This window comes from Novipirellula artificiosorum (genome assembly GCF_007860135.1).
GTDB classification, from domain to species: domain Bacteria; phylum Planctomycetota; class Planctomycetia; order Pirellulales; family Pirellulaceae; genus Novipirellula_A; species Novipirellula_A artificiosorum.
The window spans coordinates 1-57,671 of the sequence record NZ_SJPV01000020.1 but is presented as its reverse complement, the minus strand read 5'-3'; the positions used below and the strand labels follow the sequence as shown (position 1 = coordinate 57,671).

Sequence of the window (57,671 nt, the reverse complement as noted above, 5' to 3'; positions counted from 1 at the left end):
AGCGAAGACGCCCGCCAGAAAGTAGCGAATCAGTCTTTGGACGAATCGGGAATTCTCAATGTTGGGCATTCGATCTACCATCGGGTTTTCAGGAAATGCAGCGAAACGCAAGAAGGTACTATCATACCGGCTCCAAGCCTCCATCAACATCGCACAGAGGCGAAAGAAGGCTTCTTGTTTGTTGGTAGGTTTCAGTGCTTCCTCATGCAAGATTCCTTGTTCGAAATTCGACATTCAGCATCTTGCCCAAAACCAAATAGCCAACATCGCTCATTCGCCTGGACCGAACTTCTTGCCAAAATCAGGATTCTTGGGGTAGTCCGGGTTTTCCGGTTCTTCTTCGGAATTGAGGTGGTAGAGATTACCAAAGAACTCATCGAAGCCGTGGTTGGTCGGCAGCATTTCATCTTTATCCCCGAGGTGATTCTTTCCGAATTGACCGGTCATGTACCCGAGCGGTTTGATTAGCTCGGCGAGCGTCGGGTCTTCGGGTTTGATGCCAAGGTCCGCCCCTGGGAAACCGACCTTCGATAGGCCGGTTCGGAAGGGCAGTTGCCCGGTGATGAAAGCGGAACGACCCGCCGTGCAACTGGGCCGATAAATCATTCGCCTGACTCCAGTCTTCATCGATATGGTACAGTTCCCATCGATCGGGTCTTGCGTGAACCCATTGACGACCTGAGGTGGCGTAATGTCCAACAACTCGTAGATTGTCGGAACAACATCAATCACATGATGAAACTGCGGGCGTGGTGTTTTGTCCTGCTTGATCCTACTGGGCCATGAAATAGCCATCGGTTGCCGAGTACCACCAAAGTAGCCGCCCTGTAATTTTGTTCCTTGGTACGGTGTCGCTCCGGCCCAAGCCCAACCTGCGTGGTACATGTTGTCGGTTTTCGCAGTCCCCAGTGCATCGAGTCCTCCAAGTTCTTCGAGTGCGGCAAGGTGCTGAGAAATCTTGGTGGGGATTGCGTTTTGCGCCAATTGCTCACTGATCGTGCCGTACAAACCTTCGGACGAGGAGCCATTATCATCCCAGATGTAGAGCACCAACGTATTGTCGAGCCGACCTTGAGATTCAAGTTCATCGACAATTCGACCCGCGTTGAAGTCGGCGTGTTCGGAGAAACCGGCGAAGATTTCCATCAGCCGACGTTGGAACGGCTTCTCATTTTCAGGAATCGATTCCCACGATGCCATTGATTCGGCACGCTGGGTAAGTTTCGTGTCTTGTGGAATCCAGCCAAGTTGCTTTTGATTTCGGAAAACACGCTCGCGATACGCATCCCACCCATCATCGAATTTGCCTTTGTACTTGTCAGCCCACTCTTTCATCACATGGTGAGGTCCGTGAGCAGCACCCGGCGCCCAATACAGAAAGAACGGTTTGTCGGGCGAGTAAGCCTTTTGGTCGCGTAGCCAATTGATCGCATCATCCGCGAGATCTTCGGACAAGTGATAGTGATCGTTACCACCGGATGTTTCGGGATGCTTGACATAGTTGGTGTTGCGAACCAGCGTCGGTTCGTACTGCGAGGCTTCGCCCGCCAGGAAGCCATAAAAGTACTCGAACCCGTAACCCGTCGGCCAATAGTCGAACGGTCCCTTGTTCGTGATCCGTTCTTCGGGGGTGTTGTGCCACTTGCCAAATGCCGAGGTGAGATCGTCGTCTCGCTTGGGCACTGCAGCAATCGTCGCTGCCGATGTTGGAATCACGCCGGTGTAGCCGTCGAACCCCACGGCACGTTCGGCGATCATCCTGCTGTCGTACTTGTGTTCTGCGCGACGAGTTCCGAGTCGGCCAGTCACATGGGGATCAGGTAATACATCCAGGCCTTGATTCGTACCGACACCTTGCTGATCACATGGAATGGGGATCCCACATCGGTGTAAATCGCAACCATTCCAGCGGTGCCCAGTGCAACCGTCTGGGCCGTTTCCTGGTTGTCCAGCTTGAATTTGACTGCAAATTGGCCTCCTGATCCGATGCTCGTCACGGAGTTTAGTTGACCCGAGGTGGCGAACTGCCCTTCGCCTGACGCTTGGATGATCGCTTCGACTTCTCCGATAAGAACCTCGCCCGGTCGCGACTTTAACGCAAACTCTGCCTTGTCTCCCGGCTTCACGTTTTTGAGAATGTTCTGGCCGAATGTCGCGACAAGTGCAACGTCTGACGTATCAATGAACGTACCCATCGGTGCTAGAGGTAACGGGACCGCCATCGTCCCCTCACGAACCTGCCAATTCGTGACGAAACCATCCGCAGGAGCGTAGACGACGCACTGCTCCAAATCAAACTGAGCCTTTTCCAGACTCGCCTGCGTACTTTCAACGGTGCTCTCGGCAACCGCCAATGCAGCCACTGCTTGACGCTGGGACGCTTCCGTTTTGGTGATCGTTGCCTCACTGGCGGCGAGCTTCTGTTCAAGTTGCTTGAGACGCACTTCGCCGATCGTGCCAGCCAGTTTCGCTTCGGATTCTTCCGCCGAATCAAACTCCGCCTTTGCGCTGTCGCGATTCGCTTTGGCTTCGAGAATGGCAGCGTCCGCGACCTCGATGGCCGCCTGCGATTGATTGACGTTCTGAGTCGCCGCTGCTAACGTGCCTTCCAGTTGACGAACCGCAAACTCATAGGGATCTTTTTGCACTTCGAATAGAACGTCTTGACCTTTGCGAAGGGGCGTGTTGGGTAGAGCATTCAGCTTCGTAATCGGGCCTTTGACTTGCGGCACGATTGGAATGGAATAGCGGCTGACAACGATATTGCCAGAAGTCGGTGACGAAAATTTCCACAGGATCACGATGCTTCCGACCGCAACGACGCCGACCACAATGGCTGACGCAACGTTGATCGGATTTGGCTTGATCTTCATCTTGACGTAGAACAGCCAAATACAGAAGACATAAAGAATGGTGAACAAAGCGATCATGCCGCAAGCCTTTCTGAACGAAAATCGATTTCTTGGTAGCGTTGTTAATGACCGACGTTACCGGACTTCAAGAACGCCCAGACGAATGCGATGGGCCACCCCAGCCCTCCGCAGGCCAAACCGATCCAACTCGCTGCATTGATCGCATCGACTTGAGGATGGTTCCGCTTCAATGCGATTTTCTTGGGAAGCGAGCCGATGAACACAATCATCGCGACCACGCCCAAAAAGATGATCGCGATCACAAACCACGCAAAAATAGTCGCTGCATCGATCATAGGTTGTTACTGCTTTTTGACGTAGGTTCAAAGACTAGATTTCATCCTGTCCGGGTCTCTAGCCAGCTTGAAAGGCTGCCGAGAGTTCTTGCCTCATCGGCAGGAATTGTGGGTAAGTCATTTGATGTTCGAGTGCTGAGGCCCGGGTTTGCCGAAGCAATACCGATTGTAGCAAATCATTTCACTCCGTACGGTACCATCCGCATTCCCACCTCTTTTTGCCGCGAGCATGCCGCCCAATACCGCCTGCCTGTATTCGATGGGCCACAGATTCCGGGGAGATTTCGCGCAGCCGTAGGCGATGGACTCTAAAATGCTCAATCCCCTATTTTGACAACCACCCTTTCAATCGTTCCCGTAAATCGGAAGGGAGCGGAGTACGCACTGGTCACCGGCTGCCCGCTGTCTTCTCCGATGCCGAACGAGTCGATGCCGAAGCGTCCGCCGACGGTCGCCTCCATCGTGCCTTGGCCGACCGTTTCGCCGTCGACCTTGAGCGTGATCGTCGCACCCTTTCCAGCACCGCCCCCGGCATAGTCAAAGTCAACTTCGATGGTTGCGTTGCCTGATTCAAGTGGCTTGCTGCTCTTGACGACGGTGTGCTCGTCAAAATAGTTGTAGTCAAAGACGGGGACGCCTTCTTTGACATACAAGACGATGCCCGCAGCGACGCCACCGAATCCCATGATGACGCCATCGGTCTTCGAACCATCCGTTTGGACATCGGCTGAAAGCGTCCAAGATTGGTTCTTCATCGGTGGCGCAGCCGGTTCCGCGATGCGGATTGCACCGGCAAAATATGTAAACGTCTTGGAGCCTTCTTTCGCACCTGGTACGGGGGGCTTTGGCACGGCCAATCTCGCGGCGCCACGATCATCCAGCGGATAGACGTTGTACTTCTCGGCCGCCGCAATAAACGACTCCTTCATCTGAGCGACCTTGTCGGGCATCTCGTCTGCCAAATCGGTGGCTTCCGAAAAGTCTTCGTCCAAGTTGTACAGTTCCCACTTGTCTTTGTCCCAGTTCCCCGGTGCTAAGTCTTGTCGCCACGGTCGGGTGTGCTGTGCATTCGCCTTCCAGCCATCTTCGTAAATCGATCGATTACTCAAAACTTCAAAGTACTGCTCGTCGCGTCCTTTGAAATCAGGGTCGGTAAAGCTGCCCAGGAAAGACTTTCCAGCTAAGGGTTTTTGCTCGACACCATCGACCGTTTCCGGCATCGGAATATTGGCCGCATCCAAGATGGTAGGCACGACATCGATAAGATGCAAAAACGCATCGCGTGGCCTGTCATCATGCTTGATCTTCGCTGGCCAAGAGACCACCATCGGGTTGCGGCTACCGCCCAGGTGTGACGCGACTTGCTTGACCCACTGGAACGGCGTGTTGCCTGCCCAAGCCCACCCGACCGGATAATGCGGTTCGGATTCAGGGCCGCCAAGTTTATCCAGATCCTTCAAAATCTCTTCGATCGGCGTGTTGATCCCGTTCAGACCTTTGATTTCATTGAGTGTCCCATCGGGACCACCCTCGGAGGACGCACCGTTATCGCCGACGATGTACATCACCAATGTGTTGTCAGCATCAGGCAACCCCTTCACGGCATCAAGCAACCGACCGATCTCGTGATCGGTGTGCGCGAAGAAACCGGCAAAGTTTTCAAACAATGCGTTATAAACCGTCTTTTGGGCGACACTCAAACTGTCCCAAACGGGAACCCAATCGGGTCGTGGCGTCAGCTTGGTGCCCGGCGGAATGATCCCCATCTCAAGTTGGTTCTGGAAAACAATCTCCCGATACTTCTCCCAGCCCATGTCGAATTTGCCCTTGAACTTGTCTCGCCACTCGGCCGTGACGTGATGCGGCGCGTGCATCGCACCGGGCGCAAAGTACATGAAGAACGGTTTCTCCGGTGCAACCGATTTTGAGAACTTCATCCGAGCGATCGCGCGGTTCACCATGTCAGTCGTAAAGTGATAACCTTGCTCGGGAGTCGTTTGAGGTTCGACCGGAACCGTGTTTTCAAACAGAACTGGATAAAATTGGTGAGTTTCTCCGGCGTTAAATCCATAGAAGTAATCGAACCCCATCCCCGTCGGCCAACGATCAAAGGGGCCGGCGACGGTGGTTTCCCAATCGGGCGTGTTGTGATTCTTGCCATACCACCAAGTCGTGTATCCATTGCCGCCCAGCACCCGCCCAATCGTCGCGGTGTCGGGTTTGATCTGCGTTGAGTAATTCGGATATCCCGTCGCCCACTCCATTAAGAAACCATTGCCGGTGTCGTGATGGTTGCGTCCGGTCAGCAGTGCGGCGCGAGAAGGTCCACAAATCGCCGTGGTGTGAAATCGATTGAACCGCAAACCCTCGTTGGCAAGTTGGTCCAGGTTCGGTGTCGGGATCAATCCACCGAATGTTGACGTTTGCCCAAAACCAACATCATCCAGCAAGATCAAAATCACGTTCGGCGCGCCCTCCGGTGCAGACACAGGGTTCTGCCAAGCCGGAGTCGACTGCTCGTAAGTCTCGCCGATTTTTCCTTGGAACGGAGATAACGGTACCGGCAGCTTCATACGGTCCGGTTCTTGGGCGACGATGGTCGCAACGGACAGCATCACAAACAAAAAGATTCTAGGTGTGTGTCTTAGCATGGAGTTCTTTAGATGGGAGACGTAACGAAGGTAAGATGTTGTCAATGCCAAGCTTCAGCCGATCAACCGCAATTGCAACGCCAAGCGAATCATTTCATCAACAAGATCGTGAAAACTCAACCAGATGCTCAAATGTCCAGCTTTCAGGTGCAGTTCACGCTTCCCAATACTTGCGGATCGTAATTTCTTTGCATGCAACCCGAACACGTCCATGCGATGCTGTTCCGAACAAGCGAACCGGGGTGGGCGGGCTTAGGCATTCGCGTTGGCGTTGCTTGAGCCAGCTGATTTTCCTGCTCCGTGTTGCGCCGAGCGCGCCGCTGGCAAAGCAAACTCACAAAGCGATACATATCGGCGTGCTGTTCGACCTGGTCCCAATCTAACCAACTGATCTCGTTGTCTTGGCAATAGGCATTGTTGTTGTCCCTCTGAGTGCGCCGCACTTCGTCTCCCATAACGAACATTGGCAGCCCAAGTGACGTCATCGCGGAACCGCCCATTCCATTCTTTCCATGCGTCGCCGATGAAGCTGCCAACTTGATACAAGCCCGCCGCTTCGAGCATGTAGTAGTTGCGATTGTCGATTCCACGAAAACTAAGCGTTGGTCCTTGGTCGTTTCCTTCGGCGGTGTGATTGAACACCACGTCCAAGATCACCTCGATTCCCGCTTGATGAAACGCTTTCACCATATCTCGAAATTCGTCCACGGGGCCGAGTGGATCTTGACGAGAACTGAACGCCTTGCAGCTCATGAAGTGGCGCTGTCCAGTTAGTGACAGACGGTTTTTCGATTATTCTTGGGTCTGACGTCGGACCTCCTTCGCAGCTTTCGTGTCCTTACCTGAGTCAAGCATCGCCTCGGGTGAAAAGGCTGCGAACATTTGCATGATCTTGGCAATGGCACCGGTCCAACCGGTCTGATGGCTGGCGCCCAAACCGGCCCCGTTGTCACCGTGGAAGTATTCGTGGAACTGAAGACAATTTTTCCAGTGTTGATCCTGTTGGAACTTCTCGATCCCTCCGTAGACCGGACGCCGTCCGTCTTGATCCTTGAGGAAGATGCTCGCGAGCCGGCGTCCAAGTTCTTCGGCAACTTGATACAGATTCATGTGACGACCCGAACCGGTCGGGCACTCCACCGTGAAGTCTTCGCCGTAATAGCTGAAGTACTGCAATAGCGCCCGGATAATCAGCACATTGACCGGCATCCAGATCGGGCCTCGCCAGTTTGAATTGCCGCCGAACATGCCGGAATCCGACTCTGCGGGTAGATAAGAAACTTGGTGTACCTGACCGCCGGCTGAGATGGCGTAGGGATGTTCGGCGTGGAAACGCGAAATGGACCGCAGTCCATACGGGCTGAGAAACTCGTCTTCGTCAAGCATCGTCTCCAACACGCGGCGCAGTCGGGTTTCGCTCAAGATCGACGAAAGCCGACGCCCGTTGACTCCTGTTTTGCGCGGGTCATGAATCGACGTGCAAAGTTCGGGGCGGGCTTTGAGGAACCACTGGAACCGCTCTTGAATTTGCGGGTGCTTGTCGCATTGTTCGGCTTCCAAGACGGTGGCAGCACACAGCGGCAAGAGTCCGACCATGGATCGAACCTTCAAACGTTGTGCCTGCCCATCGGGAAGACGGAGCACGTCATAGAAGAATCCATCCTCTTCGTCCCACATTCCGGTGCCATCACCCAAGTTGTCCATCGCCGCAGAGATCCACATCGAGTGCTCGATGAACTTAATTGCCATCTCGGCATAGCTCGGATCGCTCATGGCAAGCTCAAGCGAGATTTCAATCATGTTCTGACTGAACAGCGCCATCCACGCAGTCCCGTCGGCCTGTTCCAAGTATCCGCCCGTGGGCAGGGGTGAACTGCGGTCGAACACACCGATGTTATCGAGTCCTAGGAAACCACCTTCAAATACATTGCGTCCATCACGATCCTTGCGGTTGACCCACCAAGTGAAGTTCAACATCAATTTTTCAAAGCAGATCTTGAGCCACTCGGTATCGCCCCGGCCCTCTTGAATCTGTTCCATGCGGTAAGCAAAGATGGTTGCCCAAGCATGCACCGGAGGATTGACGTCGCCGAAGTTCCACTCGTACGCAGGGATCTGACCGTTGGGGTGCATGTAGTGTTCTTGCAGCATGAGTTTTAGCTGCTGTTTGCCAAAATCGGTGTCGACCATCGACAGCGGCAACACGTGAAATGCCAAGTCCCAAGCCGCGTACCAGGGGTACTCCCATTTATCCGGCATCGAGATGACGTCGGCGTTGTACATGTGGTGCCAACTCGCGTTGCGTGGTGCCGTTTTGCGATTGCGTTGGAAGGGACTCGAACCCCGTTCTTTGAGCCACTGATGCACGTCATAGCGATAGAGTTGCTTCGACCAGAGCATCCCAGCGATCCCCTGGCGAACGACCCGTTTAGCATCGTCATCCAATGAAGTGGGAATGGTTGCCGCGAAGAACTCGTCCGCTTCGTCTTTCCGCGATTGCATGAGGTTGTCGAACGCTTTTCCGAACGCAGCGTCGTTTCCTGCTCTCGCACCCGATTTGCCCGTTGGGGCAACGTTGCTCAAACGAAGTTGGACCACGCCACACTCGCCAGCAGCGAGGTTGAGCACGTATTGTGCAGCGACTTTTGTACCTTTCTGCTCTGGATTGACTGCCTCTTTGTTTTCATGGACGACATACTCGTTGATGCCATCTTTGACATAGGCAGTCGCGTTGGGCGAGTTGAAAAGACGCTGGTTGTTCGATTCGTTCTCTGTGAACAACAAAGTTGGTTCCCCATCGCAGGCGAGATAACGAGTCCCCAGTTTTGGCTCGTCGGCACGCACGACCGTCCCAGGCAATCCAGTTTCTCGCTGAAGCAGCGACTCTTTCGGAGTTTCATCCCACGACCAACGATTGCGGAACCAGAGCGTTGGTAGCAGGTGCAGTTCGGCTGCCTCAGGGCCACGATTGTGGACGCTGATCCGAATCAGCAGGTCGTCGGGCGTTGCTTTGGCGTATTCGACAAAAACATCGAAGTAGCGATTTTGGTCGAAGACACCCGTGTCGAGTAGTTCGTATTCATAGTCATTCCGACCTCGCTGCTGATTGGTTTCAATCAGGTCTTGATACGGAAATGCTGCCTGCGGGTATTTGTAGAGGTACTTCATGTACGAGTGCGACGGCGTGCTGTCGAGATAGAAGTAGTACTCCTTAACATCCTCGCCGTGGTTGCCTTCGCTGTTGGTGAGACCGAACAGACGTTCTTTCAGAATGACATCTTTTCCATTCCAAAGAGCGAGCGAGAAGCAGAGTCTCTGTAGGTCGTCGGAGATACCGGCCAGCCCATCCTCGCCCCAGCGATAGGCGCGTGACCGGGCGTCGTCGTGGGTGAAGTAACTCCATGCGTCGCCCCCTTCGCTGTAGTCTTCTCGGACGGTTCCCCATTGACGTTCGCTCAAATAGGGGCCCCATTTCTTCCAAGCGGGGCCATCTTCTGTTAATCGTTTTTTTTCAGTATTCATGTTGGACTCCATGGTTCTCGGTGCGCTGATTGGTACGGGCGTAGCGGAAGTCGTCAAGCTTTCGACGATTTCCCGGGCAGACCGAAACTCTTGACAAGTTCCACTACTCTAAAATCGAGCAAATCTTCCTTGTCGTGGCTAGCCAGTATGAACAATCCCAGGGGTGTTCGCCTTCAGTGCCGGGTCAACGATCTGCCACGCTTCTTCCACGTAGTCTTGCCGAGCAAACAGGGTGGCGTCGCCGGCCATCGCGTCGGTCAACACTCGCTCGTAAACGCCCATATCCTCACCGCCCAACTGCCGATTGAACATCAACTCGACCGACTCGGCTTGCCCTGCGCACAGCCGGATTCTACGAGCTGCTCCACCACCGCGCCAAACAAGACTGCCGGAATCGCCAAATAATGGGCTGGCCGCTTGGCATCCTTGAGTTCTTTACGCAGCGTTTGGAAGGTTGTCGGGTCCTTATAGTCTCCATCGACGTAGCGTAGCAGTCCCGTCAGTTTCGCGAATGCGTTAGAATCGAGTCCGCCATGTTTCTCGATGCTGTCCTTCGCCCGAGCCTTGAATTGGTCGAGATTCCAACCCGCCTTGGCCGCTCCGATGACCGGCACGTTGGGGTTTCCACGTTTCGCCATCGCTTGCAGTGACGGAAAGATTTTCATGTAAGCGAGTTGACATCGGCATACCAGGTTCCGCTACCTCCGCAATCAAATTGACGTTCCAAGCGGTTCGATGCAGTTCGATTCCAGGGCCCAGGGCCCAGGGGCGATGCGGAGCGGCGCACCCTGGGTTCGCTCTCGATCCAAACAGAATCCAGCGGACAACCGAGGTGACCACTACTGCGCGGCTGTTGGATCTTCCAATCGCACCATCAACCACTGCTGCGTCTCATCGTCCTCGAAGTGGATAAGTGCAGGTGCGGTGTCTTGGGTGAGATTCTCGATGCCGGTTTCCATAATCGGTCGCGACTTTCCTTCCACCACCCAAGCGCATCGCTGCGACTCTTTGTCTGCAACGCCCTCGATGGTTTGAGTGCTGTCGGTAGCCGTATTGTGCAGCGTGCCCGCGATGACGCCTTCTTTGCTGATGGCCAATTGCAAAAACATCGTAGGATCGGGGCCGCTTGCCTCGCCATCTTGGGTTAACGCGAAAACACCGAGCGGCATCCACTCTGCTTCCTCTGCGGCCGGAGCATCAGCGGGGACGCTGGTAACAATCTCCTCGGCTTGCTGAGCGTACTCTTCGGCAGTCGCAATGACTTGGTCACCTTGGTAGACCGAGTTATCTTGGTAGTAAACCGTTTCGCCATAGCGATAGGGAACCGGCTGCGTCCATCCGTATCCAGCACACCATCCCGTCAGTGCTCCCCAAGTCGCCCAACGATAGGGACGATTGATTCGCCAAGCTGCCCAACCCGGGTACTCGGACCAGAAGTCGAGTCGTGGGTGGTTGTCATGCACTTGATCGCGAACTTCATCACGACGCTCAAGCCGATTGTCTTGGTATTGTTGTCGATTCTCGATGCGTCCAGCACGATTGTCGGTCATTTGTTGATCACCGATCGGCCGGTTCTCCAGCCCAGGTCGGTCGGCAATCGGTCGGTCGGCAATCGGTCGGTCGGCAATCGGTCGGTCGGCAATCGGTCGGTCGGCAATCGGTCGGTCGCCAACACCGGGTCGGTCGGCAATGCCCGTTCCCTTGGCCGGAAGCGTCGAGGGACGCGTACCGGAATTGCGCAAGAAGTCAGCTGCAGCAGCTCCGCCAACCGCACCTCCGGCAATGGCACCGGCACCGCTGCCGGGACGATTCGCTGGAAGCGTGCTTGGGCGTCCAGCACCGGTCGACGGACGGATGTCCAAGAAGTCATTGAGTTGTCCAGTGGATGGACGTGAACCTCCGATCGCACCGGTTGAGGGGCGAGCTCCGCCGATCGCACCCGTTGAGGGTCGTGAACCGCCGATGGCACCCGTTGAGGGTCGTGAACCGCCGATGGCACCGGTCGAGGGTCGTGAGGAAATGGAGGGAGAGGGGCGACTCATCGATGGGCTGGGTCGGCTCATCGAGGGGGACCGACTCATGGACGGGCTGGGGCGACTCATCCCGCCGCCCGAGAAGCCGCCGCCTCCCATACTACGTCCGCCGCCGCCAGAAAATCCACCGCCGCCACCGCCGCGTCCACCCCGAGCATCTGCTTCGCCGACTGTCATTAGAACGATCGCTAACGCAGCCAAGCCTATTTGAATCGTTGATTTCATGGTTCCGTTATTCCTTCGTTATTTCGACTTCATCAATGTTCGGTAGTAACTCGCCGTCCACCATTCGGTTGACTGACTGAAGCGTCATGGTGTTTTCATCCCGTTGTGTGAAAATGTTCACAGCGGAGGACCTTCGACCATCCGGTAAGATCCCGCGTTTCTGAACCGACCAGCGATTCCCTTTGTTTGTCCACGTGCCCATTCCAAATCCGCCATCGGAGTCAAAGACCCACGAGCGAATCTGTTTTGCTGCGGGGTCCCAGCCGATGAGTTGCATGCCTGCCATATCAATGCGGTCGCGAATCTGGACCGTGAAGGAACGAACGAGAAAGTTGTTGTTTCGAGTCCAATGGCAATCGGTCGTCACCGTGGATGTGTCATCCTGGTCCGTCCAGTGACCCACCATCCACTCCAGTTCTTTCAGTTGTTCGTAGTTTGATGGAACCTCGATCACAGGCTCTTCGGTCACTCGATCGAGTAGCCACATGCCGTCGCGTTTAACGTAGACTGCCGTGTACTCGCTCGCCTCGAGCAACGAATCCGCTTGAACGAGTTTGGCAGAACCATTTTCGACCGCGACATTGGGTGAGATGAAATCAATCGAATTCGTGGTCGCGGTCAGTTTGATACCTGATGTTTCGGCAAAAATACCGGCGAATTGGTTTTTGATTGCCTCTCGACCCATCACCTGATCGCCACTGATGGGATTGCTGTAGACGGCCTCGGGTGACCACAATGCAGCCAAAGCCTCTGCGTCCGCTTGATTGAAAGTGGTGACATAGGCCTCGACGGCACTGCGGATCGCCGCTTCTTCGGTTGCTCTTGGATTGGGTTCGTCTGCACAGGCAACTGCGAAACAGCAGCCCATCCATCCGATGGCCAATAGGGTACGAGTCATTTCTTTCTCCGATCACTCGAGGTCAAGTTATCACTTACAACGCTATCATCATTGGCGGATAAGAGATGGATGGCTATTCGCAAAACTACCACTATTGCATTGCGCAATGCGCAATCCGTCTTTAAGAAAGAATCGGAATGGGCTCAACTAACGCCGGCGAGCAGGGTGACAAATTGTACACTGTTCCGCAGGGAATCTTGCACTTGTTTCCAGGTTCCTGCCGGGAAACACGAAGCCATGCGGACTCCGCCTTCCGAGGATCACTTCATTGGTCGGCAGTTTGTGGTGCATCCCGTCACCAAGCAGAACCTGACAACGCGTAGCCGATTAAGAACGATTTGTGTTCGGTAAACTAACCAAACGACTCAACCATGACTGAATCACCTGATCGTGTTCCTAAGGAACGTATTTCGATCGAACTCAAACGGCTGCCGTGGGCTAAAGATCTCAGTGAAACGGCGCTACGGGAATTCGCAGAGGTAGGGGAATGGGTCCAGTACCAAGCGGGCGACTACGTTCACCGCGCCGAAGAGCCGATGAAGTTCGTCTACTTTATTGTAAGCGGACGGCTTCAGGCAACGTTGTTCGATTCACTCGGCAACCAGATCCTCGAAAAATCGCTGGTCCGAGGATCCGTGTTCGGATTGTTTTCGGTCGCGATTGCCGACCAATCCCGTACGAATGTCGTGGCGACCGAGGCGTCGTCTGTCATTCGCTTGGAACTTCAGACGATGCTCAAGATCGTTGCCAAACACGCTGACCTTCAGATGTGTGTGTACCGATTGGCCGCTGGCATTGTCAAGCAAATCATCGAAGTGGATCGAACCCTCAGCCAACCTTCGGTGGTCGGGATGGTTCATCAATCCGAGGCCTCACGCCCACTGACGCGCCAGCTGTTGACACGTTTGCAACAGATTGAAAGTCATCCATGCGTGGCAACCGATGATCCGCAATGGCGACCGATCGACGGTGTTCCTTCCCGCGTCATCTTCAAGAATGGCGAACTCTTCACCGCGCAGCAAAGTGGAGAATTGTTGAAGGAATGGTCCCAGTTCGGACGCATCTTCATCGACCTACGTGGGAATCATTCGCTTGAACATCTGGCACGAATGTTCAGCTATGTCGATGCGGTGCTATGGTGCGTCCGTCCCGATGATGCCAAAACAGCAATCGGCACCTTACGAGCGCTACAGGAGAGAGTTGCGGGCTTGAAAAGCAAAGTGCGGCTCGTATGGCTACTCGACAACCAAACTCAGGTTGCTCCCCACGAACCCGAGCAGCGCCAGTTGGTGGAACGCGACTTTAAGGTTTCATTTGAATCGCCCTCGAAGCAGCAAAGTCGACTCCTGCAGCAAGGAATCGAACGCATCATTCATTATTTGCGAGGTATCCAAATCGGTCTGGCTTTGGGTGGCGGTGCGGCACGCGGTATGGCCCATTTGGGAGTCCTCAAAGCCCTCGAACAAAACGGAATCGTGATCGACATGCTTGCCGGCACGAGTGCCGGAGCGATGACCGGAACGGTCTACGCCTCAGGAATGGACGCCGACTACGCAGTGGAGTGCTTCAAAACGGACCTAAGTCTACCCTGGGCCTATCGCCAGATGCCCGGTGGCGGTTATTGGTACCTGCTTCGCAAATATCGGAAAAACAAATTCGATCCCATGTTGCGAAAGTATCTGGGCCAAGCACGACTGGAACAACTTGCGATTCCCATGTTGACGGTAACCGTCGATTTGGTCGAGGGAGTCCAAGTGGTTCGCGGCACGGGCGATGCGACCCATGCGATTTTGGAAAGTATCAACCTGCCTGTGCTCTCGAATCCACGCGTCAGCAGCGGACGAGCACTCGTCGATGGCGGTTTGGTCAACAATATTCCCGCCGATGTACTCGTCGAAAATGGGTGTAACTTTGTGTTGGCATCAAGCGTGACAGCGCAGTTGGAGCAAGACTTCATGGACATTCGATCCGCTCGAACGACTCCGAAGTTCAAGCTTTTCTCTGCGTTGCAAGTGCTGATGCGCGGGCAACTTGTGCAGGCATTCAACATGAATGCGATCGGAGTCGAGCCCGCAGATTTCGTCATTGAATCGGACGTATCGGCGTTCGACCTTTCGGAGTTCAGCCGGGCGGACGAGATGGCGATCGCAGGCGCGGAGGCTGCGAATGAGTCGGCTGCGAAGCTAAAGCAGTTGTTGTCACAGCTAGATCCGAAGCTGTTTCCACCCTCGTAGCAGGGCGAACGGAAGGCTCGGATATTTTGCCACAGAGACCACGGAGGTCACAGAGAGAGGCGTTTGATTCCGTCCACCAGTCGGGATTGGCTGGAATTGATCAGACGCTCACAGGAAATACCTCGTAAGCCGAGCTCAAGACAAAGGGCCTCTTCGTAGAATCGTCTCCAGCAAACCAGGGCCGAGAATTCGATGTACTTCGATTGCTGCGCCAATAATCTTTTCCGTTAGTCCATCGCTCATTTCTCTGTGCCCTCGGTGATCTCTGTGGCTACGCTGAAGACCGCACGCGATTCATTCACGCATTCCATCCGCATGAATGCAGTTGGGCTGTTAGTGATGAATCCGTTTCTGTGGCGATTCTGAGCTGATGCCGCGACGTGAGCGTCCAGCGGCGAATCGTGTGCGAACTAAGTTTGACTCAGCTTGACAGGCTTTACACCAAAATGTTCGACGAGAATGCTGTAAAGCGATGGCACCACAAGCAACGTCAATAGCGTGGCGACCATCAATCCGAAAATCATGCACCAAGCCATGCCCTCCCAGAGCGGACCCCCTGCCATCGCGAGCGGCAAAAGTCCTCCAATGGTTGTTGCGGTTGTCAAAAAGATGGGCAGCAGCCGCTGTCTACATGCGTCGACAAGACAACCGCGAAACTCAGAAACGGTCAAGCCGCATATCGGGCCAGTCCCATCGGATTCTTCGGCCGCTTTCAAAATCAAGATGTCGGCGAACTCCATGAAGATAATGCCCGTGTTGAGCACAATGCCGAAGAGCGAAAGAATTCCCAGTTGAGGCATGAATCCCAAGGCGTTACCGGTGATGTAAAGCCCCGGCAATGCACCGATCAAGGCCAGTGGCAACGTCGCCAGAATGATCAGAGGCTTGCTCCAGCCGTTGTACTGAATCACTAGCAGCAGGATGATCGCGAGCAGCGAGATTCCCAGAGCCGCGGACAACTGAGCAGCGCCATCCTGCGAGTTCTCTAAGTTGCCGCCTGCTTCGACGCGAAAGCCTGGCGGCATCTCGTTAATTAATTGGCGCATTTCGTCGGAAGCCATGATCGCATTGACCACGTCATTTCCGCGGACACCGGGTTCGACTTGACACCGCACCTCGATCACGCGGTTTAGATCACGTCGACGAATTTGGGCCGGTTCCCAACGTACATCGACGTCGGCAAATGCGTTGAGCGGTATTTTTCCGTAGGTTCCTTCCACTGGCGCTGTCGGCAATTGCTCCAAATCGCCTCGCATTGCTGACGGAAGCCGCAAGAAAACGGGCACGAGATGATCGCCTTCACGAAACGTGGTCAGATGATGGCCACTGTAGTAGGCATTCAAAGTTCTTGCGATTCCCGAGTTACTGATCCCGGCCAAGTTGGCCGCGTCCTCGTCAACGTTAACACGTAACTGGTATCCGGAGACGCCCCATGAATCACTAACGTCCCAGGTGCCAGGATAGTTGCGGATCATCTCCTTGACTTGGTCTGCGAATCGCCGCAGTGTCTTTATATCGGCAAAGCCGGGGCCGAAAACTCGGAGCTCAACCGGATCGCCCGAGGGCCCCATCAGCAATTCTTGAGGGACGACGCGGGCTCCGACCACTGGCTTCAGGTCAAGTGATGTATCCCCCTTCTCGGCAATCTCGCGCAAGCGACGCACGAGTTCGGGTGTATCCGTTGCGTCGGTCGTTCGAACCAAAATTTCAGCATAGTTCGGCTTTCGAGACTCGGGCGCCCATCCCAGATACCAACGCGAGCCTCCGCCACCGACCATCGAGCGAATCGCACGAATCTTGTCTGTCTTATTGCCCTCGGCATCCACGGACGGACTCAGTTTTCGAAGGATCGTTTCGACCTGCTTCGCCGCTTGGTCTGTCTTCTCGATCGCTACATTTTCTGGTAGCCAGACTTCAATCGCGAATTGATCGCGGAGGTCCTGCGGAAAGAACTCGGAGCCGACAGGTAACATTAGCGATAGCGCGAACAATGCGATCGCCACACCGACGGTGACGAATTTGTAATCGATTGCCGCCTTGACTGAACTCCTAAAAAGCTTATCGCCCAAGTCGCTTTCGGCACCGGTTGCGTTGCCCCTTTTGTTGCGCCGCGACAGCAATGACATCAACCAAGGGAGTGGTGCGCTGGGCTTGTTCGGATCTTTTGGCGCGCGAATAAAAGCGGCAGCCAGGATCGTGCAGAAGGTCATGGCGAGGACCCAACTGAGCGCCAGCGTGATCGAAAGCGTCACAGGCAAACTATACACGTATTCTCGCGTACTTCCCTGCAGTGCTAACAGCATGGGTGCGAACGCGGCGATGGTCGTGGCCGTGCCCATTAACATGGGGCTCGCAACTTGGCTCGAACCTTTCACCGCAGCGGATTCCGGATTCATCCCCGCAATCTGGTTCGTCCGCGCTTGATCACATACCTGGACGGCGTTATCGACCAATAACCCCAACGCAATGATCAGCGAAGCGAGTGAGATTTGCTCAAGCTCGACGCCGAACAGGGTAACCAGGGCGATCGCCCCCAGGACCACCACGGGGATATTCGACGCCATCACCGCGGCCGATCGAAATCCAACGATCAAGTACACCACTACGACAACAATCAAAATGGCACCGATCACGTTGCTGACGACGTCACTAATCTTCTTGCTGACGTTTTGCGACTGATCCGAGATGGGTGTGATCGCGATGTCAGCGGGAACGCTTTGTTCAACCGTTTGCATTTCTCGGACTCGCTGCTTCGCCGCATCACAGATGGTGACAATATTCGAACCGGCTTTCATTGTCATCGCGACCACCACGGCGGGTTGCGTCGTGTTGGCATCGGAATAGCGACAGATCAGCTTTGGCGGATCTTCGTACTCGCGCACGATCTTCATACCAAGATCGCGCAGGTACACGGGGCGTCCATCGCTGCCATCCTCGCTGATCCCTGCCTTTCCACCAACGATCGAATCCAATTCTTCGACCGCGTCCAACTCACCTCCGGGCTTGACCGAAAAGCGACCCACATCCGTGTCGATGCTGCCACCACTGGCGACAATGTTTCGCGATTCAACCAATTGTTGCAACTGCGTGGTGGTTAGGTTCAATTGTGACCAAGTTGCGATGTCGGTTTCGACATAGATTGCCTCTTGACGCACGCCGAACTCGGCTGATTTGGCCACACCGGGCAACAGTCGAAGCTCGTCCTTGATGTGTTCCGAAATGACATCCAACTCGCGCAGCGTATAGCGTCGCTCTTCGCGAATCGTCTGCTCGCCTTCCAGTGGTTGCTGATAGACACAGAACACGATCACATTGGTGTCCCCGAATTCATCATTCACATCGGGCACGATTGCTGCGTCAGGCATTTCCACGCGCTGGACTCGAGCTCGAACCTTATTCCAAACATTGTCGATTTGCTCCGACGTGACCGAGTCTTCCGCGTCCACGTAGATCGTGGAGATGCCGACGTTGGTTTCAGAGTAGACGACATCCACTTCATCGATACTGTCGATCGCCTCTTCGAGTGGCTTGGTGACCAACTTCTCGACCTGCTCCGCAGGAGCGCCCGGCCAAACCGAGGTCACCACGCAGGTCCGTACGGTGTATTGAGGATCTTCCCGGCGGGGCATCGTCAATACCGAGATCACGCCCCATAGCAGAAGCAACAGGGTGATCGTGATCACAATCGGTCGATACTTGATCGCAAAGGCGGCAAGGTTCACCGTCGCACCTCGACTTCCTCGGCGACACTCACGGTTTCACCGTCATTGAGGAAGACGGCACCTGCTGCGACAATCTTGGCACCCTCTTCCAGCGGCTGATCATCAACGGCCTCAATCCGTCGCAGCGATCCGACCGGATCATGAACCGTCACTTCCAATTTTCGGACGGTACTCCGATCCTCGCTCTGGTCGATGACGAACACAAAATGAGTGCCTGATCGTTCCATGATTGCGTCCAACGGTACGTAGAAACCGGGCTGCGTCTGGTCGCCCGCCAAGTCGATCGAAACCAAATCCCCTGGGCGAAGTTTCCAACGTTGGACATCGTAAAAGACCAGATCCCCTGACCAGGCTTCTTCGTTCCCTGCGGGCAAAGTGATTTCCTCGACGAACATGTCGGTCGTCGGGTCCATCTCCACACCGTCCGCAAATTCAACCTCCCTCAGCACGGCGATCCCAAGGATCGGGATCCGTAATTCCCCAGGAATGACTCGCAGCTTCTCCACTTTCAAAACTCGCTGCGACTCTTGGCTCAGCATGCCGATGCGCTGGTTGAGGATCCTTAGGATGTAATAACCATCATCGTCCTGATGTAGGCTCTGCTCCTTGACGAATAGCGATTTCGGGTTCGCTCCAAAGCCTGCGATCAACATCCCGATTGTACTGGTGCGTGCCACGACTTGGCTATCGAATTCCGCCGGCAATTCGCTTTGTGTTTTTGTGTTGGGCAACATCAAGGTGATCGTGAAGGTACGCGTGTTGGGGTCGGCGACCGGATCGATCATGTAGATCACAGCCACCTGTTGAAGGATCGATCCGTCCGGTTGCGGGATGTAGATTCTGACCTGTTCGCGATGGTTCAAATTTTGAGCGGTCGACGCCGAAACCTCAAATTCAACTTTGATGGGATGCATCATTTGAACGGTAACGACCGGATCGCCCCGCTCAACATAACTTCCTGCGATGACGTGGACCTCGGCAACCTGGCCTGGTACCGACCAGTGGAGCCGACAATCGGCCAGATCACGTTCCGCCTCTCGAAGTGCCTCTTCTAGTTCCAAAATCGACGCCTCGATCGATGCCACTTCGGCCCCCTTGGCTTCTCGCAGGGCCTGCACCTGCTTCACATTCGCTTGTGCCTCCGCAAATTTGGAACGAACCATATCGAGGTCTCGTTGGGAGCCAGCGTTCTGAGCAACAAGGCTTTCATTTCGTTGCACCTCGATCTCTGCCAAAGTGACTTGGGCTGCTGCGGCTTCCTGCTGCGCGGGGATGACGTGATCGAGTTCAATCTGAGCCGCTTCACGTTGCTTCTCCGCTGTCGTGATCTGGGCCTTGGCGCTCTTGACACTCAGTTCATATCGGGTTGGATCGAGGCGGGCCAACTCGGTTCCGCTAATGGAACCGGCTGCGTCAGGCTCCGAGAGATCGCCGAGGATATCCGTTTCCGGTTCGACGACAAATTCAACTCTCCCGGCAACCTCAAAACCAAGCTTGTCGGTCTTCCACGAAGCAACCGCTCCGGTATAGCGATCGAATCTCCCTGGATCCGTTTCCAGCAGCGTGAGTACAGAAACCGGCCGCGCCGATTTCACCTCAACCTCGTCTCGTTTCGACTTGCAACCCATCGCGGAGACGCACAGCACCGCAAGGACGATCGTTGATTGAGCTATCTTCTTCACGGAACCTCTCTCCAATACAGTCACCCCGACGAAACACATTGCCATTTTTCAGTACGGGACTCTCGGGAGCTGTCTACAGTAACCTACGGAACACCAATCGGCCAGATGTCGCTCGAGGAGACGCGTTCAGCAACCTTGCTGTCTCGGTCGGTATTGGACGAGACGAACCTTCACATTCAGCTCATCACTGCGTTCTCCGAGCACCTTGGCGCTGGCGGTTTGTAGCGCGCCGCCGATGTGCGCGAGTGCCGATGATGTGAGCGAGGGAGGTGAACACGCTGGTGTGCAAATAGACAGCATCGCGGTTAATTGCGTGCTACTCTTCGTCGTGTTCCCGTTGTTCCCAACGAAAGGAAGTCGCTTGGGCAAGCGCGCGAGTTGCAATTGCAACGACAAGACCGGTAAACACGGTCCCAATCAGTCCGACGAAGACGCACAGCACACGTCCCAATGGCGTTACCGGAGTGATGTCGCCATAGCCTATCGACAATCCCGTGATGAAGGAAAAGTAGAGCGCTTCGCCCAAGCTCAACCTTTCAATATGCGAAATGGCTACGCCACAAAGGAGTATCAACAACAGCAAGCCTGCCAAGACTTCGCGAATGTAGCCTGCATAGCGAAACATATACCGACTGAATGTCACAAAGTTTTGCAGACGACGATTGCGATGAGGATGAGGCATTCGTAAAGCTCAGAGAGGCAAAGGTTTTGCGGAAGGAGGGTTGGCATGCATCGAGTTGCAAATCTATTGTGCCGGCGGCGAGACGTAAAGCGTCATCGCGAAATTTGCGTCGTTCCCTATCGATAAGGCCCCGACCCCACACTCAACGACTGGGTGACGGGCTCAATATCAGGCGAGTCCGCTCGGGAAATCAGAGAAGGAAACAACACGGCGATGAGATCCGCTACTCAAATCGACGAAGATTCCGTTTGGGTTACCAGAGAACGGAGAATCCTGCTGCAAGGCTGTCCGAATCGACGCCAACCGGTGTTTGAGTTCGTCGCGACAGATACGTAAGCTGGCCACCAATCTGCTTCGAGATGGGGTAGCCAAGTGCAAGTCCCCAAATGAGCGAGTCCCTTGGATCATCTTTTTGAATTCCGTTCACCGTTGACTTACCGCCTGCGCCATAGGCGAATCCAGTGCCAACCCAGAGCCCCGGTTGGAAAGTGTAGTCGATAATCCCCTGGACCGTATGGAGCGGATCCTGCTTGAGTTGATTCCCGTTAAAGAACTCTTCGTTGTCCGTGTAGAACCAGGAGGAGACGGTCATTTCGACCGACCATGGACCTTCCTGGTGCACTACTCCCAACTGAGGCCGAAACGTGAACCGGTTGGTGCCCAAGTTGATCAGCTTGTCATTGAAGTACTGTCCCGTCGGAAGTTGTACTTCGAGCGCCACACCCAGAATCGACTCACTCATGGACGAGGCCCGATACTCGCCGAATTCTTTACCGGCCAAAGGGGGCGTACCAATTAGGTTCACTGCGAAACGCAGTAGCGTATCGGACCAACCATGACGTGTCGTACGAATCGGTACACCATCGATCAATCCGCTCCACTGACCATCCTGGTAAGCCTGTGCCAGGTCGACTCGCGCCGATTTTCCCAACAATTCAAAGGTCCGTATGTACTTCAACGGAATCGTGCTCAACTCCGACTCAACGTCATCCAACAATAGGACAGGGTCGAAGGCGATATCGGCACGAGTGAACACATAGCCGCCACCAAGGAAATTGGTATCGATCGGCAGATGGCTCCAGCGCCTTGGCTGCAACTCCTGAGCACGGCACGTAAGCGTCAGAAATGCCACGAAGAAACAGACCGCGACGAGCCGACAGCGGCTGGAACCGATGCGGGAAATCGTCGAGTCGTTTGTCCATTCCATGCTGAAAAACCAGAAACCGAGAGAGCGTCTTCGACCTTTATCGACTGGCAAGACAGGCAAACTTTAGGGATTGAGAAGATTGCAACGAAGATAACGAAGATTAGGGGTGATCGCGGCAGCGAGTCTGACGCTTTGTCACAGCCAAGAATCAGGGTCGCTTGTATTGGACAAGGGAGGCAAGGCCGGCTACCTATAGTCCCGGAGCATCTGGAACAAGGTGAGTCGGGAGCGGATGCGATTCATCTGAATCTCGAACTCTGGCGAGTCAAGAAACCCGGGCCTCAACGGAGGGGGGACAAGGATCTCACGCGTCTTCAGTTCCCCGATCAACGGCACATGCTCTACCGCTAGCTTACCGACCAACCGTTACGAGCGGAATAAACCAAAGAAGACAAGTCTCGAGGTTGTCGTAGTGGGCGATCATTCCCCGAGAATTCGCTGATTCGATGGCACTGCTTTGACCATTACTCTTGTTTGCGACTCGTAGGTGAACTACGCTCGAAGAGTCTCCGAGGAAACTACACTGATGCCTTCTTCACAGACCGATTGATGCTAGAATTGATTCATAAGATTCGCCGCCGGCTCGTTGGTCGGATGCTCTTGTTTGTGGTGCTGCCAACCCTCCTGATCTTTGCGTTGGTTATCTATCTGTCGAGCCTGGCAAGCTTCAAAAATCTAAGGCAATCCGAAGAAGAGTATATCCAGCTTCAAGCCCGAGTCGTCGCGACTCAGATTGAAGACTTGAATGCCAGTGCTGTGATCTCGGCACAGCGAATGGCTGACGCACAGGTCGCGGGGATGTTCGGTGACCGCGAAGCGTCGATCGAATACGCTCGTATCGTTCTCGAGAATTTTGATGGCATCACGGGTGCTTACTTTGGTTACGAACCGAATGCTGACGGGCAGGATAGCGAGTCGCTTGGAAAATTGCCGACCGAGGCAATGGACCCAAACGGTCGCTTTATTCCGTATTGGTTTGTCGACTCGACCAAGGGACGTACAACTTCGCTAGAACCCTTGGTCGATATGGAGTCGAGCCTCTACTACAACGGCGCAAAGAAGGACTTCGAAAAGACAGGAAAGCCAGCTTACAAGGTAACGGAACCTTACGTTTATCAAGGCAAGATGATTACCGAGCAGGTATATCCGATCGTAATCGATGGTCAGTTCAAGGGTGTTGCAGGCGTCGATTTTGCCCTTGCTGATATTGATACGATGCTGCGGCGGATCGCAAAGTCCGAAGAATTCGATATTTTCTTAATCAGTGCAAACGGCAATTTCATTGCGGCCTCGTTGGATCCCGTCGACGGCGAACTGGATGTCAGCAACGAAAGGCTCTTGACTCGTAACGTGGAAGACATCCAAGCAGCAGAACTGTTTGTGCGATTGATGAAGGACAAGAACATGAACGCGCCGCTGCTTGAAGTTGACCCAAGTGAGGGCGAAAAGTACTACTTTGCTGCGGCGCGAGTGCCTGTCGGCAATTGGACGGTTGTGGTGCGAAAGCCAGAGAGTATTGTCTTGGCACCGATCTGGGCCCAGCTTCGGTCCCGTCTCATTTTTGCATTGAGTGGAATCTTCTTGATCATAGCGTTATTGTTGGCGATGACCGTTCGGTTGGCGCGACGCGTGAACGAGGCCGTTGAAGCGGCCAAGCGAATTGCCGCGGGCGATTTGACGGGAGAATTGGAATTCGCGGCCCCGGAAGAGTGCGTGGACGAGACCGGTGTACTACTTCACTCGATTGGCAACATGACCGTGAACTTGAATCGTCTTGTAGGCAACGTCAAACAAGCGAGCATTCAGCTGAATTCGACGGCAACCGAACTCTCCGCAACAAGCCATCAACAAAAGGCGACGGCGAGCTCGTTCGGTTCCTCGGCAAATCAAATTGCAGCTGCGACCAAACAGATCTCCTCTACCAATACGGAATTGCTTGGCACGATGGAAAACGTCAGTCAAGTGGCTGTGGGCACGGCCGAACTGGCAACCGCTGGGCGATCCGGGTTACAGAACATGGAAGAGAGCATGCGTGACTTGGACAAAGCCACCGGTTCCATTGGAGAAAAGTTGGCGGTCATCAACGACAAGGCGTCGAACATCACAGGTGTTGTGTCCACCATTACGAAGGTCGCCGATCAGACGAATCTGCTGTCGGTCAATGCTGCGATTGAAGCAGAGAAGGCAGGCGAATATGGTGTCGGATTCCTCGTCGTCGCTCGCGAGATTCGTCGACTGGCCGATCAGACATCCGCTGCGACTTTAGATATCGAACAGATGGTTCGTCAAATGTTGTCGGCCGTTTCCGCCGGCGTGATGGAAATGGACCGGTTTACTGACCACGTCCGTCGCAACGTCAAGGATGTGGCGACGATCAGCCAGCAAATGTCGGACATCATTGAGCAGGTCAACAGCAATACGCAGCAATTTGAAAGCGTCAATGAGAGTATGCAGAGTCAAGCACAGGGAGCCGAGCAAATTAGCAGTGCGATGGGGCAATTGACAGCCCATGCGGCTCAGTCGTCCGATGCGATCCACGAATACTCTCGCGCTGCTGACGATTTGCAGCAGGCAATTGAATCACTCAAATCTTCCATCGCCTCATTCCAGTTGAAGTCTTGAGATGCACGTCGTTATTTGGACTTCGAAGGGCCAACGCTATGCAACGCCTTCGTCATCCATCATCGAGGTCATCCCCGTGGTGCAGTCGCGACCGGTGGTGGGAAGCGAGGATTGGCTGCAAGGACTCTTCGACTATCGAGGCCGTCTCTTGCCGCTAGTGGATTCGTCTCGCTTGTTGGGCCATACCGCGAGTGAGATTCGGATGGCAAGTCGCATCTTGGTGATCCGCCCGTCGGACGATACGCAGGACGACCGCCACCACCTGGGTTTGATCGTTGAACAAGTTCTCGGCAGCGAGGATGTCGATTTCGACAAGGGCGAGGAATCTCGATCATGCCAATTGTCTTCCATCGCGTTTCTGGGGCCGGTTGCCTGCATAGGAAATTCGACGGTTCAATTGACGACCCCATCGCGTCTGCCGACGTGTCTCAACCAACAGGCAATGGACTCATGACTGCAAATGCAAGCACACAAATGCAGCAGCAGTTCGCCAAACAGACTGGGCTCAGCCTCGGCCTTTTACAGACGCCAACGATCGCGGGTTTTGTAAAACGTCGTTGTCTCGAATTAGGGTTGGACGATGAATTGGCGTACCACCGGCTCGTGATTGGAGATCCATTAGAAACAGAACGTTTGGTCAAACAAGTCTCCGTTCCCGAAACATGGTTCTTTCGGTATCCATCGTCCTACGATTTACTGGTGAATCACAGCGCCGATCTTTTGAGTGGACCTCGGCAAGACTTGAGGATGCTTAGTATTGCTTGCGCGACTGGCGAAGAGCCGTACAGCATGAAGATGGCGGCGGTGCAATCAGGGTGGCCAGATGACGGCATCCGCATCGATGCGATTGATCGCCATGAAGCATCCGTTGCGATTGCACGTCGGGCCGTTTACGGCAACAACTCGTTTCGAGAGCCCATGCCTGCTTGGGCGGAGCGATGGTTCCATCGCACTCAAGACGCCATGCAGGTCCACGCCAACATCACGACAAACGTCGAATTCATGGATCGGGATATCTTAAACGGCTCGTGGCCAGTCGGTTCGACCATCTACGATGTTGTTTTCTGCCGAAATCTGTTCATCTATCTGAATGATTCTGCGCGAACGACATTGTCCCTCCTGCTTTCGTCGCTCCTACCCCCGGGTGGTATTCTGTTTGTCGGTCACGCTGAAGTTTCGATTCTTGCTGGAGACTGCTTCGAGCCGATTGGAGTGAGGCACAGCTTCGCTCTGCGTCGAAAACACTCGCGGGCCATCGCGCAGCCGCCCTTGCTACGTCCTCGCAAACTGCCACAAGTGACGGATCGGCAAAGAAGTCGAGCTCATGCGGACGAACTTGAGATCGCTTTGCCACAGAACCGAATCGATCTGCCAACTGCCGAATTGAAGACTTGCCAAACCCAGGCGTTAGCGGATGCTCGCGCGATGGCGAACGCTGGGCGAATTGAGGATGCGATCACCGTACTGGAGTCTATCGAGTCGCCCACTGCGAACGGTCCCGATTTTTATGAGCTACTTGGAAGCATCAAGCTCAGCTTGGGCCAGATCCAAGAGGCACGCGAAGCCTTTAACAAAGTCCTCTATTTCGAGCACGACCACGATGGGGCATTGTTGCAACTGGCCATTATCTATGATCGACTTGGAAATACGGAACAAGCATCCCGCTTTCGGCAACGTGCCATTCGTGCTCACGAGGCCAAGCCCCAAAAGCTATCGGATTCTGAGCCATGAACACGCCGATCCAATCGACGGACGAAGACGTCAAGCTACAGGTTGACACGGACGATGAGGCGGCAATACAGCGGTTGCTGGACAAGCCCTTATCGCTCGATGACCTTCGAGAGCGTACACGGCGTGTTGCAATGCCACTCGAGATGGGCGATCAGGACGTTGTTCGTTTACTGGTCTTCCAAGTCGGCGAGGAACTCATGGCCGTCAAGGCGGTGGAGGTCCATCAAGTGACTCAAGCGACTCCGGTACACCGGATCCCGCACCGGTCCAATCACATTATTCGTGGGTTATGCAATTTAGATGGAGACTTGATGCTTTGCGCCGACCTCGAAAAGCTGTTGGATTTAAGGGAAGGGACTCGTGATCGCACAAAGGAAAAGCAGCGATGGATGATCGTTTTGGGAGACGAGCCAAACCACTGGGTTGTGGAGATCGACTCGGTAAGGGGCGTGATCGCGTTTACCCAAGACACTTTTCGAAGGCCGCCCATTACCGTTGACGCCGCCTTAGCACGTTACACAAAAAGTCTCGTCCCACTCGATCAGGAAACGGTAGCCCTGCTTGATCTGCAGCGGGTCGTCAGCGGTTTTCAGGCGGCTTTGCGATGAGTGGTGATCTATCGGGTTTCTCAATCTTTGAGTTGTACAAGGGCGAGGTCGATTCGCACCTCGCCGCTCTGAGTGAGGGACTTTTGGCGATTGAGGGGGATCAAGGGGATCTTTCCGAGATCGAGCAACTGATGCGGGCGGCGCACTCGATCAAGGGAGCGGCCGCCATCGCGGACATCAAGATGATCGTCGAATTGGCCCATACCATGGAGGACTGCTTTGTCGGTTTCCAGAAGGGTGTTGAGAGTATCGAATCGGCGAGAATTGACCAATTGCTTGCGGCAGTGGATCTCATCGGAGAAACAACGCAACTGTCGGAAGATGAACTCGATGCATGGCAGTCTTCGCGAAGTGATCCATGCCTCCAACTGAGCAATTCATTGCGAGAACCGGCGAGGGAATCCAAGCCCGCCGCTACTCAAGACATTGCTGAGGTCGAACCGGACCCTGTCGCCAAAACGGCCCTGCAAACCGAAACGACTACACCGGTAAGCAAGGAATTGCTCGCGACCCAGAAGCCACTCACCTCGAGCAACACGCCACTCGTTGAATCCGAGAGGACGTCGTCAGCACAGGCAGAGACGGCGGGTTCCGAGTCATCCGTGGAAAGAAAACCTGAGGCGGTGACGGACCAGCGGACCGTTCCGGTTAACGCTCAGAATCTTGATCGCATCATGCGACTTGCTAGCGAGTTGATCGTCGAAGCACGCAACTTGCAATCAATGCAAAAATCTCTGACTGCTTTGAGAGAAGTACAAAGCAGTTTTTCGCAGTTGTTGGAACGAATCGGTGGCCCCGGCACGACAACCGGCGAATCCGACCTTGTAAGGAATGAACTTCAACGCATCCACGCCGCCACGGATGAGATACTTCAGCAACATGCAGGGCGCCTCGAACGAGCGATTTGGCGATCGGAGCGAACGTCGACGGCACTTTACCAGCAAGTCGTCGGTAGCCGCATGCGTCCTTTCGTCGAAGGCACGCAATCGTTTCCCCGAATGATTCGGGATTTATCAAAAGCACTCGGTAAACAAGTCTCCTTTACGGTATTGGGACAATCCGTGGCAGTCGACCGCGACATTCTGCGCAAATTGGAGGCGCCGCTCAATCATCTTCTTCGTAACTGTGTCGATCACGGTATCGAAAATCCTGAGGAAAGGCGTACGGCAGGGAAATCAGAGACGGGAAAGGTCACGTTAGAAGCCCGGCATCACGCTGGAATGCTAACCATTGAAGTGCGAGATGACGGTCGCGGAATCGACGTTGATTCGTTGCGAGACAAATTGGTCCAGCGCAATTTGGCCGCCCGTTCGATGGCGGAACAATTCAGTCATGCGGAAGTCTTTGAGTTCCTTTTCTTGCCAGGTTTCTCCACAGCAAACGAGGTGACCGAGGTCTCGGGACGCGGTGTTGGTTTGGACGTCGTGCGTTCGATGGTTCAAGATGTTTCCGGCACCGTACGCGTTGAGTCGAAGTTGGGGGCCGGTACCACGTTCACTCTGCGTCTGCCCGTAACGCTTTCGGTCATCCGTGCCGCCCTAGCAGAAATTGCCGGCGAGTTATATGCTTTTCCTCTGGCCAAACTTCACCGTATTGAGCGAGTGCCAATCGGTGCGATTAGCCCTGTGCAGGGAAGATTGCAATTTACTCTCGATCAGACGTCGGTCGGTCTTGTGCGTGGCACGGAGATTCTCAATCTGAGTGACAATTCTCAAGCCGAGGATTCCTTGTGTGTTGTGGTGATCGGCCAGGTTCAGCATCTTTGTGGTATTGCTGTCGACAAATTCATTGGCGAGCAGGATCTGGTTGTGCGTCCGCTTGACCCGCGTCTAGGCAAGGTGCCTCACGTTTCTGCTGCTGCGGTGACCGAAGAGGGGGATCCGCTGCTGATTTTGGACGTCGAGGATCTCCTAAATTCAATGGGTCAGTTGTTGGGTGAAGGGCGAATGCGCGGCATGACATCGTTGGCCACCCACGACAAGAAAGCTGTACCGAAGGTGCTTGTCGTCGACGATTCCATTGTTGTGCGAGAGACCCAGCGACAGCTGCTCACAGCGATGGGCTGCGAGGTTGACGTGGCGGTTGATGGCCGAGACGGCTGGCACGCCTTGCAGGCTAAGGCGTATGATCTCGTTGTGAGTGACATCGACATGCCCCGAATGAATGGCATTGAGCTGATTCGGACGATCCGCCAGGATCCCCGCTTCGTGGATCTTCCGATCATCATCGTCTCGTATAAAGATCGTGACGACGATCGATTGCAGGGCTTTGAGGCGGGCGCCAACGCCTATTTGACAAAGGGGAGCTTTCACGATGATTCCTTCACGAGAACGGTGACCGACTTGATTGGAGAAATGGATTGATCCGCATCGCCATTGTTAATGATGTCCGAATGGCAGCGGAGGTCTTGCGCCGCATTGTCGTTTCACTGCCGGACGCCGAGGTCGCCTGGATCGCTGAAAATGGGCAACAGGCAGTTGATCGATGCCAGTCAGATACGCCGGACATCGTGCTGATGGATCTGATCATGCCAGTCATGGACGGTGTCGAAGCAACTCGGCAGATCATGCAACGAAGCCCGTGCTCGATTCTTGTCGTGACTGCGACAGTGAGTGGAAATTCGAACAAAGTCTACGAGACGCTTGGGCACGGCGCGATCGATGCCGTGAACACGCCGGTGCTGGGCCGCGACGGCAATATCGCCGGTGGCGACGAGCTCAAACGCAAACTACGTAACATCGTACGACTCCAGAGCTCTGGTGACGTGGCGTTGAAGCAAACGCACTCAGGTTCGCAGATTTCGGTGTCTCGATCGCAAACGGCTTCGGTGCCGATTGTGGCAATTGGTGCGTCGACCGGTGGACCGCAAGCGCTGGCCACGCTACTTGCGAGTCTTGCTCCTCCCATCAACTTCTCCATTTTGGTCGTTCAACATCTCGATCAGTTGTTCGTGCCAGGATTTGTCGAATGGCTTGGACAAGAGGTCAAAGTGCCGGTTCGCCAAATTGAGGCGGGTATTCTGCCGCAAGTGGGAACCATCGGCGTTGCCTGCACGAAGGATCATCTCGTGTTAACCTCCAAAGGTGTCTTACAATACGTTCGCGAGCCAGCCGAGCATCTCCATCGACCGTCTGTGGACGTGCTGTTTGATTCCTTAGCCAAGACATCGATGCGACCAGGCGTCGCCGTGCTGTTAACAGGTATGGGGCGCGACGGAGCTGCTGGCTTGAAATCGTTAAAGGACGCTGGTTGGAGCACGATTGTTCAAGATCAACAAACGAGTGTTGTTTGGGGAATGCCAGGAGCAGCTACCAAGATGGGTGCCGCTGATCAGGTGCTTCCGCTCAATCAGATTGGCCCGACCCTTTCCAGAGCGATGTCGAAAAGAACTGAGTAATTGAAAGTGGATGATGGCCGAAGACAAAGCAAATACGATTGACATCGAGAAACAATTCCAGCAGAAAATTGTCGTCTTGCTTGTCGATGATCAGGCCATGGTGGGGGAAGCCGTTCGTCGCATGTTGGCGCCGCACGAGGACATCACGCTGCACTATTGCCAAGATCCACGCCATGCGCTGCAACGTGCAATCGAAATCCGACCGACGCTCATCTTGCAAGATTTGGTCATGCCAGAAATCAGCGGTCTGGATTTGGTACCTCAGTACCGCCAAAACGAAGCGACCCAGGACACTCCGCTGATCGTGCTGAGTACAAAGGAAGAGGCTGAAACCAAAGCGAAGGCGTTCGCTCTTGGGGCCAATGACTATTTAGTCAAACTACCTGACCCGGTCGAATTATTGGCACGTATTCGATACCACTCACGCGGCTATATCAGTCTGTTGCAGAGAAATGCAGCTTACGAAGCACTGGCCCAAAGTCGACGTCATATGGCCGAGCAACTCGAAGCCGGATGTAAGTATCTGCTAGCCCTGCTGCCCGAGCCAATTGAGTCTCCGGTTGCCGTAAGTTGGTGCTACGTTCCTTCGGCCGATCTAGGTGGCGATACGTTTGGGTACTATTGGATCGACGAGGATCACTTCGCGTTATACCTCATTGACGTCGTCGGACATGGTCTTGATTCAGCATTGCTGTCAGTCACCCTGATGAACGTCCTGCGCTCCCGAGCACTTGCAAATACCGATTTTTGTGAACCCGGGCAAGTACTCAAGGCGCTTAATGATGCTTTTCCCATGGAGGAGTATGGAGAGAAGTGTTTTACGATGTGGTACGGCGTCTATCAACCAAGCACGTCGACGCTGGCTTGGTCTGGAGGTGGGCACCCTGAAGCCTTGTTGTTCGAAGGCAGTCCCGAGAAAACAGCGGAACCACTTCGGTTAGAATCCCAGGGACCGATGATCGGGATGATGCCGTGGGACGAGTTCGAGTCTGGCCGCTGTCATGTCGGTTCAGGGTCTAGTCTTTTCGTGTTTAGTGACGGTGTCCATGAGATTCATAAAACGGACGGCAAGGAATGGGAGTTCGAAGATTTTGTGCAATACCTCGCAGCGATCCGCCAATCTGCTGATCCAACGATGGACCAGTTGTTGCGTCACGTTCGCGAGTTAGGCGGCTCCGATCAACTCGATGATGATTTCTCGATCTTCGAGGTTAAGTTTTAGGCCATTCGACTTGCCCGTGATTTCTGCGCAGGAGCCAACACTAGAAGCAGTCGCCAGCAAGTACCCTTCGCAAAACGACGACAACGGCGTTGCGTGATGCGCAAGTGCGCGACTACGAATGGTCTTGCTCGTCCTGATCATCCATGTGAACGGTCAACGATGTGGCGACAGGTTCAACGGGTTGGGATTCGAGTTTTTCCACTTTCTGTTTTGCACTCATCCAGCGGACGACATAGTAAAAGACCGGTGTGAAGAAAATGCCGAAGATCGTTACCCCGAGCATTCCGCTAAAGACCGCCAAGCCAAGCGTGAATCGCATCTCTGCGCCAGCGCCCTTCGCCAAGACCAGCGGAACGACGCCCAGAATAAAGGCGAACGATGTCATCAGAATCGGCCTCAGACGCAATCGGCAAGCATCCACCGTCGCCTCAAACCGCGGCTGCCCCGAGTCCTCGAGTTGTTTGGCGAATTCGACAATCAAGATCGCGTTTTTCGCCGCCAACCCAATCAAGACGATCAAGCCGATCTGTACGAAAATGTTGTTGTCCAAGTGGGCAAGCCAAACGCCGGTTAACGCAGCCAGGATACACATCGGAACGATCAAAATGATCGCTAACGGTAATAGCCAGCTTTCGTATTGGGCGGCGAGTACAAGGAAGATAAACAAGACGCCCAGCGGGAATGCAAGCTTGGTCAGAATGTCCTTCGACGCCAAGATCTGTTGGTACGTCAACTCGGTCCATTCGTATCCCATCGTTGTGGGAAGCGAGCTGTCCGCCAGGTCTTCCATCATCGTGATCGCCTGGCTCGAGCTAACTCCCGGTGCGGTTGCACCGTTCAGCTCGGCCGAAGGATAGAGATTGTAGTGATTGACGATCGGTGGCCCACTGGTGTTTTCCACCTTGAGCAGCGTGGCTAAGGGAACTCGATTACCATCGGCATTTCGGACTTCCAACTTTCCAATGTCCTCGGCCCGCATGCGATAGCGTGGATCCGCCTGCACATTGACCTGCCAGTTGCGATTTTGAAAGGAGAAATCATTGACGTAGGCCGAGCCCAAGAACGTTTGCAGTGCTAGGTGGACTTCGTCCAGCGATACGTTTTGCGATTTGACCTTTTCACGATCGATTTCAGCATACAACTGTGGCTGAGAGACGCTGAATGTCGAGAACACGCCGACTAACCCCGGCTGATTACGCGACTCGTCGGCCATGTTCTGAACGGCCCCTTGCAGCGCTCGTAGCCCCGCTCCGCGACGGTCTTGAATCTGAAGCTTGAAGCCACCGGTGCTGCCGAGACCTTCGACCGGTGGAGCGCCGAAGACAGCCGTCTGCGCCTCCTGAAACTCGGAGAACTTCTGACGTAGCCTCGCAATCACGGCGGGCGCAGCCAGTTCCGGTTTACCTGCCCGCTCCTCAAATGGCGACAACACGACAAACATGCCGGCTGCGTTCGAGATGTTGGTGTTGAGCAGCGTCGAGTAACCGGCTAAGTCGATGGTGTGGGCGACCCCTTCTGTCTCACGAGCAATCTTGCTCAGCTTTCGTACCAACTGATCACTTCGCTCCAGACTGGCGCCATCGGGAAGCTGTGCGTTGACGACCAAGTATCCTTTGTCCTGTTCCGGGATAAAACCGGCGGGTACGATTTTGAATCCGAGAAAGGTCAGAAACATCATCACGCAGTAAACGCCCAAGACGATCACGAAGGTTCGTAACATCAGACTGACGCACCGACCGTATCCACGAATCGTGACATCGAATCCCCAGTTGAAGCCATCAAAAAATCGGTTGAGAACCCAATTCACAGGATGACTCAAGAACCAGCCGGCCACCGAGCCGACAAAGAACAAAGCAATCCGCAGCCAATCAGGCGCCGTGGGGCCGTGGCCCTTGGCCGCCTGAATGTCCAGACCCGTCCAGTGTGCCACCAGACCCGACAAAAAGACGTAGGCGATCAAGCCGCCAAGAATTGCGATCCCCAAACGCGGAAGCGCCTCGCGCTCCGAAGACGCGTGGCCATGGGCTCCGTCGCCCTTGTCGTGCGGCTTCAGCAGTAGCGCACAAAGAGCGGGGCTGAGGGTCAGCGAATTGAATGCCGAGATCACCGTCGAAGCGGCAATCGTCAAGGCAAATTGCTTAAAGAATTGCCCGCTGATTCCAGCCATGAACGCGGTGGGTACAAACACCGCACAAAGTACCAGCGAAATGGCAATGACCGGCCCCGTGACTTCCTCCATCGCTTTGCGGCAGGCATCACGAGGTTTGAGTCCCGTCGCCATCAGCCGTTCGACGTTCTCAACCACCACGATCGCATCGTCCACCACGATACCAATCGCCAGCACAAGCCCAAACAGCGACAGGTTATTGAGCGAAAAGCCAAACAACGCCATGAACGCGAAGGTACCGATTAAGGATACCGGTACGGCGACCATCGGAATAATCGTGGCTCGCCAATTCTGCAAGAAGACGAGAACAACAATAAACACCAATACGAATGCCTCGATCAGCGTATGGTAAACGCTGGTGATCGATTCGCTCACAAAGACCGTTGTGTCGTATTCAATCTTGTATTTAACGCCCTCAGGAAACCGGGTTTTCAGTTCGGCCATTTTTTCACGAATCGAGGCGGCCGTTTCGAGCGCGTTGGACCCGGGCAATTGGAACACGCCGAGCGTGACAGACGGTTCACCGTCAAGGTAACTGTTCACGTCGTAGTTCTTCGCGCCCAGTTCAATTCCTTTTTCGACGACACGGCCGGCATCATCGTAGGTCTTCTCACGCACCACGTCGCGAAGGTAGACCATTTGGCCTCGCTCGCCACGTTTGACAACGATCTCCTCGAATTGCTCTTCATTCGACAATCGGCCTTGCACGTTCAGCGGAAGCTGAAACGGAACGTTTGCACCCGTTGGGATCGGCGGCTGGCCAATTCGGCCGGCTGCCACTTGCACGTTCTGTTCCTGGATGGCCTGGATCACGTCGCTGGCAGTCATCTGCAGTGACGCAAGCTTATTCGGGTCGAGCCAAATCCGCATACTGTAATCGCGCGGTCCCAGGAAACTGACGTCCCCCACACCCGAGACGCGAGCCAAGTCATCTTTGACGTTCAACAAAGCGAAGTTACTGAGGTAGAGTTGATCGTAACGTCCACCGGGCGAAATCAGGTTGACGCACATCAAGATGCTGGCCGACTTCTTTTTCGTCGTCACGCCAATCCGCTTGACATCTTCTGGCAATTTGGCTTCGGCAACCGCCACACGGTTTTGGACCAACACCTGGGCCGTATCAAGATTCGTGCCAAGTTCAAAAGTGACGTCGAGCATCATCTGACCGTCATTGGTGCACTTGGAAGACATGTACAGCATCCGCTCGACGCCGTTCACTTCCTGCTCGATCGGCGTCGCCACGGTCTCGGCGACCGTAACGGCGTTGGCACCTGGGTAAGTCGCCGTCACCTGAACCGTGGGCGGTGTCACGTCGGGATACTGCGCCACGGGCAACTGTGATACCGCGACTCCACCGAAGATCACGATGACGATGGACAGGACCGAGGCAAAGATGGGACGGTCAATAAAGAAGTGAGAGATCATGTGTGCGGTTCCTGAAGCGATTGATGTCCGTTCGGCACGGAGGAAGGGTCCTTGCGAACGTCAAACTATTCCTCAGCAGGACTGGTCGATTCTTGGATCGGTTCGACCGGGTAGTTGATGCGAGCCCGCTGAAGCCCCATCACGATGATCCGGTCGTCCGACGTGATGGCCGGTTCGTCGCTTCTCCCAGGCAGAATCACCCGTAGCCCGTCGTCCAACAGCTTGGCAGGAGTGATGTCGCGGCGTGTCACCACGTTCTTATCGTCAACGACCAACACGTAGCGTATGTCCTGGTCACTTAGGATCGCCGTATCCGGAATCAGCACAGCATTGTACGGTTCGCCTGCTGGAATTCGAATCTTCACGCGTGAGCCGGGAACAAACAGCCCCTGTTTGTTCTCGACCACGCCTCGCACTTCCACAGTGCCCGTTCCCGAATCGATTCGGTTGTCGGCAAATTCGAGTATTCCCTCGTGAGGAAAATCGCTATCGGAATCAAGTCCGAATCGGAAGGGGATCTTTCGCTCACGTAACGATACCACGGATTCCTCGCCGTCCGCCTGACGGGCTCTCATGTATCGTTGAAGGGTCCGCTCATCAATCGAGAAATAGGCATAGACCGGATTCACCGACACGATCGTAGTCAAAATTGGATCGCTCCCACCTGCGTTGACAAGGTTTCCTTCGGTCAACAATGCCCGACCGATACGTCCTGAGATGGGCGCTGTGATTCGAGAAAATTCCAGGTCCAATTGGTACGTCTTGGCCTCTTCCTGTTTGGCCAGTACCTGGGCCTCAAAGGACCCCGCATCCGCCACCGCCTCTTCGAGTTCTTGCGCGCTGGCAGCGTTCTGCTCTAATAACGATTTGTAGCGGGCAACGATCTTGTCCGCAGCGATTTTCTGGGCTTCGAGGGCTTGGCTTTGGGCAACGGTTTGATCGATCTGGACTTGAAACGGTCTCGGATCGAGTTCAAAAAGCAATTGTCCTTGCTCGACCATCTCACCATCCTGGAAGTGTACCTTTTGGATGTGACCACGAACCCGGGCACGAAGTTCGACAACCTCGGGTGATTCCAGCAGCCCGTTAAACTCATCCTCATCGGTCAATTCCCGCTGGACCGGATGGCCAACGGTAACCTTTGGCGGGGCAGCGGCCGGTTGCTGTACTTCCGTTTTACAGCCGACAGCGACAATCACGAGTGGCCACAGGAGGAACAAACTGATCCAACGCGAGCGTCCCGATGGCAAATCAACACCAGCACGCCGAGCCAACGGCAACGCGATCGTCTTGGAGGGATCAAAACAAAGATCGACCGCGACTTGAGTTTCGGACGCCTTGGATGGCTTCACTGTCATCACCTCTTTTCCAATGGAGAATCTTTTCACAATCAATCAGTAATGTAGTATCGTAAAACCACGAGTCGCCTCGTGCTTCGTCGACAAGCCGTTAACAACTTCCGCAACAGCCCCAACCCTAAAGTTGAATCGGGACAAAGGACGAGCGGTCAGATCATAGCAAATGGTACCACAGAATACCGCCGATTGGAGCCGTTTGGTACAGATGCAATCCTTCGACGCGACGATGACCACGCACCCCGCCGTACCGGACGCTAAGGAACGAGCGATCAATTGCTGTCGTAGTGCATTTCGCAAGAAATCCCTCCTGCACACTGGAATTCTGGCGAATCCCATTACGAAATCTAACACTTATTTTTCGCACGATGCTAACGTGTGTCAGCCGATTCCAGTGCACGTCTCGCCAGTTCAGGATTGATACTGGAGACGGCATCGAAATGCGTCAGATGAATCTTTCCGGTCAGTTGGTGAATGAAATGCGATCGCTTTAGCCTGTCCATGACCGGTCCTTTCACCTCGGACAGATGCAGTGTGATGCCGCCATCTTTTAGACGGGCGTTGACGGCTTCGAGGCTTTCAAGTGCGGAAGCATCGATCGTATTCACGGCGGGGCACTCCAGGATGACGTGACGAACCGTTGACTCCGCTGCGACCGCTTGGTTGATATAGTCTTCGATAAAGCGCGCATTTGGAAAATAGAGGCTCGCGTCAATCCGCAGCGACAGTATCTCGGGGTCCGTCACGACATCATGCCGATCCCTGTTTCGAAAGTTCATGGTTCCGGGGATCTGGCCCACCGTGGCCACATGCGGTCTTGAAGTGCGATAAAGATGCAAGAAAATCGATAGCCCGACACCCGCCAGCAGTCCTATTTCGACTCCCTCAACCAGCGTCAACAAGATCGTGGTGATCATGGCCGCGGCGTCGGATCGCGAGTAATGCCAAGTCTGTTTGATTGCAGCCAGGTCCACCAAGGACAAAACAGCAACAATGATGGTCGCGGACAAGGTCGCATTGGGCAAAAAGTAGAGGAGCGGTGTGAGAAACAACGTGGCCATCGCGATGCCGATCGCCGTAAAGGCACCCGCCGCCGGAGTCTCTGCACCGGCATCAAAATTCACGACCGATCGCGAAAACCCCCCCGTGACGGGAAATCCACCAGAGACAGCCGAACCGAAATTTGACATGCCCAAAGCAATCAATTCTTGGTCTGGATCCACTCGCTGACGGCGTTTGGCCGCGAGCGTGAGTGCGACCGAAATCGACTCGACATAGCCAACGATCGAGATCAGCAGTGCAGGAACAAGCAGCTTTGCCCAAAGCGATAGCTCCATTGGAGGCATCGAGAATTTCGGCAATCCTTTTGGAACCGTGCCGACAATCTTGACACCCTGTTCCGAGAGTCCAAAGCCCCAAACCGCAGCCGTCGTCACCGCGATCGCGACCACGGGCCCGACCTTGGCCAATAGATCCGCAGCACGTTCACTTAGACCGAATTTCAATAATAACGGCTTTAGCCCGCTACGCACCCAGAACAGAAACACCAACGACGCGATTCCGATTACGGTGGTGTAGGGATTGATGTTTCCTAGATTTGGTATCATCGATTGAACCACATCGACGAAACTTTCGCCGTGCGCGTCGATACCCAGTACCGGCGCAAGCTGACCCGCTGCGATCTGGATGCCCGAGGCCGTGATGAACCCAGAGATGACGGGATGGCTCAAGAAATTAGCCAGGAACCCTAATCGTAGCAGCCCCATCGCGAGCAGTAGCAAACCGGAGATCGCCGCAAGCGCAATCGTGGCGCCAAGGTACTCAGGGGTTCCTTGCGAAGCGATCGTCGCAGCCGCTGCCGCCGTCATCAAGCTGGCCACGGCAACGGGGCCGACCGCCAATGCGCGAGAGGTGCCAAAGATTGCATACAAAATCAACGGTGCCATCGACGCATACAATCCAACCTCGGGCGGAAGCCCAGCCAGCAGCGCGTAGGCCAACGACTGCGGGATTAGCATGACCGTGACAATCCCAGCGACGAGCAGATCGTTGGTAAACGTTCTGCTGGTGTATTTGGCTCCCCATTCCAGGATGGGCAGGTAGCGGCGAAGTCGGTTCATGAGATTCATGCTGTATCCGTTCCGGTTGTCTGTACCTCGACTTGTTTGCAGAACCACTGCGCCGCAGCGAACGCGACCATCACCGACAATGGAACCACGAGCACGACCATGACGACCAAGTCCGGGTCGGGGTTCGGAATCGCCATCAGCACCGCAAACACCGCAGCGATATTGCGTGTGCCGATGCCCAAGCCCATGATGCTTCTTTGGTTCTGTTTCAATCCAAACCCAAACTTGTAAGACAACAAAGTCATTCCGCCGAGAAACAGAAGTTGTGCACCGATCGCAAAGCCGCCCATCGAGTTGAGCATTCCCTTGCCATAGAGCACGAGTACCAGGATCAACACGGTCAGCGTAGCGATTCCAGCAATTCGCTTGACCAGCGGAAATAGCTTGTCTGCTGCGATCGGCTTGTAGACTCGTATCGTGATGCCGGCTAGCAGCGGAATCAGAACGAGCGTGATCAGCGGCTTCGCAATTGCCCAGGCGCTAACCGAAATCCCCTTGACCATCAGCGGCACCATCAATGGCATGAGCAATACTGTGCCAATTGCTGTCAGTAGTAAGAACGCAGCCGCAAAGGCCACGTCTCCACGGGCTTTTCGGACCACCAGCGGATAGAAAGGCGCACAAGGTGCAGGGCCAGCCAACAGCAGTCCCATGGCATAGGGTTCTGACAGCGGAAGGATCTTGGTAATCAGATACGCTAGCGCCGGACCAACCAACCAACTCCAGACAATCACCAGAGTCACGAATCGCGGGTTTCGCAATGCCTTGATGGCGTCGGGTACGTTCAATTCCAATCCCATCGCCGCCAAATTTCCAACCGTGAAAACCACGACGGCGAGGTTAAAGATGTCTTCAATGCTCATTGCGTCTTGCCTTTGAATTCGAGCGTATCATAACGATTGTGTCGTTTTGCTGGCGGGTTTCTTCATCCCTGCAGCCAACAGGATCCAACCACCGATCAATGATCCCGTCAGCGGCCAGGGGACTCCAACGACAATCCCGGAAACAAGTGCTTTCACCAGAGCTCTCCAGAACGGATCTTTGGCAACCCTTCTCTGAAGAACCAGTGTGCCGGCTGCCCCCAACACAAAACCAACCACCACGACGATCGGTGTCGCCAGTCCCGCAGTCAGCAAGTTCGACGAAAACAGCAGCCAGTCCAAGGCGAGAATCCAGATCCCGGAAACCGGCAGCAACAATCCGCGGTTCGGGTCAAGCCACCAACGAACTTGCCCACTCGCTTGCTCAGTCAAAGATTGTTGTGGCGATTCCGAGTTCTGTTTGGTCATGCTGATCGGTCCTGTTGTTCTGCTATTTGAACGGGTTGTACCTTGCCGACAAACTGCGGTCCAAAAGATAAGGCAAGACTAACTGGACAGCGCTACTTTGTGAGCGGCAAGGCACTAGCCGCCGGTTATGCACACGAAATACCGGCGACTAGCGTCTTGCCGCTCAGTCCGAGATTGATTCGGGAAATTTCAGTAAATCGCCCACGAGGTGGCGCTGCCCAGCTAAACGAAAGATTCTAAGGTTTGGTTTGCTTTGAGGCGCCTTCTGCAAGAATGATTCTTTCCGGATCGATGCCGTAGGTCCAGGGCGCGGAGTTCTTCCAGCCGTTCCTCATTCGCTTTCCAAGAAAGACGCTGCCAGGATCTTCAACCTTATCTCCTTCCATTCCGTCGGTGATGTTAAAGACATTTTTGAAGCCTGCTGACGCGAGTTGATTCACAGCCATGGCAGAGCGGCCCCCAGAGCGGCACATGACCAACAGCGTGTCGGTGGGGCCGGCCAGTCGTTTGACCTCCGCGACAAAATTGGGATTCATCTTCGCACCGTGTTCCGTTTTGCCATCTTTCCTTTGGTAGGTCACAAACGCCACGGGAATATTCCAGGCCATTTCCGCGTGACCAACAAATGCGTACTCTTCAGGCGTCCTCACATCAATTACCTTGACGCCATCCGGCGCAGCCTTCCACATTTCGTAGGCTTCCGCGGCGGTCACATAGAGACCAAGCGCTGTTTGTTTTTCCTTCGGAAGTTCACTTATGGTTTCCTGTCCAATGGCACTCGGTGTGGCGACCGCTGCAAAGATGCCAACCAGACTGAATAGCAACAGAACGAGGGCCGGGCGGCTTCTGCATATTCCAGCGTGTTCTTTTGGTTGCATCAGGGATTTCTCATCGTAGAAGTTCTGACGGGCAAGCGTTGATTTGATGTTTGACTTTCGGCGGGCGGTCATCGAACGAGCACAAGCCTGACAAATAGGCCACTGGTTTGCAGGGCCAGCCTTGTCGAATCGTTTGGTTCGCTATTGTTTTGTTCTTGTTTATCGGATCTTTAGCGCCAGGTCACATCGGAGGCCTTCCTTGCGGGAATACGGTGGTATTGCTCAGCCGGATAACCGGTCACGAAGGATCCATAAGGAACGTAACCTTCCGGCATGTGCAATGCCTCCATGAGCGGTGGGTAGGCTTGACTGGCGGTATTGATACTTCCGGTAAAGGTGGTCCCCAAACCGAGTCCGGTTGCTGCCAATTGACAATAGTTAATGGCAATCATGGCAGCCGGCGCCGCTGTCCGTTCGTCTTTTGGTCCATAGGCCTGGATAACGCAGGGAGCCCCCCTGGAAATGCGATCGATGCCACCATCCCACGCTTCGACAAACACTTCGAGATTGGCTTCCTGGTAGAGCGCTGCGTTCGACTCTTTGACTTGCTTCATCCAGTCGATTGTCATCCCTGAGATCCGGTGAACCTCGGCCGCATCGTTGATCACAAGCCAACGAATGACCTGGCGGTTCGCTCCGTTCGGCGCCCAACGAGCAGCATCCAACATTTGCAGGATCTTCTCTTTCTCGACGGGTTTGTTGATATAGCCACGGACAGAACGCCGTGAAACCAGGAATTGTCGGACCCGGTCCCATCTGGGAATAAGATGAATATCGATCGGCTCGCAATCCTCAGGCCCCATCGACCGCTGATGCATGGCACCGGTCGGGCAAATAGCGACACAGTGACCACAGTCAATGCACAAATCCCAAGAGTTATCGATAGGAACGGGAAAATCTTTTTTCGTGATCAAACCACCTGGGCATGCTCTGATGCAACTGCCGCAGGTAATGCATAAACTCTCATCAACTTTGATGATTGCATCCATGGTGTAGCTGGTATTCATGTTTCTTGCTGCTGTTGAATGGATGTGTTGTTCTGCGCGCAAAGTGGTGTCTTAGAAATCCGGATCCGGAAACGTCGGCTCCCGGCCTTCCGTGAAAGCTCGAATGCCCTCGACGCGGTCGGGATGAACGACCGAGCGCCAGTGCTCATCCATCATGATCGCGACGGCCTGCTCCACCGGTTCACCCTGTCCCATTTGAACGGCACGCTTGACCGCCTGCACCGCTGTCGGTGAGTTGTCGGCAATCCGTTCCGCGATGCGGAGCACCTCCTCCATGAGTTTGTCGCTGGGGTGGAGTTCGTTAACCATGCCCAACCGGTGCGCCTCCTGAGCCGTGATCGGATCGCCGGTCATGAGCATCTGCATGGCCCTGCCCGGAGGGAGCACGCGGGGCAGCAGCACTGGCGAGCCGCCGCCGGCCGACAGGCCCACCATCGCCTCGGGTTGGCCAAAGACGGCATCGTCGGAGGCGATGATGAAGTCTGTGCTGATGGCCATCTCGCAGCCGCCGCCGTATGCCATCCCGTGGACGGCAGCGATAATGGGCCGACGCAACTGGCGCAGCGTGTAAAGCACGCGATCAAAAACCTGGCGTTGCCGCAGCCATTGTTCTTTGGTCATCTCATTACGCTGGTACAGGTCGCCGCCCACCGAGAAGGCTCGGTCTCCCGCTCCGGTCAGGATGGCGACACGCACGGAGGAACGGGCTGCGATCGTCTCGAGGACTTCGATCAGTTGCGCGGCCAGTTCCGTTGTGATGGCGTTATCGGCATGCGGGCGATTGAGGGTGATGATCGCCACGCGCCCGTCAGAGACGAACTCGACCAGGACGAGTTGATCGGGCTCCGGCACATCAGCCGGTTTACGGTAACCGAGTTGCTGCATCCGCGTATTTTTCTTATCTGTCACGTTCTTCTCTTCAACATTCTTGATCGTGCATGCTGTAAGGACGCCGGGGCCGCAACAGGCCGGTTTCCCGGTATCCGTCGTGTGCTTCGCCATCATCCTTACCTTTTTTTTGATTTCAAACTTCCCGCTTCTGCCGACCCATTGGGAAGGCAGAACGGGACTGAAGTGTTCCAGACTACCCTATCCGTGCCGCCGGAGCCTTGGGAAGCTTCTCCCCGGTCTTCTTCACCCACTGCTCGTTGAGCAACTCTTTCGCCGCCTGCTCGAGGAACTCCGGCGCGGCCCACTGCTGCACATCGAAGTCGTTCTTGATGTAGCCGTGGCTAAGCATGAAGTCCTTTCCGATCTCCACGGAGGCCAAGTTCTGCGGCGACAGGTTGGGCACCATGTCGATGTGCTCGATCCCGCGGTAGGTGTGCTCGACGTCCAGGTAGAGGGTCGTGCGGTCGAGGATCTCTGCTGCGGCATGCTTGTGCTCGTTGGCCCAGCGTCCAACCTTGATCATGCCCTTCATGTATGCCACGACGAGTTCAGGGTGCTTCTCGGCCATGACCTCGGTGCAGGTGATGGCCGCGGGGATGTTGGCCACCTGCAGGGTCCAGTCCGGATAACGGGACAGATCTTCGATCGCTTTGAACTTGCCCGTCGCTTCCTGCAGTTGCTGGAAGACTTTGCTTTGCGTGTAGATCGCATCGACAACGCCTGTCTCCAGCGCGGGCTCCAACGGACGCTGGGACAAGTCGTGCTTGTGGTCGCGCATGGTCTGCAATTCGGACGGGTTTTCGATGGGGTTCAGCATTTCGGGATCGTTGTACCAATCGTCCGCGTAGGGGAACTCCAAGATCTCGACGTCTTCCCTAGTCATGCCGTTCATCCGCAGCATCAACTCGATGCCCTGTTCCTCCTGGATGCGCCACCAATCGTTCTTGATGGTGTTGAGGCTCTTGGAGAGGCCGATCTTCTTGCCTTTCAGGTCGATCATCCGGTAGATGTCGTCCCGGGCGCGCACCATCATGCAGCCGCCCTCGTGCGGAGCATGCGTCACCCCCAACAGTCGGGTCCGGCGGAGGTCCGCGTGAACGGCGATGGGCGGAAACAGGCCGCCGAAGCGGATCAGGTTGTCCAGGTTGTGGATGTAGTGCGGATACCAGTCGTTTTCACCGACGGAACGGAGGTAGGCAAACTTCACGCCGATCTTCTTGAACTCCTCCCTGGTCCAACCCAGATCCTGATCGACGTTAGCGGCGGATATGAGCACGCAGTTGGTGTACCAGACCTCGTTCCAGTCCAATGGAGCTGTGCTCAGTTTTGTATTTTCGAACGTCGTCTCCTTGATCTGCGGTGCCGCTTTTGAGAGATCGGCGGCAGAACCTGCTGTCGGTTCTCCGCTTTTGTCTGTTTTGTCAGACATCGTTGTGGCTTCCGGTTGATTCATTGCCCATCACCGGACCGGCGGTGATGGTGATTGGTTCATGAACGAGGCCCGGTCGCCTTGAGTTGAAGGGCTAGCCGAGCTTTCCTCCGCCTGCCAGTGGGTCCGCAGCTTCGGGAAGCTTGGCGGTGCTCCGCTTCTTCCATTCCTCCTCCAGCAGTTCCCGACCGGCTTGTTCGAGGAACTCGGGCGCGGCCCATTCGCTCACATCGAAGTCGTTCTTGATGTAGCCGTGGCTGAACATGAAGTTCTTGCCGATTTCGACGGAGGCCACGTTCAAAAGGGAGAGGTTCGGCACGAGGTCCACGTCCCGGATTCCCTGGTAGGTGTGCTCGACATCGCGGTAGAAGGTCTGCTGGTCGAGAATCTCCGCCGCGGCGCGCTTGTTCTCATTGGCCCAGCGACCGGCCCGAATCATGCCCTTCATGAAGGTGACGGCGAGTTCGGGGTGCTTGTCAGCCATGACCTTGGTGCAGGTGATGGCAGCGGGAATGTTGGCTACCTGCAGACGCCAGTCCGGATAGCGGGAGAGGTCCTCGATCGCCGCGAACTTACCTGTATCCTCGGAGAGCTGCTGGAGCGGCTTGGTCTGCGTGTACATCGCATCGATGGTACCTTTTTCCAGAGCGCTTTCCAGCGGGCGGAAGGCCAGGTCGTGCTTGTGGTCGCGTTTGAGCCACAGGTCGATCGAGAGCTCCATGACCGACGACTTCAACATTTCCGGATCGTTGTACCAGTCGTCGGCATAGGGAAACTCGACGAGCTCGATGTCGTCCATGGTCATGTCGTTCATCCGGAGCATGAGTTCGATCCCTTGGTGCTCCTGAATGCGCCACCAATCGTCCTTGATCTTGTTCATGCTCTTGGAGAGACCGATCTTCTTGCCTTTCAGATCGGACATCTTGTAGATGTCATCTCCAGAACGCACCATCATCACGCCGCCCTCGGCAGGCATCTGCGTGACACCCAAAAGGCAGGTCTCTTTGAGGTTTCCGCGAACATCGATGGCCGGGAATAGTCCGCCGAAGCGGATCAGGTTGTCCATGTTGTGGATGTAATGCGGATACCAGTCGTTTTCGGGGGTGGAACGCAGGTAGCGATAGTTCACCCCGATCTTCTTGAACTCCTTCTTGGTCAAGCCGATGCCTTCGTCGACATTCGACGCCGAAACGAGCGGGCAGTTGGTGTAATAGACCTCTTTCCAGTTCAGCTTCACCTTGTTGAGCTTGGTGTTGGCATAGGTGGTTTCTTTGATTTTATTGGCCATTTTTGAACTGCTCCCTTTTTGCCTTTTTGTCACTTTTTCAACATTCTGCTGTTCCGAAGCCTTCTTGTCGTCGCTCTCGTGTGGTTGCGATGTTCCCTTTTCATCCAGCTTGGCAATCACCAGCTCGGCAATAGAAGTAAGCTCTTCTTCCAGATGGGGATGCGCTGCCGCCAACTCAGCGATTCTATCCAACCCTCCACCCAGCTCCGAGTGCGCCGACTTCCCCTTTTTTTGGGTGTCGGAATTCTTTGGACGTTTGGCTTTCGACATAGTGATTTTGCTCCGATTTTTCCGTTTCGTAGACTTGCATTAGCGCTGAACCCGCTGGATTTCCGCGTTCGAGTCTAGCAGACGCGAAAAACGGAGACCATTCGTAGAACTACGACATGGGCATTGCGCAAAACGCAACGCTAGCCTTCACATTGAGGCGATTGCTTGGCTGATTTGGGTGGGAACTTATCGAGCATCTGGAAGATTGCCCGATGCGTTCTTCGAGCCCGCTCCTTTTCACTGACTTCGACAACGATGTCCGCCATGGCCACGGCCTGCCAAACGTCATCGGTCGTCGCATCCACCACCTCGATCAACAGTGAACCTCTGGCAAAGGTTGCCATTTCGTCGACCTGATCGTGTCTTAACGCGGTCCTCAGGGCTGTGCCCCATTTGTGGCCATCGGGTTCGTCAAAGGCTTCCCCCAGAGTGAAGAGTTCGACGTGGTCGTCCAGAGCACAAAAGACAGTGATCAAAATGTCTGCAACCTCTTGTTCCGCGAGTTGAAACTGCTTCAGTGCTAATGCCTCCGTCAGACATTTTCGAATGCGTGTCTCGGCTTGCTCTGCCATGGCTTCCATGCCCGGCTTTAGATTATGCTCAAACCCGATAAAGGCAAACGTCCCGCTACGAGGGAACCTTGAAGCACTACTATAAGTACACGCCGTGGTCATCTCGCCACCGCGCCGAACGTAAACCGTTTTTGAATTCGCTTTGCTGCCCACAAACACGACTGTTTCACCTTCCATGTTTGCCGTCGCATCCACGATCGGACTGCCGGGCATCAGTTTCGATACGGCATCACGAACGCTCTGCGGAATCAAGGCTCCACTAATGGTACTGCTCGTTGAACAGAGTACGACGATAACGAGTACGACGCCAATGATGATGAAAGTTTCCAAGGTTCATCTTCTTCTTGCAGTTATCGGAAACACAATGCTGGTAAATGATCCACTCAAATATACTCAAGTTTCCTAGTCTTCGCTGGGGACCTCTTCTTCACGGGGCACAGCTTTTTCACTTAGCTGTTCACAACCATGGAAAACCTCGGTGCCATCAACGGCATTAAGTACTCAGGGGGCTTTTAGGCAGAATCATCCGCTCGGGAGTGAGCTTTTTTGTCCACGGGCAGCCCGAGTTTTTCCAGCCGCCCTGAGCCGAACTATCTGAATCTCCGTTTCCATCTCCCTCCATGCCGTCGATGATGTTATGGACCTTGGTGAATCCGGCATTCGCAAGCAAATTGCAGGCAATGGCACTGCGCCCGCCTGAACGGCAAGTGACATAAATCGTGTCATCGGGCTTTGCAACTTCCAACACCCGCGAGACAAAGTCCGGCAGCATGGTCATCGGAAACTTGCCCTTTTCTGCATCCCATGCGTAGCTTTGTGCGACAACGGGGACCAACCATGCCATCGGTGGATGTCCGACGAAGAGGAATTCTTCGGGTGTGCGAACATCCAGAATCTTCACGTTGTCGGGATCGGCCTGCCAGCTTGCATAGGCTTCTTGCGCCGTCACATAGAGACCCAAAACGGTTTGCTTTGCTTTCGGAACGGAGGGTATTTCCTCTGACATTGGTGTCTCTTTCTCTCTTGATTTCCAAATCGTTACGGATTGGTTTCGGGAAATGGTTTCTAGCGGGACATCGCCCGCTTGTCATTCAGTGAGCGCCTTGCAGCTCACCCAAAGTAGCGCTGTCCAGTTAGGGAGCTGTGCTTACCAGCGTTCGTCCGAATGCTTCGTCGATGATCGCTTGAAGATGCTTGACCAGATCATCCGACGGTGACTGGAAATCCGCCAGTTCGTAAACCTTGCCGAGGAAGTCGTACTTGCCCAAACCAAATCGGTGATACGGCAACAACTCGTAATCGATCACGTTCTTGTGGGGACGAATGAACGCCAACACCGCTCGGATGTGTTCCTCATCGGCATTGACTCCTGGGATCAGCGGCGTCCGCGCGATGAAGTCGATATCAGGGAAGGTTTCGTAGGCTCGCTTGAAGTTGTTGAGGATGCGTTTGTTGTCCACGCCAGTCCATTTCTTGTGCCGATCTGGGATCGTCAGCTTGTGGTCATGCAACATCGTGTCGACGTGTGGCAGCACCTTCTCGACGAACTCCCAGGGAACATTGCATGCCGTTTCGACGGCCGTATTGATGCCACGATTGTGTGCTTCTTCCAGCAATGCGGCGCTGAAATCGGGTTGCAACATGCATTCCCCGCCGCTGAGCGTCATGCCCCCGCCGGTGTTGTGGTAGAAGGAGGCGTCTTTCTCCACTTCGTTTAATACTTGGTCGACAGTCATCTCTTCGCCGAACATATACAGAGCGTCTGTTGGACAGAGCGTGGTGTGCTCGGCCGTGCAGCCACTGGCCAGATCCCAGTTCACATGGACTTTGTCATCCGGCCCATCGAGCGTGTAGAAGGCGCCCTGAGGGAAAGGATCTTTCAAGCACGCACCGCATTCCTTTTTGCCGACGCACAGTTTGGGGTCATAGCCAAGTTCAGGCTTGGGGCGGATGCTTTCAGGGTTACTGCACCACTTGCAACGCAACGAACAGCCCTTGAGGAAAACGCTGGTGCGAGTGCCGGGGCCGTCATGGCTGCAATAACGCTGGATGTTCAGGACTCGGCCAGTTAGAGCGGCGTTTTTGGTCGTTGGGCTCATGATTGTTTCCCTCCAAAATAGATGCCAAGGGAACGGGCAATCTGAATGAACTCGTTGTTCTCAGTCACCGTTCTGACTTTGTTGATCGCGTCCTCCAGCGGTACATACTTGATGTCAGGTGGAACAAAGGCGACCATTGCACCGTCCTTGCCGGCCTCGAGGGCGTTGACTGCTGCAGCGCCATACGCCAAGCCCAACTGACGGTCCACGGCGGATGAAGCACCTCCGCGGACCCAAGGTCCGAGCACCATGGACTTGGCAGCCAAAGCCGTGCGTTGTTGAAGTCCATTGGCAACGGTCTCTGCAGCAAATCCTGAGCGGTTGATGGTGTGCGCCCCACTCGGTTCGGTGGCCATGGGTGACAGAGATGCCTTCAGTGAATTGACGGCGGGTTCAGAGTCGGCAGGTTTCGCGTCCTCCACGAATCGGGCACCCTGGGCGACCACGATCAAGCCAAAAGGACGCTGGGCGTTGACCCGCGACTGCAGTTCGGCTGCCAGTTCATCGAGCTTGCACGGAATTTCGGGGATCACCACTGCATCGGCACCGGCGGCGATACCGGACTGCAAAGCGAGCCAGCCAGCTTGCTCGCCGAGCACTTCGACAACGAAGACCTGCTGCGATGCTTGTGCCGCCTGTCGTGCACGATCGAGCATTTCGATGGTGAAGCTCAGCGTGCTGTTGAAACCAAAGGAGACCATCGTTGATGCAATGTCGTTCTCGATCGATCGCGGCACGCAGATCGTATTCAGGCCTTTCTGATTCAGCTTAAAGAGAATACTCAATCCCTGCATGCCCACGACAGAAATCACCGCATCGATGCCTTCCTGCTTGAGCGTGGCCAGCAGTTGATCCGACATGTCGCGTTCCTCCAGCATGCCGTATTCATCTTCGCACCTCACGTGAAATGGATCGACGCGGCGGGACATGCCCAGCAGGCGGCTTCCGGAGGGATCGAGGTTGTCGATCAGTGCCGGACTCAGTGGCAGTATCCCACCCTCGTCGTATTGATCCGGGTTCAAAACTCCGCTAAACCCGTCGCGGATTCCGACAAGCTCCCACCCCAGTCTCGTGGCCGCCAGCGCCGCGCCCTTGATCACCGCATTCAGTCCTGGCACGAAGCCAGCCCCCACGTTGATCGCAATTCGTCTCTTTTCCCTATTCATTGTCGTGACCTGTGTTTTAATGATAATGGACGATCCGGTACGGCGTGGCGTAGCGACACGCCGTACCAGTCCCGTTAAACGTCACTAGCAACGCTGCAAAGTGCGTTCGATCACTTCGTTCTGCACGCCCACATGGAGTTGGGTAAAAAACGCGCTGAATCCTGCAACACGAACCACGAGGTCACGATAGTTTTCCGGATGTTTCTGTGCATCTCTCAGCATCTCCGTATCCAGCACATTGAACTGAGCGTGATAGCCACCGTTTTGGAACAAGGTTCTGACCAGGTTCAGCACGCTGTCCCGGCCTTTCCGCGTCTTTAATTGATCTGGCGGGAGCTTCAGGTTCATATGCGTTGCACACCACTTGACGGGATCGTTACCCTTGGTTGCAGACATTATCAGCGCGGTAGCGCCGTGGGTGTCGGTCCCCGGCATGGCAGACAAACTTCCATCGGTGAGCGCCACACCGGCTCTCTTGCCGGTGGGCAATGCGCCGGTCACCAAGCCCATCAGGTTGTGCACGCTCTTGGTGTACTGGTCCATCGAGGTCTTGATGTCCTTGCTGATGTAGTTGCCACCGCCGTCTACACTTTCAAATGCACGCAATACGCTGTCATTCACCCTGCGAACCATGAAGTCCACTTCATCGATATCGTTGCCGTATTTGGGTACATCCTCGTAGCACATCTTATGGACCTTTTCGTATTCCCCTTCGAAATTGGCCGCCAGGGCTTTCTTGAGTTCAGCCATGGGCAGCTTCTTCTTGTCGAATACGAGATCCTTGATGGCCATCAGTCCATTCCCCGCATCCACTGCTCCGACAGAGATCTGGGCGACCGTGTAATAGTTGGCGCCGCCTTTCCAGGTTTCGAGGCCGGTTTCAATGCAGCCCTTGGTCAGGATGGATCGCCAGGTACAGGGCAGGAAGTCGGCATTCAGCATGCTCGCAATCCAGGCTCCCCGGCGGAGAACATCTTCAGCGAATTGAAGCTGCCCTTCAAATGCCGCATACAGCTCCTCAAAGTCCTTGAAGGTCTCTGGATCGCCTGTCTTGGGCCCGACCTGCTTTTTGGTGCGAGGATCGAAGCCGTTGTTCAGGGTTAGCTCGAGCACCTTGCCGAGATTAGGCTGTCCCTCCACCGGATGACCTGTTTCATAGGGGATGTAACTCCCCACGCACGCCCCGACACAGGTCCGCCTGGCCTTACCGAGGGGAAGAGCGCCATTTCTCTCCGTGTTCCCCCACAGGTACAGTGCCCGCTCTACCATCACGTCGGCATTAACGAACTGGGGCATGCCGACCCCGGTACCGATACAATCGAGCACTTTTTCGAGGAATTTGCCCGGCGTTTTAGGGGTGAGTGCACAGGACAATGGTGGCTGGGGGAAAGATAGATAGGTGCAGGCATCGAGGATCACGTAGTCCATCTCCGCCGTGGCATCTCCCCCCTCTTCGGTATAGCCCGCAAGGGTAATACTTTGCCCCAGGTCGGCAGAGTTCTGCAGGGCAACTTTCTCGCCGTAGTAATAGTTAATCTCATTCAACCTGACAACGAGGTTCTGGAACATAAAGACGGCATCGTCATAGTCAATCAGCCCGGCATCCTTGTCGGCTTGGTAGTAGGGCTGCAGGTTCTGGCCCAGGTAGGCCTCTGAATATCCGCAGCCGACCTGCTCAAGTTCTGCGGCCAGGTGACAGAAGAAATGGCACTGCATGACCTCCCGCAGGTTGCGGGCCGGGTGCTCGGGCACATGCTCGCAGGTCTCGGCAATGGCGATCAATTCCGCCTTGCGGACTTCGTCTTTCTCCTTAGCAGCCATTTCGCGAGCCAACTCGGCATAACGGTTCGCCCAGCGGATCATCGCTTTCATCACAATGAGACTGGCCTGGTAGAAGTAAAGTTTGTCTGTGTTCTCCAGACGCATTTCCAGGGACATCATCCGCTCTTCGACATCCTTGATGACACTGGCAAGACCCTGCTGGTAAACCATCGGGTAGTTGAGATTGCCGCCGCCACCCGGCCAGTCATGGAACGGAACAACGAGACCAGATTCGTAGCACGGGGCCGGATCGAAACCATATCGCTGTTGGAATATGGATTCCGTCCGGCTCTTCAGCCCACGCTCGTCCCAGTACTCGAGCGCCCATGCATTGGCTTCTTTGTCTTCCTTGGTTTTCGATTTTTCAACGGTTTTCTCTTCCTTCATCCACAGGACGTTCCACTCGGGATTGGGGTAGATAGCCTTGTAGCTTCCTGCCATGGCACCCACGAAGAGGTTGTCATCAATGAAAAGCTTTTTGCGTTCCAACAGAGCCGCCAGGAACTTGGCACGCCGCAGGATCTGTACGTCACCGGGCGTCGCTTCATACACCTCTTTCATGATCCTGATCCGCTCGAAATCAAGCTCCTGAGGTGTACTTCTGTTGCGCTCTTTCAGCCGATCGATTCGAGCGTCATCTGCCGTGACTCGTGCTGTGTTTTCGTTCTGAGTTGCCGTGCTATTCGTCATTTCATGGTTCCTATGGTTCGGTACTGTGTTGATGCCCGTGATCCGCTACGTGGCTGGGGCTTCCAGCCCCAGATCAAAACCGACTGAGGCTGGAAGCCACAGCCACAGTAGATTGCGGCGAAGCCGCCTTATCCAGCTATGACACTGCGTGCGTTCGGGCCAACATGCCGCCGGAAACGATCTTGGCCTTGAATCCGTTTTGCAACAGAATGCGAACTGCATAGTAGGCACGCTGCGCTGAACGACAAATCACATGGATCTCGCGGTTGCGAGGTAGCTCGTCAAGACGCGAACGAAGTTGGCCGAGCGGTATGTTGATCGCACCGGAAACTTGTTCGATCGCCAACTCCACCGGCTCGCGCACATCAAGCAGGAATTCACAGCCAGTGGTTTCCCAATGACACACCGGCATATCACCGCGCAGAATGTTGCCTGCGACCATCCCCGCAAAATTCACTGGATCCTTGGCACTGCCGAACTGAGGTGCATAGCAAAGCTCGGATTCCTCGAGATCGTAGACGGTCGCACCAAGCTGGATCGCCATCGCTATAGCGCTGATGCGTTTGTCCACCGCAGGTCCGTCTTCACCGATCGCTTGTGCACCCAAAACCAGTCCACTGGATTTGCGAAAAATCACCTTTAGGCCCAGCATCTTGGCACCGGGATAGTAACCGGCGTGCGCGTTCGGGTAGAGGTAAATCTTTTCGTAGTCGTCGTCACCGAGTCGCTTCAACGTCTTCTCGCTGGCCCCGGTCCAAGCCGCTGCGCCTCCGAACAAACCGATGATCGAAGTCCCTTGGGTTCCGCGGTACTTTGAATCGCGTCCGGCAATCACATCGGCTGCGATTCGGCCCTGGCGGTTCGCCGGTCCTGCCAGCGCGACGAGGCTCCACTTACCGGTAACAAAATCCTTCACTTCGATCGCGTCACCAACCGCGTAAATGTTGGGATCACTTGTCTGCATCGAATCGTTAACACGAATCCCACCACGCTCGCCGATCTCAATCCCAGCGGTTTGGGCTAGCTTCGTCTCGGGTCGTACACCGATGGCAAAAATGACAATGTCGGCTGGATAGGTCTTTCCTGACGCTGTTTGGACCTCGATGCCACCGTTGTCCAGTTGGCTAAACCCCGCCGCTCCGTCTCCGAACACGACATGCACGCCGTGCCTTGTTAAATGATTCTCAATGACAAGAGCCATCTCGGGATCGAGCGGTCCGAGCACTTGAGTTCCCCTTTGGATGACCTTCACTTCGAGGCCAAGATGCGTCAAGTTTTCCGCCATTTCGAGACCGATGAAACCGCCACCGACGACCACCGCTCGTCGCGTCGGTTTGGCCATTTGCATGCCGGTATAGTTAGCCATCCCAGTTAAAAATGTCGTCCCGCTTTCGATCCATTGGCGGATCGTTCGCGCATCGGGCACGGTCCGAACATGAAAGATCCCCGGCAAATCGACGCCTGGCAGCGGCGGGCAAAGCGATGGGGCACCAGGGGAAAGAACCAGTTTGTCGTAGGACTCGGTCGTGGTTTCGCCGGTTAAGACATTCCGCAGTTGGACCGTTTTGTCCTTTGCGGAAATCGACACGGCTTCGCAGTTGGTGCGCACGTCGATTGCAAACTGTTCACGAAACAGTCTCTCACTGGCGACCAACAGGCTCGCTTCTTTTTCGATCACGCCGCTGACGTGGTACGGCAAGCCACAGTTCGCGTAGGAAACATAAGGTCCACGCTCGACCATCAAGATCTCTGCCTTTTCGTCAAGGCGGCGCAAACGTGCGGCACAGGAAGCACCGCCGGCGACACCACCTACAATGATAACTTTCATGCGTCGCATTCCTTCTCTTTTTGAGTCAATCAGTTTGTTGGTGCTATGCAGCATCACTCGGTCTGGCTTGGACGTCTATTCGCAAAACTACGACACTCACATTGCGCAATGCGCACTCGCTCTCTCCGAGATTCGTGCAGTTGCTCGGTTGTGGTCACCTAAAACACGTGTTCCCAGGCTCCCGTCCAACGCCGTGAACGATCTATTAATGCTCGAGATTTCGCTTGAATCGGCCATCGCCCTTAAGGACCTGCACGGTGGAAGCATGGGGGGGTTGGGCTAAGATCGCACTGCAGGATGTGCACCAGAACAATAGACCCTCGGCATGACGCGATTTGCAAATGATCTTTATCTGGTATTTGCCAAGTGCTATAAGATTCGACTGAAGTTCGAGCCGATTCATGACGCAGGAAGCGAGCACAACACAAAATATCGATGCATGCTTCAGGACGCACCAGCGCATTGACCAAGATCCAGACTGGCTTTTCCCGGGCCTGTGGCATCGCGTGCGTCTTACTCGGCTTTGGTTTGACTGCGGCGATTTGCGACTCGCAGGAGATCAAGGAATCGATTGCGATTTCGTCACGAAACCGTGTCGAGGCGACCCGGATGATTCCGCTGTATTACAGCCGTGACACGGAGAAGGTGATCGCCATGGTGCGAGACCCTGTGGGACAGCCCGTTGCCCCGACGAGGTCACTCAAAGGTGATCAACAGCCGCAGATGCAACTCTATTCAGCGCCGGTTGATCAAGTGCAGATCACGGTTGCAGGCGAGGGCTTGCTGCATTTGCGAGGTCCCCTCGAAGGCGTCAATGCGATCACGCGGATGGTCTATGAGATTGATCAGCCCGTGGGTCAGATCAAGCTTGGATTCCATGTCGCCCAGTTTACCGTCCCCGATGATGCGGCGGTGGAAGGGGTTCACGGAGCTGTTGACCTGTACCTTAGTCACGCTCGTCAAATGAGCCAGAAGTCCCAGCAGTTGTTCCGTACCGCTTTAGCCAATGTGGCGGCTCAATGTGCTGCATCGAATCCAGGGCGATTTGAAGAAGCCTTCTTCTACGGGCCGTGTCTGGAGAACATTCGCAGACTTAGCGGAGGCAATGTCTCTCTATCGGTGGCGATGCTCGATTCCCGAGATATTCTGACGACGTTGTTCTTGGTGGCCCTGGCAAATCAAGAAGTCAGGCAACAGGTCGTTATCGAATTCCAACGACTTGCAGCCGTGGAGTTGCCGAAGCTACATGAACAGTACCAACAATCCATCGGAGGGAATCGAGACTCGAATGCTGCCGCACCGTCGTTCTTCGATCGATTCAAAGGCGGGACGGAAAAGACCGAACCTTCCGAGCCGCGATCACTTGACTATCGATTCTCGCAAACCTTGGCATTCTTAAATACGATCGGTGAGCAATCGAACTCCGTCCACCCGATTCAAATCGCAACGGTCCGATACCAATTGGCAGCAATGAAGCTTCGACAAAGCGAGCTTGCGTTGCAGGCGTTACGTAGCGATCGGATGTTGTTGACGCTGACGTCGTCGAAGACAGGGTCTTCACCAAGCGTTCCGACGTGGTCGGGTGATGTCATGGATGCGGCCTCGTTCAGCAAACTGGCGGACAGTGTGATCGAGGACCATGCCTCGCACGTCCTTGACCTGCAAGAAATTTTGCGATCAGAAGTTGCCACGCTTGACGCTTTGCTAAAGCGTGTGACGGAGGCGTTTGAAGAGGACATGCGAGCGCAGTTTTGGAAACCGGTCTTGGCCGACCTGCGTCGCGATTCCGGCAAATGGAAATCGCGAATGGGCCAGATTCAGTCGACGACGCTCTTGACACCCGATCGGACGCTCGCTCGCGTCAGCCCCGGCCAAGTCGCAGTCCTGGATCGTCCTGTCCGCCCCGTGCTGCTTCAAGAGGGCCTGCAAGTTGCCCAAGGACTCGCACAAGAAGCCGACGCACTTTCCCAGGCCGGTGCGATATTGGCGGCCGGCAATGCACTGGCTCCGGGAAGTTCAGGCTACTTGGCGAAAGCGGGCTTAATCCCCACTCCCGGACAACACTTGGAGAAACTCGCGGATACATCGGAGCGAATCACCGTTTCGGTCGGCGACGATGTGGCGGTGACCCCCGTCATTCAACCCGATGGCTTTAGCGTGGCGTTTCACCTGATGTATGCTCACACGCCGAAACGTGACGACACCTCGGAAACCGCCAACGCGTCGGGCGTACAGCGGCACATTGTTCAGGCCGATGTGACCATACCGAGTCTCGATCTTCAGGAAGTCAGCCGTTTTCGCGTCTCGCTAAACACCGAAGAGCAAGGCAGCGGTGTCCCGCTGTTGGAAGACATCCCCGGACTAGGAGTCATGTTTCGGCCGCGCCGCGTGACCGCTTCGATGACCCAGGAAAACATTATTTTAGTAGGAGCCGTGGTCTATCCGTCCGCACCAAGTCTGGCAGAAAAATTGCAACTCGCATTCGATCAGTCCGAGTTCAACAGCGTTGCGGGACCGATGGCAACGGGTCCTCACACGCAGGGTGATCGCGAAGATTTGGCTGGCTGGGTGGCCCAAACACTTCGACGCAAAGCTCAGGCCAGTCTTGCCGATGAACGGTTTCCTCAGCGTATTGCGAATCCATCCGGTCCTGCGGTACCCGCATCGCAACAGCGACCGATCTTTCGGTAACGGGAGCTTTGTCCAAATCTCTAATCTTAGGGCAGCGATACTCGTTTGCGAACTGTCGGATTAACGAAGTGATGGCCGCGATTGACGCCTGTCTCGGCGGACTGAAATTCTTGACGGATCTTCACTTCGGTTGAGGTTGCCGCTGTGCAATCGCCACGCCTGCTTTGCGATGCTGTTCGGCAATTTCCTTTTGCCCGATGGCGTCATAGCACGTTACCAACGATTTATGTGCGTTCCGTTGAAGCGACTCGACCTTCAGAGCTCGTTCGAGATCCGGGATCGCATCGGTGTATCGCTCGAGTTTCATGAGGATCTGTCCGCGAGTCTCGTAGTAGTGAGGTGAGGGATCTTCTGTGTATTCGATGGCGGATTCGGAGATCTTTAACGCCTGTTCCAAGTCACCTCCTTGGCGAGTCGCCATTGCCACGGCTAGATTATTCAAAATCGCTCCCCGCTGCGGCAACGTTTCGGCAGCCGCAAGGTCGAGGTTGACGATCCACGCAAAGGCTCGAGGATGATTCGGTGCGTATTGAAGTGCCAGTTGCAACATTTGCAGCGACTGCGGTTGGTACTCTTCCGATTCGCCGCGTGATGCTTCGATATAGTGCACCCAAGCGACGATCGTATCTGCCATCGCTGCTCGTAGGACTTTCGTGTCGTCCGCCGTCTTGGCTCGTTTGAGCGCCGTGTCAAGCGTCTTGACGGAATCACGATGTCGCTGAAGGAATGATTGATTCTGTGCAACCGCTAAGGCGATCGCAGCACTGGTCGGTTGTTCCTTCCAAAGTTGACTGACCGACGCCAAGCTTTGCTCCGCTAGACGATCCGATTCCGTGTGCTGACCAAGTTGCCGGAAAATCGCTGCCGCACGCAGGCCCTGCATCGGTTGGATCCTAGCTAAATCCGTAAGTAGCGGAACCGCCTCTGCCAATTTCTCGGTAGCGATCAAGTAATCGGCATAGCGGCTTTTGATTTGGATGTCATCCTGATTTTCTTCGTGAAGCCGTTTTAGAAGCGGGCCCAATTCGGCTT

39 protein-coding genes and 4 pseudogenes (1 of these 43 running past the window's edge) are annotated in these 57,671 nt (G+C 54.9%); 9 read left to right on the top strand and 34 right to left on the bottom strand.

What is annotated here, in order from left to right; genetic code table 11:
• The 12 genes and pseudogenes from Poly41_RS30835 to Poly41_RS30785 form a co-directional block, all read right to left on the bottom strand.
• Nucleotides 1–234: the 5' end (the start) of a DUF502 domain-containing protein gene (locus Poly41_RS30835; RefSeq protein ID WP_146531222.1), read on the bottom strand. 621 nt of this gene lie to the left of the window's left edge; only the first 234 of its 855 coding nucleotides appear in the window; its start codon is at nucleotides 232–234; its stop codon lies beyond the left edge, outside the window.
• A gap of 45 nt (nucleotides 235–279) precedes the next feature.
• Nucleotides 280–591 (bottom strand): annotated as a pseudogene (locus Poly41_RS34570) (sulfatase-like hydrolase/transferase); the annotation flags it as partial.
• Nucleotides 592–702: 111 nt separating this feature from the next.
• Nucleotides 703–1,758: pseudogene (locus Poly41_RS30830) on the bottom strand (sulfatase-like hydrolase/transferase); the annotation flags it as partial.
• A 47-nt stretch (nucleotides 1,759–1,805) separates the two neighbouring features.
• Nucleotides 1,806–2,930 carry an HlyD family secretion protein gene (locus tag Poly41_RS30825; RefSeq protein WP_146531220.1) on the bottom strand — a complete coding sequence of 375 codons (1,125 nt, stop codon included), beginning with the start codon at nucleotides 2,928–2,930 and terminating at the stop codon, nucleotides 1,806–1,808.
• 44 nt (nucleotides 2,931–2,974) lie between these two features.
• On the bottom strand, nucleotides 2,975–3,208 hold the full coding sequence (locus Poly41_RS30820; RefSeq protein ID WP_146531219.1) for a DUF3302 domain-containing protein: 234 nt from the start codon (nucleotides 3,206–3,208) through the stop codon (nucleotides 2,975–2,977).
• A 317-nt stretch (nucleotides 3,209–3,525) separates the two neighbouring features.
• Nucleotides 3,526–5,859, bottom strand: coding sequence for an arylsulfatase (locus Poly41_RS30815; protein ID WP_146531218.1), 2,334 nt, complete (start codon nucleotides 5,857–5,859; stop codon nucleotides 3,526–3,528).
• Between the two features lie 519 nt (nucleotides 5,860–6,378).
• Nucleotides 6,379–6,570, bottom strand: a pseudogene (locus tag Poly41_RS35955) (alpha-amylase family glycosyl hydrolase); the annotation flags it as partial.
• A gap of 81 nt (nucleotides 6,571–6,651) precedes the next feature.
• Entirely contained in the window at nucleotides 6,652–9,381 is a 2,730-nt protein-coding gene (locus Poly41_RS30805; RefSeq protein WP_146531217.1) for an MGH1-like glycoside hydrolase domain-containing protein, read from the bottom strand.
• 138 nt (nucleotides 9,382–9,519) lie between these two features.
• Nucleotides 9,520–9,693: a hypothetical protein gene (locus Poly41_RS30800; RefSeq protein ID WP_146531216.1), complete on the bottom strand. Its 174-nt coding sequence runs from the start codon at nucleotides 9,691–9,693 to the stop codon at nucleotides 9,520–9,522.
• Nucleotides 9,693–10,046, bottom strand: coding sequence for a hypothetical protein (locus Poly41_RS30795; RefSeq protein WP_146531215.1), 354 nt, complete (start codon nucleotides 10,044–10,046; stop codon nucleotides 9,693–9,695). The genes Poly41_RS30800 and Poly41_RS30795 overlap by 1 nt, the downstream gene beginning before the upstream one ends.
• A gap of 174 nt (nucleotides 10,047–10,220) precedes the next feature.
• Nucleotides 10,221–11,639: a hypothetical protein gene (locus Poly41_RS30790; protein WP_146531214.1), complete on the bottom strand. Its 1,419-nt coding sequence runs from the start codon at nucleotides 11,637–11,639 to the stop codon at nucleotides 10,221–10,223.
• A 7-nt stretch (nucleotides 11,640–11,646) separates the two neighbouring features.
• On the bottom strand, nucleotides 11,647–12,537 hold the full coding sequence (locus Poly41_RS30785; protein ID WP_231616092.1) for an SgcJ/EcaC family oxidoreductase: 891 nt from the start codon (nucleotides 12,535–12,537) through the stop codon (nucleotides 11,647–11,649).
• Between the two features lie 371 nt (nucleotides 12,538–12,908).
• Here Poly41_RS30785 and Poly41_RS30780 point away from each other — a divergent pair, with 371 nt between their 5' ends.
• Nucleotides 12,909–14,771 (top strand): patatin-like phospholipase family protein, encoded by a 1,863-nt coding sequence (locus Poly41_RS30780; RefSeq protein ID WP_146531213.1) that lies wholly within the window; start codon nucleotides 12,909–12,911, stop codon nucleotides 14,769–14,771.
• A gap of 135 nt (nucleotides 14,772–14,906) precedes the next feature.
• On the opposite strand, the gene Poly41_RS35260 is transcribed toward Poly41_RS30780, so the two are convergent.
• From Poly41_RS35260 to Poly41_RS30755, 5 genes are all read right to left on the bottom strand, one after another.
• The gene (locus Poly41_RS35260; RefSeq protein ID WP_231616091.1) at nucleotides 14,907–15,014 is read right to left on the bottom strand and encodes a GxxExxY protein; all 108 of its coding nucleotides are present in this window, start codon (nucleotides 15,012–15,014) and stop codon (nucleotides 14,907–14,909) included.
• Nucleotides 15,015–15,181: 167 nt separating this feature from the next.
• Nucleotides 15,182–18,493, bottom strand: a complete 3,312-nt coding sequence (locus tag Poly41_RS30770; protein WP_146531212.1) for an efflux RND transporter permease subunit — start codon at nucleotides 18,491–18,493, stop codon at nucleotides 15,182–15,184.
• Nucleotides 18,490–20,175: an efflux RND transporter periplasmic adaptor subunit gene (locus Poly41_RS30765; protein WP_197231882.1), complete on the bottom strand. Its 1,686-nt coding sequence runs from the start codon at nucleotides 20,173–20,175 to the stop codon at nucleotides 18,490–18,492. Before Poly41_RS30765 ends, Poly41_RS30770 begins: the two co-directional genes overlap by 4 nt.
• 316 nt (nucleotides 20,176–20,491) lie before the next feature.
• Nucleotides 20,492–20,857 (bottom strand): potassium channel family protein, encoded by a 366-nt coding sequence (locus Poly41_RS30760; RefSeq protein WP_146531210.1) that lies wholly within the window; start codon nucleotides 20,855–20,857, stop codon nucleotides 20,492–20,494.
• Nucleotides 20,858–21,110: 253 nt separating this feature from the next.
• Entirely contained in the window at nucleotides 21,111–22,064 is a 954-nt protein-coding gene (locus Poly41_RS30755) for a transporter (protein ID WP_146531209.1), read from the bottom strand.
• Between the two features lie 549 nt (nucleotides 22,065–22,613).
• Between Poly41_RS30755 and Poly41_RS30745 the strand changes: the two genes are divergently transcribed.
• The 7 genes from Poly41_RS30745 to Poly41_RS35565 are packed head-to-tail and all read left to right on the top strand — an operon-like array spanning nucleotide 22,614 to nucleotide 31,644.
• The gene (locus tag Poly41_RS30745; protein WP_146531207.1) at nucleotides 22,614–24,686 is read left to right on the top strand and encodes a methyl-accepting chemotaxis protein; all 2,073 of its coding nucleotides are present in this window, start codon (nucleotides 22,614–22,616) and stop codon (nucleotides 24,684–24,686) included.
• Nucleotide 24,687: 1 nt separating this feature from the next.
• Nucleotides 24,688–25,140 carry a chemotaxis protein CheW gene (locus tag Poly41_RS30740; protein WP_146531206.1) on the top strand — a complete coding sequence of 151 codons (453 nt, stop codon included), beginning with the start codon at nucleotides 24,688–24,690 and terminating at the stop codon, nucleotides 25,138–25,140.
• Complete coding sequence (locus tag Poly41_RS30735) at nucleotides 25,137–26,417, top strand: CheR family methyltransferase (protein WP_197231881.1); 1,281 nt, start codon at nucleotides 25,137–25,139, stop codon at nucleotides 26,415–26,417. The genes Poly41_RS30740 and Poly41_RS30735 overlap by 4 nt, the downstream gene beginning before the upstream one ends.
• Nucleotides 26,414–27,025, top strand: a complete 612-nt coding sequence (locus tag Poly41_RS30730) for a chemotaxis protein CheW (RefSeq protein ID WP_146531204.1) — start codon at nucleotides 26,414–26,416, stop codon at nucleotides 27,023–27,025. Before Poly41_RS30735 ends, Poly41_RS30730 begins: the two co-directional genes overlap by 4 nt.
• Nucleotides 27,022–29,388, top strand: coding sequence for a hybrid sensor histidine kinase/response regulator (locus Poly41_RS30725; RefSeq protein ID WP_146531203.1), 2,367 nt, complete (start codon nucleotides 27,022–27,024; stop codon nucleotides 29,386–29,388). Before Poly41_RS30730 ends, Poly41_RS30725 begins: the two co-directional genes overlap by 4 nt.
• Nucleotides 29,385–30,422: a chemotaxis-specific protein-glutamate methyltransferase CheB gene (gene cheB, locus Poly41_RS30720; protein ID WP_146531202.1), complete on the top strand. Its 1,038-nt coding sequence runs from the start codon at nucleotides 29,385–29,387 to the stop codon at nucleotides 30,420–30,422. The genes Poly41_RS30725 and cheB overlap by 4 nt, the downstream gene beginning before the upstream one ends.
• 10 nt (nucleotides 30,423–30,432) lie before the next feature.
• A complete protein-coding gene (locus Poly41_RS35565) occupies nucleotides 30,433–31,644 on the top strand; it encodes a SpoIIE family protein phosphatase (protein WP_197231880.1) in 1,212 nt (403 codons plus the stop codon).
• A 112-nt stretch (nucleotides 31,645–31,756) separates the two neighbouring features.
• Here the strand turns inward: Poly41_RS35565 and Poly41_RS34565 are convergent, their stop codons facing one another.
• The 16 genes from Poly41_RS34565 to Poly41_RS30635 form a co-directional block, all read right to left on the bottom strand.
• Nucleotides 31,757–35,236, bottom strand: coding sequence for an efflux RND transporter permease subunit (locus tag Poly41_RS34565; RefSeq protein WP_197231879.1), 3,480 nt, complete (start codon nucleotides 35,234–35,236; stop codon nucleotides 31,757–31,759).
• Between the two features lie 65 nt (nucleotides 35,237–35,301).
• Entirely contained in the window at nucleotides 35,302–36,594 is a 1,293-nt protein-coding gene (locus tag Poly41_RS30705) for an efflux RND transporter periplasmic adaptor subunit (protein WP_146531201.1), read from the bottom strand.
• A gap of 368 nt (nucleotides 36,595–36,962) precedes the next feature.
• Nucleotides 36,963–38,720 (bottom strand): SulP family inorganic anion transporter, encoded by a 1,758-nt coding sequence (locus Poly41_RS30700; protein ID WP_197231878.1) that lies wholly within the window; start codon nucleotides 38,718–38,720, stop codon nucleotides 36,963–36,965.
• Nucleotides 38,717–39,583 (bottom strand): bile acid:sodium symporter family protein, encoded by an 867-nt coding sequence (locus Poly41_RS30695; protein WP_146531200.1) that lies wholly within the window; start codon nucleotides 39,581–39,583, stop codon nucleotides 38,717–38,719. Before Poly41_RS30695 ends, Poly41_RS30700 begins: the two co-directional genes overlap by 4 nt.
• 27 nt (nucleotides 39,584–39,610) lie before the next feature.
• Entirely contained in the window at nucleotides 39,611–40,009 is a 399-nt protein-coding gene (locus Poly41_RS30690; protein WP_146531199.1) for a phosphoribosylaminoimidazole carboxylase, read from the bottom strand.
• 236 nt (nucleotides 40,010–40,245) lie between these two features.
• On the bottom strand, nucleotides 40,246–40,959 hold the full coding sequence (locus Poly41_RS30685; RefSeq protein WP_197231877.1) for a rhodanese-like domain-containing protein: 714 nt from the start codon (nucleotides 40,957–40,959) through the stop codon (nucleotides 40,246–40,248).
• Between the two features lie 98 nt (nucleotides 40,960–41,057).
• Nucleotides 41,058–41,894, bottom strand: a complete 837-nt coding sequence (locus Poly41_RS30680) for a nitroreductase family protein (RefSeq protein ID WP_146531198.1) — start codon at nucleotides 41,892–41,894, stop codon at nucleotides 41,058–41,060.
• A 51-nt stretch (nucleotides 41,895–41,945) separates the two neighbouring features.
• The gene (locus Poly41_RS30675) at nucleotides 41,946–42,899 is read right to left on the bottom strand and encodes an enoyl-CoA hydratase/isomerase family protein (protein WP_146531197.1); all 954 of its coding nucleotides are present in this window, start codon (nucleotides 42,897–42,899) and stop codon (nucleotides 41,946–41,948) included.
• Nucleotides 42,900–42,978: 79 nt separating this feature from the next.
• On the bottom strand, nucleotides 42,979–44,214 hold the full coding sequence (locus Poly41_RS30670) for an ABC transporter substrate-binding protein (protein ID WP_146531196.1): 1,236 nt from the start codon (nucleotides 44,212–44,214) through the stop codon (nucleotides 42,979–42,981).
• Between the two features lie 94 nt (nucleotides 44,215–44,308).
• Nucleotides 44,309–45,772, bottom strand: a complete 1,464-nt coding sequence (locus Poly41_RS30665) for an ABC transporter substrate-binding protein (RefSeq protein WP_146531195.1) — start codon at nucleotides 45,770–45,772, stop codon at nucleotides 44,309–44,311.
• A 140-nt stretch (nucleotides 45,773–45,912) separates the two neighbouring features.
• Entirely contained in the window at nucleotides 45,913–46,674 is a 762-nt protein-coding gene (locus tag Poly41_RS30660) for a DUF4136 domain-containing protein (RefSeq protein WP_146531194.1), read from the bottom strand.
• Nucleotides 46,675–46,837: 163 nt separating this feature from the next.
• A complete protein-coding gene (locus Poly41_RS30655; protein WP_146531193.1) occupies nucleotides 46,838–47,350 on the bottom strand; it encodes a rhodanese-like domain-containing protein in 513 nt (170 codons plus the stop codon).
• 127 nt (nucleotides 47,351–47,477) lie between these two features.
• A complete protein-coding gene (locus Poly41_RS30650; RefSeq protein ID WP_146531192.1) occupies nucleotides 47,478–48,443 on the bottom strand; it encodes a glycyl-radical enzyme activating protein in 966 nt (321 codons plus the stop codon).
• Complete coding sequence (locus tag Poly41_RS30645) at nucleotides 48,440–49,609, bottom strand: 6-phosphofructokinase (protein WP_146531191.1); 1,170 nt, start codon at nucleotides 49,607–49,609, stop codon at nucleotides 48,440–48,442. Before Poly41_RS30645 ends, Poly41_RS30650 begins: the two co-directional genes overlap by 4 nt.
• Nucleotides 49,610–49,693: 84 nt before the next feature.
• Nucleotides 49,694–52,120 carry a pyruvate formate lyase family protein gene (locus tag Poly41_RS30640; RefSeq protein ID WP_146531190.1) on the bottom strand — a complete coding sequence of 809 codons (2,427 nt, stop codon included), beginning with the start codon at nucleotides 52,118–52,120 and terminating at the stop codon, nucleotides 49,694–49,696.
• 136 nt (nucleotides 52,121–52,256) lie between these two features.
• Nucleotides 52,257–53,948, bottom strand: a complete 1,692-nt coding sequence (locus Poly41_RS30635) for an FAD-dependent oxidoreductase (protein WP_197231875.1) — start codon at nucleotides 53,946–53,948, stop codon at nucleotides 52,257–52,259.
• Nucleotides 53,949–54,383: 435 nt separating this feature from the next.
• Between Poly41_RS30635 and Poly41_RS30630 the strand changes: the two genes are divergently transcribed.
• On the top strand, nucleotides 54,384–56,639 hold the full coding sequence (locus tag Poly41_RS30630; protein WP_146531188.1) for a hypothetical protein: 2,256 nt from the start codon (nucleotides 54,384–54,386) through the stop codon (nucleotides 56,637–56,639).
• A 121-nt stretch (nucleotides 56,640–56,760) separates the two neighbouring features.
• Here the strand turns inward: Poly41_RS30630 and Poly41_RS30625 are convergent.
• Nucleotides 56,761–57,671 (bottom strand): annotated as a pseudogene (locus Poly41_RS30625) (hypothetical protein); the annotation flags it as partial.

Bases quoted from the DNA above. Each gene is read 5' to 3' on its own strand.
- Poly41_RS30825 (WP_146531220.1), bottom strand. From the start codon at position 2,930: ATGATCGCTTTGTTCACCATTCTTTATGTCTTCTGTATTTGGCTGTTC.
- Poly41_RS30725 (WP_146531203.1), top strand. From the start codon at position 27,022: ATGAGTGGTGATCTATCGGGTTTCTCAATCTTTGAGTTGTACAAGGGC.
- Poly41_RS30685 (WP_197231877.1), bottom strand. From the start codon at position 40,959: ATGACCGCCCGCCGAAAGTCAAACATCAAATCAACGCTTGCCCGTCAG.
- Poly41_RS30805 (WP_146531217.1), bottom strand. From the start codon at position 9,381: ATGAATACTGAAAAAAAACGATTAACAGAAGATGGCCCCGCTTGGAAG.
- Poly41_RS30795 (WP_146531215.1), bottom strand. From the start codon at position 10,046: ATGAAAATCTTTCCGTCACTGCAAGCGATGGCGAAACGTGGAAACCCC.
- Poly41_RS30735 (WP_197231881.1), top strand. From the start codon at position 25,137: ATGACTGCAAATGCAAGCACACAAATGCAGCAGCAGTTCGCCAAACAG.
- Poly41_RS30630 (WP_146531188.1), top strand. From the start codon at position 54,384: ATGCATGCTTCAGGACGCACCAGCGCATTGACCAAGATCCAGACTGGC.
- Poly41_RS30675 (WP_146531197.1), bottom strand. From the start codon at position 42,899: ATGATGGCGAAGCACACGACGGATACCGGGAAACCGGCCTGTTGCGGC.
- Poly41_RS30655 (WP_146531193.1), bottom strand. From the start codon at position 47,350: ATGTCAGAGGAAATACCCTCCGTTCCGAAAGCAAAGCAAACCGTTTTG.
- Poly41_RS30670 (WP_146531196.1), bottom strand. From the start codon at position 44,214: ATGTCTGACAAAACAGACAAAAGCGGAGAACCGACAGCAGGTTCTGCC.
- Poly41_RS30705 (WP_146531201.1), bottom strand. From the start codon at position 36,594: ATGACAGTGAAGCCATCCAAGGCGTCCGAAACTCAAGTCGCGGTCGAT.
- Poly41_RS30755 (WP_146531209.1), bottom strand. From the start codon at position 22,064: ATGGAATGGACAAACGACTCGACGATTTCCCGCATCGGTTCCAGCCGC.
- Poly41_RS30690 (WP_146531199.1), bottom strand. From the start codon at position 40,009: ATGACCAAACAGAACTCGGAATCGCCACAACAATCTTTGACTGAGCAA.
- Poly41_RS30730 (WP_146531204.1), top strand. From the start codon at position 26,414: ATGAACACGCCGATCCAATCGACGGACGAAGACGTCAAGCTACAGGTT.
- Poly41_RS35565 (WP_197231880.1), top strand. From the start codon at position 30,433: ATGATGGCCGAAGACAAAGCAAATACGATTGACATCGAGAAACAATTC.
- Poly41_RS30785 (WP_231616092.1), bottom strand. From the start codon at position 12,537: ATGACTCGTACCCTATTGGCCATCGGATGGATGGGCTGCTGTTTCGCA.
- Poly41_RS30820 (WP_146531219.1), bottom strand. From the start codon at position 3,208: ATGATCGATGCAGCGACTATTTTTGCGTGGTTTGTGATCGCGATCATC.
- Poly41_RS30695 (WP_146531200.1), bottom strand. From the start codon at position 39,583: ATGAGCATTGAAGACATCTTTAACCTCGCCGTCGTGGTTTTCACGGTT.
- Poly41_RS30740 (WP_146531206.1), top strand. From the start codon at position 24,688: ATGCACGTCGTTATTTGGACTTCGAAGGGCCAACGCTATGCAACGCCT.
- Poly41_RS30700 (WP_197231878.1), bottom strand. From the start codon at position 38,720: ATGAATCTCATGAACCGACTTCGCCGCTACCTGCCCATCCTGGAATGG.
- Poly41_RS30780 (WP_146531213.1), top strand. From the start codon at position 12,909: ATGACTGAATCACCTGATCGTGTTCCTAAGGAACGTATTTCGATCGAA.
- Poly41_RS35260 (WP_231616091.1), bottom strand. From the start codon at position 15,014: ATGAGCGATGGACTAACGGAAAAGATTATTGGCGCAGCAATCGAAGTA.
- Poly41_RS30680 (WP_146531198.1), bottom strand. From the start codon at position 41,894: ATGAATACCAGCTACACCATGGATGCAATCATCAAAGTTGATGAGAGT.
- Poly41_RS30640 (WP_146531190.1), bottom strand. From the start codon at position 52,120: ATGACGAATAGCACGGCAACTCAGAACGAAAACACAGCACGAGTCACG.
- Poly41_RS30650 (WP_146531192.1), bottom strand. From the start codon at position 48,443: ATGAGCCCAACGACCAAAAACGCCGCTCTAACTGGCCGAGTCCTGAAC.
- Poly41_RS30790 (WP_146531214.1), bottom strand. From the start codon at position 11,639: ATGAAATCAACGATTCAAATAGGCTTGGCTGCGTTAGCGATCGTTCTA.
- Poly41_RS30665 (WP_146531195.1), bottom strand. From the start codon at position 45,772: ATGTCGAAAGCCAAACGTCCAAAGAATTCCGACACCCAAAAAAAGGGG.
- Poly41_RS30800 (WP_146531216.1), bottom strand. From the start codon at position 9,693: ATGTTCAATCGGCAGTTGGGCGGTGAGGATATGGGCGTTTACGAGCGA.
- Poly41_RS30815 (WP_146531218.1), bottom strand. From the start codon at position 5,859: ATGCTAAGACACACACCTAGAATCTTTTTGTTTGTGATGCTGTCCGTT.
- Poly41_RS34565 (WP_197231879.1), bottom strand. From the start codon at position 35,236: ATGATCTCTCACTTCTTTATTGACCGTCCCATCTTTGCCTCGGTCCTG.
- Poly41_RS30645 (WP_146531191.1), bottom strand. From the start codon at position 49,609: ATGAATAGGGAAAAGAGACGAATTGCGATCAACGTGGGGGCTGGCTTC.
- Poly41_RS30760 (WP_146531210.1), bottom strand. From the start codon at position 20,857: ATGCCTCATCCTCATCGCAATCGTCGTCTGCAAAACTTTGTGACATTC.
- Poly41_RS30635 (WP_197231875.1), bottom strand. From the start codon at position 53,948: ATGAAAGTTATCATTGTAGGTGGTGTCGCCGGCGGTGCTTCCTGTGCC.
- Poly41_RS30745 (WP_146531207.1), top strand. From the start codon at position 22,614: ATGCTAGAATTGATTCATAAGATTCGCCGCCGGCTCGTTGGTCGGATG.